Annotated in this window: 53 protein-coding genes and 1 riboswitch (1 of these 54 cut by a window edge); of the genes, 10 read left to right on the forward strand and 43 right to left on the reverse strand. The window is 72.4% G+C overall.

Going from position 1 to position 56456, the window contains the following annotated elements; all coding sequences use genetic code 11:
• Positions 1-11: 11 nt before the first annotated feature.
• From ACZ7JA_RS25315 to ACZ7JA_RS25330, 4 genes are all read right to left on the reverse strand, one after another.
• Positions 12-152, reverse strand: a complete 141-nt coding sequence (locus ACZ7JA_RS25315) for an SCO1431 family membrane protein (RefSeq protein WP_199209756.1) — start codon at positions 150-152, stop codon at positions 12-14.
• Between the two features lie 108 nt (positions 153-260).
• Positions 261-1628: a peptidase C39 family protein gene (locus ACZ7JA_RS25320; RefSeq protein WP_470810595.1), complete on the reverse strand. Its 1368-nt coding sequence runs from the start codon at positions 1626-1628 to the stop codon at positions 261-263.
• 214 nt (positions 1629-1842) lie between these two features.
• Positions 1843-3384, reverse strand: coding sequence for an amino acid permease (locus ACZ7JA_RS25325; protein WP_401135528.1), 1542 nt, complete (start codon positions 3382-3384; stop codon positions 1843-1845).
• A gap of 41 nt (positions 3385-3425) precedes the next feature.
• A complete protein-coding gene (locus ACZ7JA_RS25330) occupies positions 3426-4382 on the reverse strand; it encodes a hypothetical protein (protein ID WP_351663808.1) in 957 nt (318 codons plus the stop codon).
• Between the two features lie 274 nt (positions 4383-4656).
• Here ACZ7JA_RS25330 and ACZ7JA_RS25335 point away from each other — a divergent pair, with 274 nt between their 5' ends.
• Positions 4657-5277, forward strand: a complete 621-nt coding sequence (locus tag ACZ7JA_RS25335) for a uridine kinase family protein (RefSeq protein ID WP_351664167.1) — start codon at positions 4657-4659, stop codon at positions 5275-5277.
• Positions 5278-5707: 430 nt separating this feature from the next.
• Positions 5708-7570, forward strand: coding sequence for an AAA family ATPase (locus ACZ7JA_RS25340; protein WP_389304806.1), 1863 nt, complete (start codon positions 5708-5710; stop codon positions 7568-7570).
• Positions 7571-7854: 284 nt separating this feature from the next.
• Here ACZ7JA_RS25340 and ACZ7JA_RS25345 read toward each other — a convergent pair whose 3' ends face one another.
• The 9 genes from ACZ7JA_RS25345 to ACZ7JA_RS25385 form a co-directional block, all read right to left on the reverse strand.
• Positions 7855-8940 carry a hemolysin family protein gene (locus tag ACZ7JA_RS25345; RefSeq protein WP_351663812.1) on the reverse strand — a complete coding sequence of 362 codons (1086 nt, stop codon included), beginning with the start codon at positions 8938-8940 and terminating at the stop codon, positions 7855-7857.
• On the reverse strand, positions 8937-10271 hold the full coding sequence (locus ACZ7JA_RS25350) for a hemolysin family protein (RefSeq protein WP_351663814.1): 1335 nt from the start codon (positions 10269-10271) through the stop codon (positions 8937-8939). Before ACZ7JA_RS25350 ends, ACZ7JA_RS25345 begins: the two co-directional genes overlap by 4 nt.
• A gap of 203 nt (positions 10272-10474) precedes the next feature.
• Entirely contained in the window at positions 10475-10927 is a 453-nt protein-coding gene (locus ACZ7JA_RS25355; protein WP_351663816.1) for a PH domain-containing protein, read from the reverse strand.
• 15 nt (positions 10928-10942) lie between these two features.
• The gene (gene hisG / locus ACZ7JA_RS25360) at positions 10943-11791 is read right to left on the reverse strand and encodes an ATP phosphoribosyltransferase (protein WP_199209761.1); all 849 of its coding nucleotides are present in this window, start codon (positions 11789-11791) and stop codon (positions 10943-10945) included.
• Between the two features lie 52 nt (positions 11792-11843).
• Entirely contained in the window at positions 11844-12116 is a 273-nt protein-coding gene (locus ACZ7JA_RS25365) for a phosphoribosyl-ATP diphosphatase (RefSeq protein ID WP_019983911.1), read from the reverse strand.
• A gap of 34 nt (positions 12117-12150) precedes the next feature.
• Positions 12151-12636, reverse strand: coding sequence for a 6,7-dimethyl-8-ribityllumazine synthase (gene ribH, locus ACZ7JA_RS25370; protein ID WP_351663819.1), 486 nt, complete (start codon positions 12634-12636; stop codon positions 12151-12153).
• A 22-nt stretch (positions 12637-12658) separates the two neighbouring features.
• A complete protein-coding gene (locus tag ACZ7JA_RS25375) occupies positions 12659-13972 on the reverse strand; it encodes a bifunctional 3,4-dihydroxy-2-butanone-4-phosphate synthase/GTP cyclohydrolase II (RefSeq protein ID WP_351663821.1) in 1314 nt (437 codons plus the stop codon).
• Complete coding sequence (locus ACZ7JA_RS25380) at positions 13969-14610, reverse strand: nicotinamide mononucleotide transporter family protein (protein ID WP_351663823.1); 642 nt, start codon at positions 14608-14610, stop codon at positions 13969-13971. The genes ACZ7JA_RS25375 and ACZ7JA_RS25380 overlap by 4 nt, the downstream gene beginning before the upstream one ends.
• Entirely contained in the window at positions 14607-15212 is a 606-nt protein-coding gene (locus tag ACZ7JA_RS25385) for a riboflavin synthase (protein ID WP_351663825.1), read from the reverse strand. Before ACZ7JA_RS25385 ends, ACZ7JA_RS25380 begins: the two co-directional genes overlap by 4 nt.
• A gap of 156 nt (positions 15213-15368) precedes the next feature.
• Positions 15369-15499, reverse strand: a riboswitch (FMN riboswitch).
• Between the two features lie 300 nt (positions 15500-15799).
• Here ACZ7JA_RS25385 and ACZ7JA_RS25390 point away from each other — a divergent pair.
• Positions 15800-16552 (forward strand): SDR family oxidoreductase, encoded by a 753-nt coding sequence (locus ACZ7JA_RS25390; protein ID WP_470810601.1) that lies wholly within the window; start codon positions 15800-15802, stop codon positions 16550-16552.
• Positions 16553-16804: 252 nt separating this feature from the next.
• On the opposite strand, the gene ACZ7JA_RS25395 is transcribed toward ACZ7JA_RS25390, so the two are convergent.
• Positions 16805-18019 carry an ROK family transcriptional regulator gene (locus ACZ7JA_RS25395; protein ID WP_389304802.1) on the reverse strand — a complete coding sequence of 405 codons (1215 nt, stop codon included), beginning with the start codon at positions 18017-18019 and terminating at the stop codon, positions 16805-16807.
• A 119-nt stretch (positions 18020-18138) separates the two neighbouring features.
• Here ACZ7JA_RS25395 and ACZ7JA_RS25400 point away from each other — a divergent pair, with 119 nt between their 5' ends.
• Positions 18139-19350 (forward strand): MFS transporter, encoded by a 1212-nt coding sequence (locus tag ACZ7JA_RS25400; protein WP_389304801.1) that lies wholly within the window; start codon positions 18139-18141, stop codon positions 19348-19350.
• Here the strand turns inward: ACZ7JA_RS25400 and ACZ7JA_RS25405 are convergent.
• On the reverse strand, positions 19310-19768 hold the full coding sequence (locus ACZ7JA_RS25405; RefSeq protein ID WP_351663833.1) for an acyl-CoA thioesterase: 459 nt from the start codon (positions 19766-19768) through the stop codon (positions 19310-19312). The genes ACZ7JA_RS25400 and ACZ7JA_RS25405 overlap by 41 nt on opposite strands.
• A gap of 195 nt (positions 19769-19963) precedes the next feature.
• On the opposite strand from ACZ7JA_RS25405, the gene ACZ7JA_RS25410 reads away from it, so the two are divergent.
• The 3 genes from ACZ7JA_RS25410 to ACZ7JA_RS25420 all read left to right on the forward strand — a co-directional run bounded on the left by ACZ7JA_RS25410 (position 19964) and on the right by ACZ7JA_RS25420 (position 23159).
• Positions 19964-21355 carry a uracil-xanthine permease family protein gene (locus tag ACZ7JA_RS25410; RefSeq protein WP_450745821.1) on the forward strand — a complete coding sequence of 464 codons (1392 nt, stop codon included), beginning with the start codon at positions 19964-19966 and terminating at the stop codon, positions 21353-21355.
• A 90-nt stretch (positions 21356-21445) separates the two neighbouring features.
• On the forward strand, positions 21446-22132 hold the full coding sequence (locus ACZ7JA_RS25415) for a DUF5995 family protein (protein ID WP_393438837.1): 687 nt from the start codon (positions 21446-21448) through the stop codon (positions 22130-22132).
• Positions 22133-22229: 97 nt separating this feature from the next.
• The gene (locus ACZ7JA_RS25420) at positions 22230-23159 is read left to right on the forward strand and encodes an LLM class F420-dependent oxidoreductase (RefSeq protein ID WP_470810605.1); all 930 of its coding nucleotides are present in this window, start codon (positions 22230-22232) and stop codon (positions 23157-23159) included.
• Positions 23160-23201: 42 nt separating this feature from the next.
• Here ACZ7JA_RS25420 and ACZ7JA_RS25425 read toward each other — a convergent pair whose 3' ends face one another.
• On the reverse strand, positions 23202-24899 hold the full coding sequence (locus tag ACZ7JA_RS25425; RefSeq protein WP_351663841.1) for a flavin monoamine oxidase family protein: 1698 nt from the start codon (positions 24897-24899) through the stop codon (positions 23202-23204).
• Positions 24900-24948: 49 nt separating this feature from the next.
• On the reverse strand, positions 24949-25737 hold the full coding sequence (locus tag ACZ7JA_RS25430) for a carbon-nitrogen hydrolase family protein (RefSeq protein WP_389448336.1): 789 nt from the start codon (positions 25735-25737) through the stop codon (positions 24949-24951).
• Positions 25738-26041: 304 nt separating this feature from the next.
• On the opposite strand from ACZ7JA_RS25430, the gene ACZ7JA_RS25435 reads away from it, so the two are divergent.
• Positions 26042-26587: a Repetin gene (locus tag ACZ7JA_RS25435; RefSeq protein WP_470810607.1), complete on the forward strand. Its 546-nt coding sequence runs from the start codon at positions 26042-26044 to the stop codon at positions 26585-26587.
• 191 nt (positions 26588-26778) lie between these two features.
• On the opposite strand, the gene ACZ7JA_RS25440 is transcribed toward ACZ7JA_RS25435, so the two are convergent.
• The 9 genes from ACZ7JA_RS25440 to fmt form a co-directional block, all read right to left on the reverse strand.
• Positions 26779-27231, reverse strand: a complete 453-nt coding sequence (locus ACZ7JA_RS25440) for an Lrp/AsnC family transcriptional regulator (protein WP_132894522.1) — start codon at positions 27229-27231, stop codon at positions 26779-26781.
• Positions 27232-27258: 27 nt separating this feature from the next.
• Positions 27259-28746 carry an amino acid permease gene (locus ACZ7JA_RS25445; protein ID WP_351663847.1) on the reverse strand — a complete coding sequence of 496 codons (1488 nt, stop codon included), beginning with the start codon at positions 28744-28746 and terminating at the stop codon, positions 27259-27261.
• A 417-nt stretch (positions 28747-29163) separates the two neighbouring features.
• Complete coding sequence (locus ACZ7JA_RS25450; protein WP_351663849.1) at positions 29164-30606, reverse strand: GuaB1 family IMP dehydrogenase-related protein; 1443 nt, start codon at positions 30604-30606, stop codon at positions 29164-29166.
• 94 nt (positions 30607-30700) lie between these two features.
• Entirely contained in the window at positions 30701-31069 is a 369-nt protein-coding gene (locus tag ACZ7JA_RS25455) for a barstar family protein (protein ID WP_470810611.1), read from the reverse strand.
• Complete coding sequence (locus tag ACZ7JA_RS25460) at positions 31066-31527, reverse strand: guanyl-specific ribonuclease (RefSeq protein WP_389448346.1); 462 nt, start codon at positions 31525-31527, stop codon at positions 31066-31068. The genes ACZ7JA_RS25455 and ACZ7JA_RS25460 overlap by 4 nt, the downstream gene beginning before the upstream one ends.
• Before the next feature lie 80 nt (positions 31528-31607).
• A complete protein-coding gene (locus ACZ7JA_RS25465; RefSeq protein WP_351663855.1) occupies positions 31608-32651 on the reverse strand; it encodes a sugar-binding transcriptional regulator in 1044 nt (347 codons plus the stop codon).
• A gap of 90 nt (positions 32652-32741) precedes the next feature.
• Positions 32742-33428, reverse strand: a complete 687-nt coding sequence (rpe, locus tag ACZ7JA_RS25470; RefSeq protein ID WP_351663857.1) for a ribulose-phosphate 3-epimerase — start codon at positions 33426-33428, stop codon at positions 32742-32744.
• A gap of 146 nt (positions 33429-33574) precedes the next feature.
• The gene (locus ACZ7JA_RS25475; RefSeq protein WP_470810614.1) at positions 33575-34993 is read right to left on the reverse strand and encodes an RsmB/NOP family class I SAM-dependent RNA methyltransferase; all 1419 of its coding nucleotides are present in this window, start codon (positions 34991-34993) and stop codon (positions 33575-33577) included.
• Between the two features lie 80 nt (positions 34994-35073).
• Positions 35074-36006, reverse strand: coding sequence for a methionyl-tRNA formyltransferase (gene fmt / locus ACZ7JA_RS25480; RefSeq protein ID WP_351663861.1), 933 nt, complete (start codon positions 36004-36006; stop codon positions 35074-35076).
• A gap of 274 nt (positions 36007-36280) precedes the next feature.
• Between fmt and ACZ7JA_RS25485 the strand changes: the two genes are divergently transcribed.
• Positions 36281-36826 carry a hypothetical protein gene (locus ACZ7JA_RS25485; protein WP_351663863.1) on the forward strand — a complete coding sequence of 182 codons (546 nt, stop codon included), beginning with the start codon at positions 36281-36283 and terminating at the stop codon, positions 36824-36826.
• A gap of 106 nt (positions 36827-36932) precedes the next feature.
• Here the strand turns inward: ACZ7JA_RS25485 and ACZ7JA_RS25490 are convergent, their stop codons facing one another.
• The 14 genes from ACZ7JA_RS25490 to pyrR all read right to left on the reverse strand — a co-directional run bounded on the left by ACZ7JA_RS25490 (position 36933) and on the right by pyrR (position 53631).
• Complete coding sequence (locus ACZ7JA_RS25490) at positions 36933-39080, reverse strand: primosomal protein N' (RefSeq protein ID WP_389304795.1); 2148 nt, start codon at positions 39078-39080, stop codon at positions 36933-36935.
• Positions 39081-39233: 153 nt separating this feature from the next.
• The gene (metK, locus tag ACZ7JA_RS25495) at positions 39234-40442 is read right to left on the reverse strand and encodes a methionine adenosyltransferase (RefSeq protein WP_351663867.1); all 1209 of its coding nucleotides are present in this window, start codon (positions 40440-40442) and stop codon (positions 39234-39236) included.
• Between the two features lie 295 nt (positions 40443-40737).
• Positions 40738-41940: a bifunctional phosphopantothenoylcysteine decarboxylase/phosphopantothenate--cysteine ligase CoaBC gene (gene coaBC, locus ACZ7JA_RS25500; protein WP_470810883.1), complete on the reverse strand. Its 1203-nt coding sequence runs from the start codon at positions 41938-41940 to the stop codon at positions 40738-40740.
• A 131-nt stretch (positions 41941-42071) separates the two neighbouring features.
• Positions 42072-42344: a DNA-directed RNA polymerase subunit omega gene (rpoZ, locus tag ACZ7JA_RS25505; protein ID WP_005319902.1), complete on the reverse strand. Its 273-nt coding sequence runs from the start codon at positions 42342-42344 to the stop codon at positions 42072-42074.
• Between the two features lie 74 nt (positions 42345-42418).
• Positions 42419-43012: a guanylate kinase gene (gmk, locus tag ACZ7JA_RS25510; RefSeq protein ID WP_351663869.1), complete on the reverse strand. Its 594-nt coding sequence runs from the start codon at positions 43010-43012 to the stop codon at positions 42419-42421.
• Positions 43013-43073: 61 nt separating this feature from the next.
• Positions 43074-43397, reverse strand: coding sequence for an integration host factor (locus tag ACZ7JA_RS25515; RefSeq protein ID WP_003977346.1), 324 nt, complete (start codon positions 43395-43397; stop codon positions 43074-43076).
• Positions 43398-43697: 300 nt separating this feature from the next.
• Complete coding sequence (gene pyrF / locus ACZ7JA_RS25520) at positions 43698-44543, reverse strand: orotidine-5'-phosphate decarboxylase (RefSeq protein ID WP_351663871.1); 846 nt, start codon at positions 44541-44543, stop codon at positions 43698-43700.
• Positions 44540-45646, reverse strand: a complete 1107-nt coding sequence (locus ACZ7JA_RS25525) for a quinone-dependent dihydroorotate dehydrogenase (RefSeq protein WP_351663873.1) — start codon at positions 45644-45646, stop codon at positions 44540-44542. Before ACZ7JA_RS25525 ends, pyrF begins: the two co-directional genes overlap by 4 nt.
• Positions 45647-45697: 51 nt before the next feature.
• The gene (gene carB, locus ACZ7JA_RS25530; protein WP_389448358.1) at positions 45698-49006 is read right to left on the reverse strand and encodes a carbamoyl-phosphate synthase large subunit; all 3309 of its coding nucleotides are present in this window, start codon (positions 49004-49006) and stop codon (positions 45698-45700) included.
• Positions 48999-50141 (reverse strand): glutamine-hydrolyzing carbamoyl-phosphate synthase small subunit, encoded by a 1143-nt coding sequence (gene carA, locus ACZ7JA_RS25535; protein WP_351663877.1) that lies wholly within the window; start codon positions 50139-50141, stop codon positions 48999-49001. Before carA ends, carB begins: the two co-directional genes overlap by 8 nt.
• Positions 50138-50698: a PH-like domain-containing protein gene (locus tag ACZ7JA_RS25540; protein ID WP_351663879.1), complete on the reverse strand. Its 561-nt coding sequence runs from the start codon at positions 50696-50698 to the stop codon at positions 50138-50140. Before ACZ7JA_RS25540 ends, carA begins: the two co-directional genes overlap by 4 nt.
• On the reverse strand, positions 50695-51981 hold the full coding sequence (locus ACZ7JA_RS25545; RefSeq protein WP_389304790.1) for a dihydroorotase: 1287 nt from the start codon (positions 51979-51981) through the stop codon (positions 50695-50697). The genes ACZ7JA_RS25540 and ACZ7JA_RS25545 overlap by 4 nt, the downstream gene beginning before the upstream one ends.
• A gap of 5 nt (positions 51982-51986) precedes the next feature.
• Entirely contained in the window at positions 51987-52967 is a 981-nt protein-coding gene (locus ACZ7JA_RS25550; protein WP_351663883.1) for an aspartate carbamoyltransferase catalytic subunit, read from the reverse strand.
• Between the two features lie 91 nt (positions 52968-53058).
• A complete protein-coding gene (gene pyrR / locus ACZ7JA_RS25555) occupies positions 53059-53631 on the reverse strand; it encodes a bifunctional pyr operon transcriptional regulator/uracil phosphoribosyltransferase PyrR (protein WP_351663885.1) in 573 nt (190 codons plus the stop codon).
• 251 nt (positions 53632-53882) lie between these two features.
• On the opposite strand from pyrR, the gene bldD reads away from it, so the two are divergent.
• Positions 53883-54386 (forward strand): transcriptional regulator BldD, encoded by a 504-nt coding sequence (gene bldD / locus ACZ7JA_RS25560; protein ID WP_351663887.1) that lies wholly within the window; start codon positions 53883-53885, stop codon positions 54384-54386.
• A 195-nt stretch (positions 54387-54581) separates the two neighbouring features.
• Here bldD and nusB read toward each other — a convergent pair whose 3' ends face one another.
• The 3 genes in view from nusB to ACZ7JA_RS25575 are tightly spaced (at most 47 nt apart) and all read right to left on the reverse strand, a layout consistent with a single transcriptional unit that may run on beyond the window.
• Positions 54582-55016 carry a transcription antitermination factor NusB gene (gene nusB / locus ACZ7JA_RS25565; RefSeq protein WP_389304789.1) on the reverse strand — a complete coding sequence of 145 codons (435 nt, stop codon included), beginning with the start codon at positions 55014-55016 and terminating at the stop codon, positions 54582-54584.
• A 2-nt stretch (positions 55017-55018) separates the two neighbouring features.
• On the reverse strand, positions 55019-55585 hold the full coding sequence (efp, locus tag ACZ7JA_RS25570) for an elongation factor P (RefSeq protein ID WP_037742222.1): 567 nt from the start codon (positions 55583-55585) through the stop codon (positions 55019-55021).
• Positions 55586-55632: 47 nt separating this feature from the next.
• Positions 55633-56456, reverse strand: the 3' portion of a protein-coding gene (locus ACZ7JA_RS25575; RefSeq protein ID WP_470810619.1) for an aminopeptidase P family protein. 283 nt of this gene lie beyond the right edge of the window; the window shows 824 of its 1107 coding nt (coding positions 284-1107); the start codon falls outside the window, past its right edge; the stop codon is at positions 55633-55635.

Genomic DNA, 56456 nt, shown 5'->3' on the forward strand with positions numbered 1-56456 from the left:
GCCGGGCCGGTTCAGAGCAGGCCGAGGCGGGTGACCAGCATCGCGACCACCACGACGAGCACCCAGCCCATGATGTGCTCGAGGATCTCCGGGCCGTCTTCCTTGGGCCCTCCGGTGCCGACGCGGGTGGCGGTGGCCGGGTGTGCGGTCATGGTGCTCTCACAGAGGTCGGACGTACGAAGTGGAATCCCCCCACCCGTTCGTCCACCTTGCCACCCGCGTCGGCGTCAGCGGCGGAGACGTTGCTCACACGGCCCTGGTCAGCACACCCCCACCGCCTCGAGGGCCTTGCGCTGACGTGCGGTCGGGCGGGCCGGGAAGTAGAGGTAGCAGACACCGCCCGTACCGCTCCTGACCTTGCCGTTCGCGTCGTACCGCTTGGTCCTGAGCCAGATGTTCTCGAACTCCCGCCGCAGGTACACCCGACGTACCGCCTCGTCGCTCGGTGAGGCCGGGTCGTTGGCGATCACGTCGCCGTCGGCCGTGAAGCCGATGACGGTCATGAGGTGGCCGGAGGTGCCGTACCCGGCGCCGGTCAGCTCGGTCTTGAGGAAGGACTGGGACGTTATGGCCGGGATGCCGGCCGCGACCAGGGTCTCCACGTCGGTGAGCGAGGTGAGCCGGGTGACCACGCCCTGGATGCCGTCGAAGGTGGCCGCGTAGGCGGCGTTGAACGGCCAGTTGCCGCAGCCCTGGTACTGGTTGTCGTACGTGTACCGGGCCGCGTGGTCCACCTGCGGGTCCGCGTAGGAGGGGTCGACCCAGGAGAGCTGCTCCGGGGTGAGCCGGCCGCCCCAGTACTCGATGATCATCTGCGAGGAGGTGGGGCTGCACCAGGCCTCGCCGCCGTTGTCGTACTCCGGGTACTGGCCCTTGTGGATCTCCTGCGAGTAGCGCGGGACGGCCAGTTCGCGGGAGAGCGCGGGGGCGGACGCGGGGACGGTGAAGCGGTCGGGGATGTCGGAGCCCATGGCGCCGAGCCGCCAGACGGTCGGGGTGAGCCGTGTGCCGGGCGTGCGGTAGAGCGTGAGGCGCAACTGGTAGGAGGCAAGGCGCAGGCCGGTGCTCGCGTCGTCGATGGCGAAGGTGTCGGTCCAGATCGAGCTCTTGCCGTCGGTCTGGTCGTCCACCGAGGTGCGCTTGATGTCCTGGTCGCCCGCGGCCCACCGGCCCATCACGTACCAGGGGGTGTCCGTGCCGTCGGAGTACGTGCCGCGCAGCTCGACCTGGAGCCAGGTGCCGTCGGGGGTGTGCGCGTTCCAGGAGGCGATGACCTCGGTCGCGGGCACGGCGAGCCGGTGGACCGGGGAGGTCCAGGTCGCGTACTCCCAGGTGGCCGTGCGGCCGGTGTGCGGGTCGGTGTAGTCGGTGCGGCCGGCGGCGGCGCCGATCTCGGCGCCGGGACGGCGGCCCGGGACGGCCCGGACGCCCTTCGCACTGCCGCGGCGCCAGTCGTGGTACGAGGTCCAGGCGTGGTAGTCGACGGGGCGGCCCGGCGCGGCGGCGGTGCCGGCGCCGGCGGGCGCCGCCGCGGTGGCCGCGGCCGCGGGCATGGTGCCCGAGGCGACCGCGGCGACCACCGCGGCTGCGAGAACGGTTCTGCGGGAGGGCTGCTGGGCTCTGCTCATGGGCGCGGTTACCCCCAGGTGTCCGGGTCGGGGCTGGTGCTGTGTGCGCCAACTATGAACGGAGACGGCATGCCCCTGCCAGCACTTCCGCCGTATGGCGCGCCACCAACATTGGTCCAGAACAGTGACGGGACCTGCGGAAGTGCTCCCTGGAAGCGCTGCACGGCCCCGGCGCGGGCGGTGTGCCGTGCGCCGGGGCCGTGCCGTTCGGCGGTCAGATGAGGTCCATCGCCGCAACCTCGTCGGGGCGGCCGTAGCTGACGGGGCCCTGGAAGCGGCGCCGGGCGGTGGCGAACCACCAGACCGTGGCCACGAGCAGGACGACGGCCAGCGCGATCGGCGCGTAGTTGAAGGAGTCGGCGGTGATGGGCGAGGCCTGGGGCAGCATGAACAGCACGCTGCTGAGCAGGATCCAGGTCACCGCGATCCAGCCGATCGGCCTGCCCCAGCGGCCCAGGTGCCAGGGGCCGGGCTGGAACTCGTCGCCGAGCCGCAGCCGCAGGAAGACCGGAACGGCGTAGGCGAGGAACAGCCCGACCACGTTGACGCTCACGATGGCGGTGAAGGCCGTGTGCGACCACCAGCCCGGGACCACCAGGGCGAGCGAGCAGCCCACCGCGAGCCACACCGCCTTGACCGGCGTCCTGGTGCGCAGCGAGACCGTGTGCCACCAGCGGGAGCCGGGCATGGCGCCGTCCCGGGAGAAGGCGAAGATCTGCCGGGTGTTGCTGGTGAGGTTGGCCAGACCGCAGAAGAGCATGGCGCCGATGACGATGAGCAGCATCACCTTGGCGGTACCGAGGCCGAGGCCGTCGATGAGTATCTGGACGGGCGGCGCGGCCGAACCGGCCACCTTGGCGTAGTCGCTAATGCTGTAGACCAGCGCGAGCATCAGGATCAGGCCGGTGATCGCCGAATAGCCGATGGCGCGGGTGATGCCCTTCGGGGCGTTGACCGTCGCCTGGACCGTTTCCTCGGACATGTGGAAGCTGCCGTCGAAGCCGGTGAAGGTCCAGCTGGTGACCAGCAGGCCGAGCATGCCGCCGTAAAGCCCGTTGGTGAAGCCGGTGTTGTTCTCGAAATGCGTCACGAAGGACGCGGACTGATGATGGTCGGGCATCACGATGAGTGCGGTCACGATCACCACGAGTCCGATCAGCAGCCACCACACGGAAATGCGGTTCAGTACGGCGACGAGCTGGACCGTGAAGGTGTTGGCCAGCCCCTGCGCCACGATGATCACTGCCGTGATCAGGACCGTCTGGTGTGCGGTCGGCTGGTACGAGGGCCACTGCAGGGCGACGAAGGCCTGGATGAACGTGGCCGCCGCGTAGCCGGTGGCGGCGGTGCCGCCGATCTGGCCCACGAAGTTCAGCCAGCCGGTGAACCAGGACCAGGCGCCCTTGTGGCGCTTGGCGAGTTTGCCCGCCGAGAAGTACAGCGCGCCGCTCGTCGGATACGCCGACGCGACCTCCGCCATCGCCGCGCCGATGAACAGGACCATGACCGAGACGCCGATCCAGCCGAACACGAGAATGCGGGGGCCGCCCGCGTTCATGCCGAATCCGAAGGACGAGAAAATACCCGAGAGGATGTTGATGATGGTGAAAGAGATCGCGAAATTGTCGAACGCCTTGAAGCGCCGGGTGAGCTTCCGCGGATAACCCATCGCGTGCAGGGTCGCGTCGTCGTCGAGCACGACCGCGTCCTCTCCCCCGCGGGCGTTCGCCCGTGGAGCCGATATCCGTTCCGACACAGATCGACCTTTCTCTTGGTGGGGGGCGGAGCAGGTACGGGTCAGGCGGGTCCCGGGACGGGCAGGCCGCAGCCGCGCCGGGCCCGGGAGAGCTGTTCGGCGGGCTCGCCGAAGGCACTCCAGGGCATGCGTGAGGCGTACGGGCCCATCGCCGTGAAGACCGCCCGGGCCTCGAACCCGCACTGGGCCATGACCAGCGCGTGCGCGAGGTAGGCCAGGTCGAGCACCGGGGTGAAGCGGTAACCGGCCACCGTGGGCAGCCAGTTGTGGTAGGCGGCGAGCGCGGTGGAGCGCCACTGGGGCTGCTCCCAGACCCGGTCGGCGAGCAGCTGGGTGGGGTTGTAGCTCTCGACCAGGGCGACCAGCGGCAGCAGCCGGAGCGCGGAGTCGGCGGGCGCGCGCTGACTGAGGAACGCGGCCACGTCCCAGGCCGCGTTGACCGAGCCGCCGTAGCGGGTGAAGAAGCAGGACAGGAAGCGGTGGTGGCCCTCGCGGTGCCACGGGTCCAGGGACAGGACGTGCGCGAACAGCCGCCACGGTCCGGGCGGGGCGGTGAGCAGTCCCCGCGGGGCGGGATCGCGCAGCCGGTGCAGCCGGGCCATGGTGAGCTTGGCGACCCAGGGGGTGGGGTCGGCGGGCGCCAGCGCGGCGGCCCGGTCGCAGGCGGTGAGCGCTATCCGCTCCAGCGCCTCGGCCCGTTCGTCGTGCGCGTCGGCGGCCCGCATCGCGCGCTGCACGGCCACCCGGGCCCACAGCAGCGCCGCGTCGGGCGTCGGCTCCTCGGCCAGCCAGCGTTCGACGAGGTCGGAGCCGGCCGCCTCGGAGGCCAGCACGAGCGAGCGGTGGGCGCGCAGGGTGAAGTCGGAGCGCGTCTCGGCGAGGGCTTCGCCGGCGCTCCGATAACGGCCGGCGCGGACGTCCACGCATACGCGCGCCAGGACACGGTCGTCGGCCGCCGGATGCCACACATACTGCCCTTCGAATAACTCCGCGGCCATGCTCTCCTGTCCGTCCCGTCACGAAGCGCCGCACTCGCGCAGGAGGAACCTTACTCAGCGGTCGGCACGCCTGGAACGCCGAATTTCACATATCGGTCAACGGATTTCGCCGCTTAATCCGCCTGATTGACCGGCGCTCAGCCAGTGGTTCAAGAAGTGACGTTTTCGCGCCACTCCGGGCCGCGGCGCCGGCCCATCGGCACCGGCCCTATGGGCCGCTACTACACTGTTTCCGGAAAACACCCCCACACCGCATCACACCTCGGGAATCGCCATTCACGACCTCGCCGCCCGGCTGCGCGAGCTGCCCCCCTCGCTGGGGCCGGTCCGCCTGATCGCCGTCGACGGACACGCGGGGTCGGGGAAGTCCACCTTCGCCGGGCGGCTGGCCGCCGCGCTGGGCGGGGCGCCCGTGCTCCACCTGGACGACATCGCCAGCCACGACCGGCTCTTCGACTGGACCGAGCGCCTGACGGACCAGGTGATCGGCCCGCTGGGCCGGGGCGAGAGCGCGCGGTACACCCCCTACGACTGGCACACCCGGGCGTTCGGTCCGCCGCGGCCGCTGCCGCCCGCGCCCGTCGTCGTCATCGAGGGGGTGGGCGCCGGACGCCGGGCACTGCGGCCCCGTCTGGCGCGGCTCCTGTGGATGGAACTGCCGCGCGAGGAGTCCTGGGCGCGCGGCCGGCAGCGGGACGGGGAGGCGCAGCGCGAGTTCTGGTCCGGGTGGGTCGAGGCGGAGCACGCGCACTTCGCCGCCGACCCCACGCGCCCCCACGCGGATCTCCTGGTGCGGCAGACACCAGAGGGATACGAGGTGCTGACGGGACCGGCGGGGACTCCCGGACCGCACCAGAACATCACGCACGGTGATGGTTCCTCCGCGGTGCGGTGAGCGCACCAAGACCCCTGCGGGGGAACTTTCTTGAGTGCTCCGGGTCCGCTTGACCCGGGAGCCGTGCAGGTCTTACGTTTCCAATGTGCGGCCATTCGGAGCCGCCCGCAGTCGCGAAGCCCCCGGTTGTTCCCCCGTGATCGGGGGCTTCGTTCTGCCCGCGGACCGTCCTTCCGGACGCCTCGCGCCTCGAAACACTCACCCTGGGTGACCATCTCGTGTGCGCCCCGTCTGCTCCCACCTCGCCGAACAGGCCGTGCGGCACCCTTCGGCACGCGGTCTCAGCACGGGTACGATGCCCTGGGTGCGGCCTTCGGGCGACTGCTCGCGCACCTGCAACTCCGGTCCGCGGCACAGCGGTTCGTCCGCGGCGGCCGTCGGGCGACTGCCCGGCGGCGAACCAACGGGGGCACGGTCTGTGGGGGACGGGATGGACTTCGGCACGCAGGGCCCCGAGGCCCCGGCCGACCTCGCCTGGCTGCGAGGTGTGGACGCCTACACGATGGGCGCCTATCCCCAGGCGGAGGAGGAGTTCCGCGTCGCGGTCCGGATGGACCCGGGGATGGCGGACGCCTGGCTCGGACTGCACGCGCTGCGGGTCGACACGACCACCGCGCTGCTGCGGATGTTCCGGCACCGGGAGCGCTTCGGGGAGCAGCGCGCCCGGCACCGCCGCACCCTCAACTCCTGGTACTGGCTCGGGTGGTGGGTTCAGCCGGTGCTGGAGAGCCCGCGCGACCTGCTGCTGGCGCACGCCTCGCACTGGCTGGACGGCCGGCACGTGCCCGAACTGGACCGGGCGCTCGCCGGGCTGCCCCCGGTGGACACCGACCCGCAGGTCCGCTTCCTGCACGCCTGCCGCGCCTATCTGGTCAAGGACTGGGACCAGCTGGTGCGGCACACCGACCCGCTGGTCGACGATCCCCTGCTCGGCATCGAGGCGGGCCTGTTCGGCGGCATGGCCCGGGTCCGTCTGGAGATGTACGGCCAGGCCGAGCCGCTGCTCGCGGCGGCCCTGATGCGGTGCCGCAGCGAGCAGCCGCAGCGCAAGGAGCTGCGGTACTGGCTGGCGCGGGCGCACGAGGGCACCGGCCGCAGTGCCGCGGCGCTCCCCCTGTACCGGGCGGTGCACCGGATCGACCCGGCCTTCATGGACACCTCCGCCCGGCTGGCCGCGATCGCCGAGGGCGACGGATACGACGATCCGGCCGACTTCGCGGCCATCACCCTGACCGGCGCCGGGGCGGACGTCATGGACGGGCCGGACACGCTCGACCCGCTCTTCGGCGCGGAGACCCGCGATCTGCGGCTCACGGAGCCGGATCTGCCGACCGGGCCACTGCCGTCGGTCTCCGACCCGGTGGTGCGCGTGCGGAGCGGGCCGCCCTCCTCCGTCCTGCCGGCCGGGCCGACCGATCCCGCGTTGCTCGAGGAGGCGCTCGCGGAGCTGGAGCGGATGGTGGGACTGGAGCCGGTCAAGCGGCAGGTCAAGGCTCTGTCCGCGCAGTTGAACATGGCGCGGCTGCGGGCCGGGCAGGGGCTGCCGGTGCAGCCGCCCAAGCGGCACTTCGTCTTCTCGGGGCCGTCGGGGACCGGGAAGACCACGGTCGCGCGGATCCTCGGCCGCGTGTTCTACGCACTGGGGCTGCTCGGCGGGGACCATCTGGTCGAGGCGCAGCGGGCCGATCTGGTCGGGGAGTACCTGGGGCAGACGGCCGTGAAGGCCAACGAGCTGATCGACTCCGCGATCGGCGGGGTGCTGTTCGTGGACGAGGCGTACTCGCTGTCCAACTCCGGGTACGGCAAGGGGGACGCGTACGGCGACGAGGCGCTTCAGGTGCTGCTGAAGCGGGCCGAGGACAACCGGGACCACCTGGTGGTGATCCTCGCGGGCTATCCGGAGGGCATGGACCGGCTGCTCACCGCGAACCCGGGGCTCTCCTCCCGCTTCACCTCGCGGGTCGACTTCCCCTCCTACCGGCCGCTGGAGCTCACCGAGATCGGCAAGGTGCTCGCGGCGGAGAACGGGGACCAGTGGGACGAGGAGGCGCTGGAGGAGCTGCGGTCCATCGCCGGGCACGTGGTCGATCAGGGGTGGATCGACGAGCTGGGGAACGGGCGGTTCCTGCGGACGCTGTACGAGAAGAGCTGCGCCTACCGGGATCTGCGGTTGTCGGGGTATCCCGGGGGGCTGTCCCGGGGGGACCTCGCCACGCTGCGGCTGCCGGACCTGATGCAGGCGTACGGAGAAGTGCTGTCGGGGCGGGGGCCGCAGGATCCGTCGGCTCTCTAGGCGGCGGTGAGGGGGCCGGCCGAGGGTTTTTCGCTGAGCCTCGCTTCCGGGTGGCCGGTGCCGATGTCCACCGCCTGCGCTGCCCGGATTCGTCAGGCAACGGTGTCGCCGTCGGCCGAGGGCGTCTCGCTTGCCCGCGCCGGCGGTGTGCCGCTGCGCCACCCGTGCCGCCCTGGGGGTCCCCCAGGCCGTCAGGGCACTGGGGGAGGCACGCATGCCCGCAGCCGGGTGGGACCGTGGCCGGGGTGCCGCCCACCCGGGTTTGTGCCGGGTGGGCGGGGTGGTCAGGCCATGGCCTGTTCCGGGTTTCCGGTGGCTCTGGGTTCGGTGAGCTTTATGTCCGGGAGTCTGCGGTGAGCCGGGTCGCGGACCTCGCCCACCAGCAGTTCCAGGACGTCCTCCAGGGCCACCAGGCCCATGACCCGGCCCGAGGCGTCCGCGACCTGGGCCAGGTGGGTGGCCGCCCGGCGCATGACCGTCAGGGCGTCGTCCAGCGGCAGTTCCGAGCGCAGTGTCGTCATGGGGCGCCAGACGTGCTGAGGGACGGCCCGGTCGGAGTCCTCCAGGTCCAGGACGTCCTTCACATGGACGTATCCCATGAAGGGGCCCTTGTCCGCCGCCGCGACCGGGAAGCGGGAGTAGCCCGTACGGGCCGTCAGCCGGACGATCTCGCCCGGCGTGACCGACGGCGGCACCGTGATCAGGGACTCGCGCCGCAGCAGGACGTCCGTCACCGGGCGGGAGCCCAGTTCCAGCGCGTCCTCCAGGCGCTCCTGCTCCTCCGGGTCGAGCAGGCCCGCCTGGCCGGAATCCTCCAGCAGGCGGTTGAGCTGCTCGCTGGTGACGACGGCCTCGACCTCGTCCTTGGGCTCGACCCGGAAGAGCCGCAGGATGCCCTGGGCGCAGGCGCCGAGGGCCGCGGTGATGGGCCGGCACACCCGGGCGAAGGCGACCAGCCCCGGGCTGAGCCACAGCGCCGCCTTCTCGGGGGCCGCCATCGCGAGGTTCTTCGGCACCATCTCGCCGATGACGAGGTGGAAGAAGACCACCGCGGCGAGGGCGATGACGTAGCCGAGCGGGTGAATCATGCCGTCCGGCAGGTGCAGCCACTCGAAGACCGGCTCCAGCAGGTGCGCGACCGTGGGCTCGGCGACCGCGCCGAGGGTCAGCGAGCAGACGGTGATGCCGAACTGGGCGGCGGCCATCATCTGCGGCAGCCGCTCCAGGCCGTACAGCACCTGGCGGGCCCGGGCCGTGCCCAGCGGTTCGATCTGGCTGCGGCGGACGGAGACGAGCGCGAACTCGGCGCCGACGAAGAAGCCGTTGGCGAGCACGAGCAGCCCGGCGAAGAACAGTTGGAGGACGCTCATCGGACGGCCTCCATGACGTTCACGGCCGGGACCGTGCGGACCAGTCGGACCCGCTCGGCGCGGTAGTGGCCCACCTGGCGCACGGCGAGCCGCCAGCCGGGCAGTTCGGCCCGGTCGCCGGGGGCCGGGATACGGCCGAGCAGATCGGCGACGAGTCCGGCGACGGTCTCGTAGGGCCCCTCGGGCACGACGAGACCGATGCGCTTCAGGACGTCGACCCGGCAGCCGCCGTCCACGTCCCAGGCGGGCCGGCCGTCCTCCGGCGGGGCGGGGGCGAGTTCGGGCACGTCCTTGGCGTCGTGCTCGTCGCGGACCTCGCCGACGAGCTCCTCGACGATGTCCTCCAGGGTGACCACGCCGGCCGTGCCGCCGTACTCGTCCACGACGACGGCGATGGGCTGCTCGCTGCGCAGCCGGGCGAGGAGGGGCTGGACGGGCAGCGTCTCGGGCACGAGCAGCGCCCGGCGCGCGATACGGCCGACCGGGGTACGCAGCCGGTCGTTGACGGGGACCGCCAGCGCGTCCTTGAGGTGGGCCATGCCGACCACGTCGTCGATCTTCTCCCGGTAGACGGGGAAGCGCGACAGCCCGGTGGCCCGGGTCAGGTTGACCACGTCCTCGGCGGTGGCCGAGTCCTGCAGGGCGCTGACCTTGACCCGCGGGGTCATGACGTGCTGCGCGGTCAGCTCGCCCAGGGAGAGGGTGCGCACGAACAGGTCGGCCGTGTCCTGCTCCAGAGCGCCGGCCTGTGCGGAGTGCCGGGCCAGGGACACCAGTTCGCCCGGGGTGCGGGCGGAGGCCAGTTCGTCGGTGGGCTCGACGCCGAGAGCGCGCACCAGCCGGTTGGCGACCGTGTTCAGCGCGGAGATCACCGGGCGGAACAGGCGGGAGAAGAGGTGCTGGGGGCCCGCGACGAAGCGCGCGACCTGGAGCGGGCGCGACACGGCCCAGTTCTTGGGCACGAGTTCGCCGATGACCATCTGGACCGCGGAGGCCAGCAGCATGCCGGTGACCACGGCCACACCGGAGACGGCGCCCCGGGGGACGCCTATCGCGGTGAACGGGCCGCGCAGCAGCGCGGCCAGGGCCGGTTCGGCGAGCATGCCGACGACCAGGGAGGTGATGGTGATGCCGAGCTGGGTGCCGGAGAGCTGGAAGGAGAGCTCCTTCAGCGACTCCACGACCGTGCCGGCGCGCGTGTCGCCGTCGGCGGCGGCCTTCTCGGCGTCCGGGCGCTCGACCGTCACCAGGCCGAACTCGGCCGCCACGAAGAAGCCGTTGGCCAGGATCAGCAGGAAGGCCGCTGCGAGGAGCAGCAAGGGGGTGGTCATGATGCCGCCGCCTCCATGTGGGGGGAGGGGGCGGCGCAGGTACTACAGGACGATCCGTCCATCGCCGGAGGGGGTCACTCCTCGGGTAGCAGGAACCCCTGTGCACCGGGCGCGGCGCCACAGGGATGGAGGCGCGACGAAGACGCCTCCAACTCCAGATTAATCAAGACACGGCCCGGTGTGGCAGGGCGGACGTCACCGATTCATCCCTGATCTTCACCGGCCGGGGCCGTCGAGCGGGCTTCGGCGAGCGCCCGGAGCGCCCGCGCGTCGGCGATGGCGCGCTGCCGGGCGAGGCCCGGCTGGATGCCGAGCGCGGGCAGGCTGGTGCCGTCGCTGAGGTTGAGGAACACCCAGGGATCGCCCGGACGGAGGTTCACCTGAAGGATTTCCGCCCAGGCCAGGCGCCGCCTGCTCGCGATGTTGACCACGGTGACGCCGGACTCGTCGGCGACCACCTTGATCCGGGCCAGTTGGGCGAGTGCCCAGAAGATGAGCGCTCCGGTGACGAAGAAGCTGGCCCGCTCACCCGGACCCAGGTCCAGCAGCAGGGCGACGCCTGAGATCACCAGGAAGATCGCCACACCGGCGGTGAGCAGGATCACCCGCGTGTGGCCCGGTCGGAAGGTCACGGGGAGGGCGGGAAGCTCGGACATCTGTTCGCGTACCTCTTACAGGCGGCAGGCGTGGATGGCGGTGGTCAGGATGGCCCGGGCGCCGATCTCGTAGAGGTCGTCCATGATCCGCTGCGCCTCCTTGGCGGGGACCATGGCGCGGACCGCGACCCAGCCCTCGTTGTGCAGCGGGGAGACGGTCGGCGACTCGAGTCCGGGGGTGAGCGCGACGGCCTTCTCGAGCTGCTCGACGCGGCAGTCGTAGTCCATCATCACGTACGTCCGGGCGACGAGGACGCCCTGGAGGCGGCGCAGGAACTGCTGGACCTTGGGCTCCTCGCCGTCGGCGCCGGTGCGGCGGATGACGACGGCCTCGGACTTCATGATGGGCTCGCCGAAGACCTCCAGACCCGCGTTGCGCAGGCTGGTGCCGGTCTCCACGACGTCGGCGATGACCTCGGCGACGCCCAGCTCGATCGCGGTCTCGACGGCGCCGTCCAGGTGGACGACGGAGGCGTCGACGCCGCTGTCCGCGAGGTGCCCGGCGACGATGCCCTCGTAGGAGGTGGCGACGGTGCGGCCCTTGAGGTCCGCGACGCCCGTCGCGGTACCGGGCTTGGCGGCGAAGCGGAACGTGGAGCGGGCGAACCCGAGCGGCAGGATCTCCTCGGCGTCGGCGCCGGAGTCGACCAGCAGGTCGCGGCCGGTGATGCCGATGTCGAGCCGGCCGGAGGAGACGTAGATCGCGATGTCGCGGGGGCGGAGGTAGAAGAACTCGACCTCGTTCACCGGGTCGACGATCCGCAGTTCCTTGGACTCCCGGCGCTGCTGGTAGCCGGCCTCATGCAGCATGTCCGCCGCAGGGCCGGACAGGGAACCCTTGTTGGGGACGGCGATGCGCAGCATGAGGTCGGCTTCCTTTGCGTTGGGTCGGAGTGGGAGCGTGAGCCGGTGCGGCTCAGAGGTGGGCGTAGACGTCGTCCAGGGAGATGCCGCGGGCGACCATCATCACCTGGACGTGGTACAGCAGCTGCGAGATCTCCTCGGCGGCCGCCTCCTTGCCCTCGTACTCGGCGGCCATCCAGACCTCGGCGGCCTCCTCGACGACCTTCTTGCCGATGGCATGGACCCCCTTGCCGACCAGCTCTGCGGTGCGGGAAGTGGCGGGATCGCCCTGGGCGGCCTTGTGCTGGAGCTCGGTGAAGAGCTCCTCGAAAGTCTTCTTGGACATGGTGATGCCCACCCTACGCGGTGCGGGCGGCTCCTCAGTGCCAGGGTTCGGATACCGAACGGAGCGTGGCCGCGGTGGCGACCGCGGCGGTGACCGCCTCGTGCCCCTTGTCCTCGCTGGAGCCCTCGATGCCGGCCCGGTCCAGCGCCTGCTCCTCGGTGTCGCAGGTGAGCACGCCGAAGCCGACGGGGACGCCGGTCTCGACGGAGACCTGGGTGAGGCCCTGGGTGACCCCCTGGCACACATAGTCGAAGTGGGGGGTTCCGCCGCGGATCACGACGCCGAGGGCGACCACGGCGTCGTAGCCGCGGCCCGCGAGGACCTTCGCGGCGACCGGGAGCTCGAAGCTGCCGGGGACCCTGATCAGGGTCGGCTCGTCGATCCCCAGGTCGTGCAGGGCGCGCAGGGCGCCGTTCACCAGACCGTCCATCACCTTCTCGTGCCACTGGGCCGCGATGACGGCGACCCTGAGGTCGCTCGCGCCCCGTACGGACAGCTCCGGTGCACCCTTGCCGCTCACATCTCTCCTCAGTGCTGTTCGCTTACTGGTTGCCGCAGGTGGACGCGGGCGCGGCCGCGGCGGCGGCCACGGCCGGGGTGTCCAGCCAGGGCAGGTCGTGCCCCATCCGGTCCCGCTTGGTGCGCAGGTACCGGAGGTTGTGCTCGCCCGCCTGGACGGGCATCGGCTCGCGGCCGGTGACCTTCAGGCCGTGGCGCAGCAACGCGTCGGTCTTGTCGGGGTTGTTGGTCATCAGGCGGACGCCGCGCACGCCGAGGTCGGCCAGGATGCGCGCGCCGGCGCCGTAGTCGCGGGCGTCGGCGGGCAGGCCGAGTTCGAGGTTGGCGTCCAGGGTGTCGCGGCCCTGCTCCTGCAGTTGGTAGGCGCGCAGCTTGGACAACAGGCCGATGCCGCGCCCCTCGTGTCCGCGGAGGTAGACGACGACGCCGCGGCCCTCGGCCTGGATGCGTTCGAGGGCGGCGTCGAGCTGGGGGCCGCAGTCGCAGCGCAGGGAGGCGAAGACGTCGCCGGTGAGGCACTCGGAGTGGACGCGGACCAGGACGTCCTCGCCGTCGCCGATCTCGCCGTGGACGAGGGCGACGTGCTCGACGCCGTCGACGGTGGACCGGTAGCCGTAGGCGGTGAAGGTGCCGTGCCGGGTGGGCAGCCGGGTCTCGGCCTCGCGGCGGACGGTGGGCTCGCTGTCCCGGCGGTAGGCGATCAGGTCCTCGATGGAGATGATCGTCAGGCCGTGCTTGCGGGCGAACGGGATCAGTTCGGGCAGCCGCAGCATCCGGCCGTCCTCGCCGGCGATCTCCACGATGGCCCCGGCCGGGCGCAGGCCCGCGAGGCGGGCGAGGTCGACGGCGGCCTCGGTGTGGCCGTTGCGGGTCAGCACGCCGCCGGGCCGGGCGCGCAGCGGGAAGACATGGCCGGGGCGGACCAGGTCGGTGGGCTCGGCGGTGCCGCTCGCCAGCAGCTGGAGCGTGGTGGCGCGGTCGGCGGCCGAGATGCCCGTGCTCACGCCGTGCGCGGCGGAGGCGTCCACGGAGACGGTGAACGCGGTCTTCATCGACTCGGTGTTGTCCTCGACCATCTGCGGCAGCCGCAGCCGGTCGAGTTCGGCGCCCTCCATGGGGGCGCAGATCAGGCCCCGGCACTCGCTCATCATGAAGGCGACGATCTCGGGGGTGGCCTTCTCGGCGGCGATGACGAGGTCGCCCTCGTTCTCCCGGTCCTCGTCGTCGACGACGACGATCGGGCGGCCTGCCGCTATGTCGGCGATGGCCTGCTCGACGGGGTCGAGCGCGAAGTCCTCGATGCGTTCGGTGCTGTGGAGCAGAGGTGCCGAGGTCATGCCGGCGCTCCTTCCAGAACGGGCCGCGCGTCCCTGCGGGAGCGCAGCCACCAGTCGCGCATGCCCCACAGGACGAGCGCGCCGTAGATGACGTAGACGAAGCCGGAGAAGGCGTAGCCGTTGGCGAAGTTGAGGGGGACGCCGACGAGGTCGACGAGCAGCCAGGCGATCCAGAACTCGACCATGCCCTTGGCCTGGGCGTACATGGCGACGATGGTGCCGACGAAGATGTAGGCGTCGGGCCAGGGGTCCCAGGACAGGGACGGGTAGGCCTTGAACAGCAGGGCGACGGCGACGGTGCCGGCGGCCGCGGCGGCGAGCATCACCGCGCGCTCGGTCCAGGTCGCGAACCGGGGCGCGATGTGGCCGTCCTCGGCGCGGTCCTTCCTGCGCTGCCACTGCCACCAGCCGTACAGCGCGACCGCCATGACGACGGCCTGCTTGCCGGCGCTGCCGGCCAGGTGGCCGTAGAAGGCGCCGAACAGGACCAGGCCGGACAGGAACTGCACGGGCCAGGTCCACAGCGAGCGGCGCCAGCCGAGGGCCAGGGTGATGAGGCCGAGTATGTTGCCGGTCATGTCGGACCAGATGATGTGCTGGCCGAAGAGCGTGAAGGCCTCGGAGTTCATCCAGTTCACTTGCCGTCCCCCTGTCCGGCCGCGAGCAGCCGCTCCACGTACTTGGCGATGACGTCGACCTCGAGGTTGACCGGGTCGCCGGGCTGCTTGTGGCCGAGCGTGGTCAGGGCGAGGGTGGTCGGGATGAGGCTCACCGTGAAGTGGTCGGGGCCGGCGTCGACGACGGTGAGGCTGATGCCGTCGACGGTGATGGAGCCCTTCTCCACGACATAGCGGGCGAGGTCCGCGGGCAGCGAGACCTTCACGATCTCCCAGTTGTCGGACGGCTTGCGCTCCAGGACCTTTCCGGTGCCGTCCACGTGCCCCTGCACGATGTGCCCGCCGAGGCGCGCGCCCACCGCGGTGGGGCGCTCGAGGTTCACGCGGGAGCCGACACCGAGCGCGCCGAGGCTGGAGCGGTTCAGGGTCTCGGCCATGACGTCGGCGGTGAACTCGTCGCCCTCGTGGTCGACGACGGTGAGACAGACCCCGTTCACGGCGATGGAGTCGCCGTGCTGCGCGCCCTCGGTCACTACGGGGCCACGGAGCCGGAAGCGGGAGGCGTCGCCGAGATTCTCGACGGCGGTGACCTCACCCAGCTCTTCGACGATTCCGGTGAACACTTCCCGGGTCCTCCTGCCTCATGGGGCACGGACTCCGGGGCCTGTCGAAGACGACAGAATCAACGGGAGAACAGCTCCGGGACGACGCCGAACGGGGACCCGTCCGCACGCGGACGCGGCCAGATTCGGCGGCGCGCATGAAGGCATGCCCGCCCGCCGCGCACTGCCTCCCATCCGGACTTTAACCGTCGGTCCAGGAATTTCACCTGGTCAACCGGCCGCTGGAAGCGACCGGGTCGCGGACTGTAACCGCCGGTTCGGACTTTCACCGACCCCGGAGTGCGCTGCTTCTGGTACAGGGCCAGTGTGCCACGGCCGACGCGGGTCCATGCGGGTGAATGTTGTGGAGTGACTCACAGAAGACCCACTCGGACTTTCCGGGACGCTATTGGTCCGGACCATTGACCGTACTGGTCTAGTCCTTTTAGGGTGCGGGCGGGCCCGGCGGCGGTGACGACGGCCCTTGCCCGCCGCCGGGCCGCCCAGGGCGGGTTCGGCCCTGTCACGTTCCGCGTGGCCGCGTTGTCCCCACGGACGGAGGGCACTCCACTCGGGAGTGCCCCGGCGTCCGGAGGGACGGAATCAACATGGCCACGATCCTGGTGACCGGCGGGACCGGCACACTCGGCCGGCTCGTCACCGAACGGCTGCGGGCGGACGGGCACGAGGTGCGGGTGCTCAGCCGGAGCTCCCGGCCGTACGCCGTCGACCTGCGCACGGGCGGCCCGGGTCTGGACACGGCCCTCGCGGGCGTGGAGACGGTCGTGCACTGCGCGAGCAACCCCCGCGGCGGCGACGAGCGGGCGGCGGACCATCTGATCGCGGCGGCCCGGCAGGCGGACGTGGGCCACCTGCTGTACATCTCCATCGTGGGCGTCGACGAGGTGCCGTACGGCTACTACCGCTCCAAGCTCGCGGTGGAGCGGCGGATCGAGGAGTCGGGGCTCGGCTGGACCGTGCTGCGCACGACGCAGTTCCACGACCTGGTGGCCTCGGCGCTGCGCGCGCTCACCAGGTCGCCGGTCGTGCCGCTGCCGGCCGGGGTGCCGGACCAGCCCATCGAGGTGGCCGAAGTCGCCGACCGCCTGGCCGAGTTGGCCGCCGGCCCACCGGCCGGCCGGGTCCCCGACATGGGCGGCCCGCAGGTGCGTTCGTTCGAGTCGCTGGCCCGGGTCTACCTCCGGGCGACCGGCCGTCGCCGGGCGCTGGTACCCGTACCGCTCTTCGGCACCACCTACCGCGCCTTCCGCGCGGGCGCCCATCTGACACCCCCGGAGCAGGCGGTCGGCAAGGGCACCTTCGAGGACTATCTGGCCCGGCGGGCGGGGGGTCGAGGGTGAGCGGGCTGCCGGGCCGGCCGGGCGGGCTTCGGGGCGCACACCTGGCCGACGCACGGGGCCAGCGGTCGGCGTCTGCAAACATTCGTCGCCAAACACGCGCCACCGGTCGACGTTTCGAACACCCGATCGCTGAACGGATTCTGCGATCGGCACAGGCAAACAGCGCGACAGGCCACCGAACGAAGCGGAGCGGACTAGGCCGAGCGGGCTTCGGCGGCGGGCCCGGGCGGGGCGCCGGTCGCCGGGCCCGTCCTAGCGGTCGGGCGGGGTGAAGAGTTCGTCCTGGGCCCGGTCCCGTGCTGTCAGGAGGGCGCCGCGGAGGACCGCGGCGCCGCCGAGGCGGCCCGCACGGACCTCGGTGTCCAGGGGTGACATCCGGCGCAGCCGCTCGGCGACGCGGTCGGCGAGGACCGCTCCCCCGGCCTGTCCGATCTCCCCGCCGAGGACCACGCAGCCCGGGTCGAGGATGGAGACGACCGAGGCGGCGCCGATGGCGATCCGGTCGGCGAGGGCGTCGAGGAAGCGTTCGGCGGGACCGGCCCCGGCCGTCCCGCCGGGCGCCTCCGTCACACGCGCCACCGCCGCGCGCACCACCACCGCCACGCCCGGCCCGTCCGCCCGCTCCGCCGGCGGCAGACCGTGCAGCTCGGCCAGCCGGGCGATCGCCGCCGCTCCGGCCAGGGAGTGGAAGCCGCCGTCGCAGTCCGTCGCCGACGGCAGGGTCACCGTGCCCGGGACCGGCAGGAAGCCGATCTCGCCCGTCCCGCCGGAGGCACCGCGGCGCAGGGCGCCGTCGAGGACGACCGCGGCGCCCACGCCGTGGCCGAGCCAGAGCAGGACGAAGGTGTCCCGGTCCCGGGCGGCGCCCTCGCGCTGCTCGGCCAGGGCGGCCAGGTTGGTCTCGTTCTCCACGGTCACCCGGGCCTCGGGCATCCGTTCCTGGAGGGCCGCGGCGAGCCGGCGGTGCCAGGCCGGCAGACCGCCGGAGTCGCGGAGGTCGCCGGTGGCCGGGTCGACGAGGCCCGGCGCCCCGATCCCGACGGTGTGCGGCCGCCGGCCCCCGGCCCGCTCGACGGTCCGCTCCACGGCGGCCACCGCCTGCTCCAGGGCGGGCCCGGTACCGGTGTCCCCGCCGATGGGCGCCGAGCCCTCGGCCAGCACGCGCCCCACGAGATCGGAGACCAGCACGAGGACGCCCTCGGTGCGCACGTCGAGCGCGGCGAGGTGGGCGCGGTCGGCCACGATGCCGTACAGCCGGGCGTTCGGGCCGCGGCGCTGCTCGCCGGACTCCCCCACCACCGTGATCAGGCCGGAGACGCTGAGCCGCTCGACCAGGTCGGCGACCGTGGGCCGGGACAGTCCGGTGAGCTGCTTCAACTGCCCTGCCGTCAGCGGGCCCTCCCGCTGCAGCAGACGCAGGGCGTGCCGGTCGTTGATGGCCCGGGCGGTGCTCGGTGATGCGGGCATGACGGGCATCCTCCCAGACCTGCGCAGCCGACTTTTCCACTATCTATCAGGCAGGGTCCCTGATAGTTTACGCCCGTGCGGCGACGGCGCCGCGGCAGGACCTGGGGAGGGACCGGAACATGGGTGACGTGAGCCATGCGCCTGACGAGGTGAGGCGCGCCCGGTACGCCGTGGCGGCCGTGTTCGCCGTGCACGGCGCCGTGACCGGCTCCTTCGCCACCCGGGTGCCCTGGGTGCAGGAGCACGCCTCGCTGAGCGCGGGGCAGCTCGGCTTCGCCCTGGCGTTCACGGCGTTCGGCGCCTCGTGCGCGATGCCGCTGGCGGGCCGGATCAGCCACACCTTCGGCAGCCGAACGGCGCTGCGGGGGCTGCTCGCGCTGTGGACCCTGTCGCTGGTCCTGCCGGCCCTCGCGCCGAACATGTACACGCTGTGCCTGGCGATGTTCGTCTACGGCGCGAGCGCGGGCATGGCCGACGTGGCGATGAACGCCCTGGGCGTCGAGGTGGAGCGGCTGCTCGGCAAGTCGATCATGTCGGGCCTGCACGGCATGTGGAGCGCGGGCGCGCTCGTCGGCTCGGCGGCCGGCACCCTCGCCGCCCATCTGGGCTCGGACGCGCGTCTGCACTTCGCACTCGCCGCGGCCGTCCTCACCGCGCTCGGGCTGGCGGCCTGCTCGGGGGTGCTGGACGTGCAGGCCGCCGAGGACGAGGAGCCGCCCCCGCGGTTCACGCTGCCGCCCCGCTCGGCGCTGCTGATCGGCGCGGTCGGGTTCTGCGCGGTGTTCGCCGAGGGGGCGAGCCTGGACTGGTCGGCGGTGTTCCTGCGGGACCGGCTGGACAGTTCGGCCGGGGTCGCGGCCGCCTGCACCACCGGGTTCATGCTGACCATGGCGGTGGCCCGGATCGCCGGGGACGCGGTGGTGAACCGGTTCGGCGCGGTGCGCACGGTGCGGGCAGGCGGGGTGCTGGCCGGGCTCGGCGGCCTGCTGGTCGTCCTCGCCGGGCACCCGGCGGTGGCGATGACCGGGTTCGCGCTGATGGGGCTCGGCATCGCGGTCGTCGTACCGCTGTGCTTCGCGGCGGCCGGGCACGCCGGCCCCAACCCCAGTCAGGCCATCGCGGGCGTGGCGACCATCACGTACACCTCGGGCCTGATCGCGCCCAGCCTGATCGGCGGGGTGGCGCAGGCGACCAGCCTGATGGTCTCGTTCTGCGTGGTGACCGTGCTCGCCTGCGGCCTCGCGGCGTTCGCGGGTGTGCTGCGCACCGCCGAGCGCGGCGGCGCGGAGATCAGTCCTGCGGTCGCAGAAGTTCCCGGCCCACGGCCCTGAAGGCGTCGCTCCACGGCGCCGGGCGGAGCGTCGTCGCGTCCAGCCGGACCAGCACCCGGGTGCCGCGGGCGTAGGTCTGCGCGCCGTCGGCCGAGCAGAAGCGGAAGCCGTAGGTGAGGCCCGTGGTGCCGAGCCGTTCCAGCCACAGATGGACGGCGTAGGTGCCCGGGCGGGTGACCGGCGCCTCGTAGCCGATGGTCAGTTCGCGGACGGCGTTGCAGGCGTCGCCGGCGGCGTGCCAGTCGCCGTCGAAGCGGACGCCGTGCTCGTTCCACAGCTCGGTCCAGGCGCGCTCGACCATCAGCGGGTAGCGGGCGTTGTGCAGCAGTCCGAGCGCGTCCAGGTCGTCGAAGTGGACGGTGACGGGGATCAGCCGGCCGTGGGCGACGGCGGGGGCGATCGGGGCTTCGGCGGTCACGGAGGTGCTCCTGGGCGACGGGACGGGACGATGTGGACCACTCCATACTAAGCGACCGCTCAGGCGGGTTCGCCGGACACCGCAGGTCAGGCACGTGAGCGCGGTCCGCGAGGGGGCCGGGTGCACGGGAAGCCGGCCGGTACCCCCGACAATGGCCTGGAACGTCTTCACGTACAGAGAAAGCGAAACCCCACCATGGACCTCGGCGTGCGCTGGAAGCTGCACGGTGACGGGCGCACGCCCGCACCCGGAGCGGTGGTACGCCCCGACGAACGGCTCTCCTGGCCGCGCACGGTGGGCCTCGGCGCCCAGCACGTCGTGGCGATGTTCGGAGCCTCCTTCGTGGCCCCCGTGCTCATGGGCCTGAACCCGAACCTGGCGATCATGATGTCGGGCGTGGCGACCGTGATCTTCCTGCTCGCCACCCGGGGCCGGGTCCCGAGCTATCTGGGCTGCTCTCTGTCCTTCGTGGGGGTGGCCGCGGTCATCCGGGCGCAGGGGGGCACGAGCGCCACCGTGACCGGCGCGGTCCTGGTGGTCGCCGCCGTGCTGTTCCTGGTGGGACTCGCGGTGCGGCGCTTCGGCGCGCGGGTCATCCACGCCGCCATGCCGCCGATCGTCACCGGCGCGGTCGTGATGCTGATCGGCTTCAACCTGGCTCCGGTGACGGCCTCCACCTACTGGCCGCAGGACCAGTGGACGGCCCTGCTGGTGATGCTCTTCACCGGACTGGCGGTCGTCTGCCTGCGCGGTTTCTGGTCGCGCATCGCGATCTTCCTGGGCCTGGTCTTCGGGTACGGGATCTCCTGGATCTTCGACCTGGTCTTCGGCAAGATCCACTCGGTGGACGCGAGCGGCAAGCTCACCGACCACTGGCGACTGGACCTCTCCGGCGTCTCCAAGGCCGACTGGATCGGGCTGCCGTCCTTCCACGGGCCCTCGTTCCAGTGGTCGGCGATCCTGGTCGCGCTGCCGGTCGTCATCGCGCTGATCGCCGAGAACGCCGGGCACGTCAAGGCGGTCGGGGAGATGACCGGCGACCCGCTGGACGACGAGCTGGGCACCGCGATCTCCGCGGACGGCGTCGGTTCGATGCTGTCGACCGCGGTGGGCGGCCCGCCCACCACCACCTACTCCGAGAACATCGGCGTGATGGCCGCGACCCGCGTCTACTCCACCGCCGCCTACTGGGCCGCGGCCTGCTTCGCGCTGCTGTTCGGCCTCTGCCCGAAGTTCGGCGCGGTCGTCGCCGCGATCCCGGGCGGGGTGCTCGGCGGCATCACCGTCATCCTCTACGGCATGATCGGCCTGCTGGGGGCGCAGATCTGGATCAACGCCAAGGTCGACCTGCGCAACCCCCTGAACCTGGTGCCGGCCGCCGCGGGCATCATCATCGGCGTCGGCAACGTCACCATGAAGTTCACCGACACCTTCTCGCTCAGCGGCATCGCGCTCGGCACCCTGGTCGTCATCACCGGCTACCACGCGCTGCGCGCCTTCGCGCCGGCCCATCTCAAGACCCAGGAGCCGCTGCTGGACGAGGGCACGTCCAGCTACGACGAGAACGGCCGGCGCGCCGAGTCGTAGGCGGGTCCCGCCCGCCGCGCGTTCCCCCGTTTCGGGGAAGCGGCGGGCCGGTCGCCGCGCGGCCCGGCCCCGGGCTGCCACTCTTCCCCCATGGCGCAGCCGGAACACCTCACCACGCCCGTCGACGCCGTCCTGGCCCGGATGCGCGCCCTCGACGCGGAGTTGCCCGAGCGGGACGGGGTCGCCGTGTTCAACCGCGTCTACCTCGCCGTCACCGAGGAGGTCGGCCGGCGCCTGGACGCGGGCGTGTTCGCGGACCGGCGGGCGGCGGCCACGCTGGACGTACGGTTCGCCGAGCGGTACCTGGCCGCGGTCGAGGCGGCGGAGCGGGACCGCCGCCCGCCCGCCTGCTGGCGGCCGCTGTTCCAGTTCCGCCGCCACCCCGGGGTACGGCCGCTGCAGTTCGCGCTTGCGGGCATCAACGCCCACATCGGGCACGACCTGGCGCTCGCCGTGGTGGACGCCTGCCGGACGCTCGGTTGCGAACCGGCGGATCTGGAGGACGAGTTCGACCGCGTGGGCGACCTCCTCGCCTCGCTGGAGGAGCGCATCCGGGAGGACCTGATGCCGGGGCCCGACCTGCTCCAGATCGCCGACCCGATCACCCATCTGCTGGGCTCGTGGAGTCTGGAGCGGGCGCGGGAGGCGACCTGGGCGGCGGCCCGCGCGCTGTGGGCGCTGCGCCACTGCGGGGGCCTCGCCGGGGAGTTCACCGAGCGGCTGGACGCGGCGGTCGGCTTCGCGGGGCGGATGCTGCTGACGCCGTGCGGCGACTGACCCGGGCTCTTCCGGCCAACCTCCGCCGGGTCTCCTGGAACTGCGCTGCGATCTCGGTAGGTTGAACCGGGAACCGACCGCGAAGGAGTCACGGCACATGGCTACTCGACTGGGCCTCGGCCTCCCGCAGAACCGGCAGTACGACCTGGGCAGGGACGTGCCCGACGTGGCGCGCACGGCGGAGCGGATCGGGTACGACAGCCTGTGGGTGTACGAGCGCGCCCTGGTCCCGGACCCCGCCCACCAGGGCCTCTACGGCATCCCGGGGCTCCCCTGGCCCGACTCCTACCGCGGCGTCGCGGAGCCGCTGGTCACCCTGACCCTCGCGGCGGCCGCCACCGAACGCGTCGAGCTGGGCTCCAGCGTGCTGGTCGCGCCGCTGCACCTGCCCTTCCAGCTCGCCAGGTCCCTCGCCACGCTGGACGCGGCGAGCGGGGGCCGGGTGCTCGCCGGGTTCGGCACCGGCTGGTCCCACGACGAGTACGCGGCGGCGGGCGTACGGCCCTTCGAGGAACGCGGGCAGGTGCTGGACGAGCTGATCGACGTGTGCCGGGCCGTGTGGGGCCCGGACCCGGTCGTGCACGAGGGCCGGATCAGCCGGATCTCCTCCGCGGTGGTCGGCCCCAAGCCGGCCCGGCCGATCCCGATCCTGCTCGCGGCGAGCGGCCGGCGCGCACAGCGGCGTCTGGTGGACCACGCCGACGGCTGGCTCCCGGTGGGCACGGGCGTCGAGCAGATCGCCGCCCAGTGGGCGGAGTTGCGGGAGCTGGCCGCCGAGCGCGGCCGCGAGGAGCCGATCCGGACCGTGCTGCGGGTCAACGCGGTGCACTCGGTTAAGCCCTACGAGGGCGGGGACCGGCGGCCGTTCCAGGGCGACGCCGGCCAGATCGCCGAGGACCTGGCCCGGCACGCGGAGATCGGCCTGGACGAGATCCTCGTGGACCTGCAGAGCACCCCGCGCGACGCCCAGGAGCTCAAGGACGTCGCCGCCGAGGTGTTCGAGAAGGCGCGGGCGGCCGGAGTCTAGGTCCGGCCGCCCGCGCCTCGGTCCGTTCCGGCCCGGGGCCGGTCAGTCCTCGGGCAGCTCCACCGGGGCGATCTCGTCGTAGACGTCGCCCGGGCCCGGGTTGGTCGGGTCGGTCTCGCCGCCGAAGTGGTGCATCACGCCCCAGACCGCGTTCAGCGCGGTCTGGATCGCGCCCTCGGCCCAGCCCGCCGTCCAGGAGATGTCGTCGCCGGCGAGGAAGATGCCCCGCTTGTCCTCGGGCAGCCGGTCCTGCATGAAGTGCGTGAACAGGCGCCGCTGGTAGCGGTAGTGGCCGGGCAGGTTGGCCTTGAACGCGCCCATGAAGTAGGGCTCGTTCTCCCAGGAGACGGTCACCGGGTTGCCGATGATGTGCTTCCTGATGTCGACCTTCGGGTAGATCTCGCCGAGCGACTTCAGCATGACCTCCATCCGCTCGTTCGCGGACAGCGGCAGCCACTTCAGGCTGTCGTCGCACCAGGTGTAGGACAGGCAGATCACGGCCGGCCTGTCCGGGCCGTCGTCCAGCAGGTAGGTGCCGCGGGTCATGCGGTCGGTGAGCGTCATCGACATGACGTCCCGGCCGGTCTCCTCGTCCTTGTCCAGCCAGAACGGCCGGTCGACCGGGACGAAGAGCTTCGAGGACTCCATGTAGTGGGTGCGCTCGATGGCGGTCCAGTGGTCGATCGGGAAGAGCGAGTCGTCGCAGGCGATCTTCGACAGCAGCATCCAGGACTGGGCGGTGAACACCGCCGCCCGGTAGGTGCGGATGTCGCCGTTCGCGTCGGTGACGGTGATCCGGTTGCCCGAGGTGCGGTGCAGCCGGGTCACGGCGGGGCGGGGCTCGCCGTCCACGTGCAGGGACTTCAGCGAGGTGCCGTACGGCCAGTGGACGATCTTCTCCGGCTCGCGCTCCCAGAGCCGCAGCGGCAGCTGCTGGGAGCCGCCGACGATGCCGCGGTGGTGGTCGTCCGCCTCGGTGTAGACGACGCGCAGGATCTCCAGGATGGAGTTCGGGAAGTCGGTGTCCCAGCCGCCGGTGCCGAAGCCGACCTGGCCGAAGATCTCCCGGTGCCGGAAGGACCTGAAGGCCTCGGAGTCGCAGAGGAAGCCGTAGAAGGTCTGGTTGTCGAGCTTCTCGACCAGCCGGGCCCAGATCTCACGGATGCGCGGCACGTCCCGCTCGCGCAGCGCGCGGTTCATGTCGGAGAAGTCGGCGCCGTCCTCCAGGCACCTGTTCCAGGCGTCGGCGACGTCCCGGTACACCTGGGGCAGGTCGTCGACGGTCTCGGCGTAGTGCGACTCGCCCTTGAGGTCCACGACGGTGGACGGGGTGGTCTCGGCGAGCGGGTTCGGGAACGGCCTGGTCTCCAGGTCCACCAGGTCGATGTAGTGCTGCAGCGCGGTGGAGGACGGTGGGAAGCGCATCGCGCCCATCTCGGCGGTCAGCGACTCGTCGCAGCCCTCGAAGCCGACCGTGCGCAGCCGGCCGCCGAGCTGGTCGGCCTCGTAGACGACGGGCTTGAGGCCCATCTTCATCAGCTCGTAGGCGGCCACCACACCGGACAGACCGCCGCCGATGACGGCGACCTCGGCGCCGTGCTCGGTCGCCGGGATCTGGCCCAGGCCCGCCGGGTGGGCGAGGAAGTCGTCGTAGGCGTAGGGGAAGTCCGGGCCGAACATGGTGATCGGCGGCTGCTGCTCGTCTGCGTGCTCGACGGCGTTGGGCACGGTGGACGTCATGGGGTACGGACTCCTTGCGCGGGGGTGGATCTGGAGAAGCTGGGCGTGATCAGACGAGGGACCGGTACAGACCGGGGCGGCGGTCCTTCAGGTACGGGTTGGCCTCGCGGGAGGCGGCCAGGAAGCCCGGGTCGGCGTCGGCGAGGACCAGTTGCTCCTCGCGGCCGGCGCGGGTGCGGGCGACGCCGTCGGGGCCGGCCAGGACGGACAGACCGACGAACTCGAACTCGCCCTCGCGGCCGACCCGGTTGACGTAGGCCACGTACATCTGGCTCTCCCAGGCCCGCACCGGCACCAGGGACTCGGCGACGAACTGGAAGGGGTGCATCTGCGCCGTCGGCACGACGAGGAGGTCGGTGCCGGCCAGGGCGTGCGCCCGTACGTTCTCCGGGAACTCGACGTCGTAGCAGATCATCAGGCCGACGGTCAGCCCGTTCAGCTCGGCCTGCACGACCGGCTGCTCGCCGGGCGTGAAGTGGTCCCGTTCGAAGCAGCCGAAGAGGTGGGTCTTGCGGTAGTTCGCGAGCCGGGCGCCGTCGGCGGAGATCAGCTGGGCGGAGTTGTAGACGGCGTCGCCGTGGCGCTCGGGGTAGCCGTAGGCGATCGCCAGACCGTGCCGGCCGGCGATCTCGGCGACCGCGTCCGCGGAGTCGCCGTCGGCGGGCTCGGCGAGGCGGGCGATGCCGTCGCCGATCGCGTACCCGGTGAGGAACATCTCCGGCGCGGCCAGCAGCGCGGCGCCCGCGGCGGCGGCCCGGCCCGCGGCCTCGTCGAGAACCTTGAGGTTCTCGGCGATCGAGCCGGGGCGGCCGGAGCTCTGGAGCAGGGCGGTGCGCATGCGTTTCCTCACCGGGAAGGGGGTTTGGGGGGCCATTAAGAAGGTACGGTCGGCGCGCTCGGCCGGACAAGGAGGAGCCGTTGCGCGCCGGTGCGCGGTTCGTTGCGTGGCGAGCGGGTCGCACGGCGATTCGTTGCGCGCCCGGCGGTGGAGCCCGCGTACGCCCTGGGGCGCAGGTCGCGGCGGGGTTACCCGCCGGACGGCGGAGGCGGGACGCCGTCTGGGGAGCGATGTGCGAACGGCGCGCCGCCGGGAGAGTGATGTGCGTTCAGTTCACGCAGCTCCACCTGCGGAAAGGACCGTCATGCGACGTCGTACGAGGATCGCCGCCGTCACCGCCGCCCTGCTGATCACCGCCGGAGCCGCCGGCTCGGCGACGGCGTCCGGGCAGGGTCCGCGACAGCAGCACCGGCACGAGGCGGCCGCGCTCACCGGAACGGCCAAGCTGTACCGGTCGGCCGGCGACGACATCACCTTCTCCTTCGACGCGCATCTCGCGGCCGGGGACACGAAGAACCCGGGGGCGGCCACCGGTACCTTCCGGTTCAGCCACTACCTGCACGGCAAGGGCGCCTGGGCCAGGGCGAAGGTCGACTGCCTGGTCACGGGCGGGGAGGTCGCCGTCGTCTCCGGGGTGATCACCGACTCCGACCTGCCGGGCGCCAAGGGCCGCCGGGTCGGCGTCACGGTCCAGGACCTCGGCCGGCACGACCGGCTGGGCTACAGCTGGGCCGCGACGAAGGACCTGGGGCCGCGGAACCTGCCCAAGTGCGTCTCGTCGGCGCCGTTCGAGAAGGTGCGCCAGGGCACGGGCGACTTCCACGTCGTGCCGTGGCGGCCCGCGCTCTAGGCCTTCCGTGACTGCTCCGCGGGACCGCGGAGCGGGTCCGGACCGGCGGCGGGGCCGGTGACGGGGTGGCGGCCCGGCTCGCCGGCACGGACCGGGCCGGACACCCGCGGCAAGCGGGGGTCCGGCCCGCGGGTCGCGGCAGCCTTTCAGGGGGAGCCTGCCGGGGCGTACGGCCCGGCACGGAGCCCGGTCTAGCCCGGGGCGCCCGAGGAGAAGCGGCGCAGCAGCGGAGACAGCACCAGCACCGACTTGGTCCGCTCCACGAACGGCTCTCCGGCGATACGTTCCAGCACCCGTTCGAAGTGGCGCATGTCCGAGGCGAAGACCTGGACGACGGCGTCCGCGTCACCCGTGACGGTCGACGCGGCCACGACCTCCTGGTAGCGCTCCAGGCCCCGCTGGATGGTCTCGGGCGAGGTGTTGCGCCGGCAGTAGATCTCGACGAACCCCTCGGTCTCCCAGCCCAGCGCCGCCGGGTCCACCCGGACGGTGAACCCGGTGATGGCCCCGGTGGCCCGCAGCCGGTCCACGCGCCGCTTGACGGCGGGCGCGGACAGGCCGACGAGCTGCCCGATGTCCGCGTAGGAGCGGCGCGCGTCCTCGGCGAGGGCGTGCACGATGCGTTCGTCGAGATCGTTCAGCACGAGCGGTGGTTCATTTCTCCGGGGCGGTCACTTCTCGGCCGCGACCGCGTCGTCCTCGGCGGTCGCGAGACGGGAGCGGCGATGGCCGTACCCGAAGTAGAACACGAGCCCGACCGCCATCCAGACACCGAAGACCACCCAGGTGACGGCGGAGAGGCTGAACATCATCCAGGCGCAGCAGGCGAAGCCCAGCGCGGGCAGCACCCACGACAGCGGGACCCGGAACGTGCGCTTCATGTCCGGGCGGGTACGTCGCAGCACCACCACGGCGACGTTGACCAGGGCGAAGGCGAACAGCGTGCCGATGCTGGTGGCGTCGGCGAGCTGGCCCAGCGGGATCGCGGCGGCGAGGACGCCGCAGAACAGCGACACGATCACCGTGTTGGCGCGGGGCGCGCCGGTCTTCGGGTTGACCCGGGCGAAGACCTTGGGCACGAGGCCGTCGCGGGACATGGCGAAGAGGATGCGGGTCTGGCCGTAGAGCACGGTCAGGACGACGCTCGCGATGGCGATGACGGCGCAGAACGCCAGCAGGGTGCCCCAGAAGCTCTGGCCGGTGACGTCCGTCATGATCTGGGCGAGCGCGGCCTCGGAGTCCTCGAACGTCCGCCAGGGCTTCGCGCCCACCGCGACGGTGGCGACCAGCACGTACAGGGCGGTCACGATGACGAGGGACAGCATGATCGCGCGCGGCAGGTCCCGCTGGGCGTTCTTCGCCTCCTCACCGGCGGTGGAGGCGGCGTCGAAGCCGATGTACGAGAAGAACAGCGTGGCGCCGGCCGCGCTCACACCCCCCATGCCGAGCGGCATGAAGTGCGCGTAGTTGCCGGACTTGAAGCCCATGAAGCCGATGGCGCAGAAAAGGATCAGCGCGGCGATCTTCACGCACACCATGATCGTGTTGGCGCGCGCGGACTCCTTGGCGCCGCCGAGGAGGAACGCCATCGCGAGCAGCACGACGATCAGCGCGGGCAGGTTGAAGACACCGCCGTCGCCGGGCGGCGCGGACAGGGCGTCCGGGATGGTGACGCCGATGGTGCCGGCGAGCAGTTCGTTCAGGTACTCGCCCCAGCCGACGGCGACGGCGGCCACCGAGACGCCGTACTCCAGGAGCAGACACCAGCCGCAGACCCAGGCGATCAGTTCGCCCATGGTTGCGTATGCGTACGAGTACGAGGATCCGGAGACCGGGATGGTGCCCGCGAGCTCGGCGTAGGAGAGGGCCGAGAAGAGTGCGGTGAGTCCGGCGATCACGAAGGAGAGGATGACGGCCGGACCCGCCTTCGGAACGGCCTCGCCGAGTACGACGAAGATGCCGGTGCCGAGGGTGGCGCCGATGCTGATCATCGTCAGCTGCCACAGCCCGAGGGATCGCCGCAGCGTCCCTCCCTCGCCCTGGCCGCCCTCCGCGACCAGTCGTTCCACTGGCTTGCGACGCATGAGGCGCGCGGCGACGCCCGGGGACGCCGGGGCGGCCGTTCTCTTGTCTTGCGGTGGTGCGCCTTGCTCGAGCACGCGCTGGGCTCCTTATCGCTGCCGGTCAGGACGGACGAGGACCGGCGGAAGCCCGTCAGGGCAGGAACCCGCCGAGCGGAGTCCCCGCCACGCCACCTACAGCGCAGCACCCTATGAGGCGCGGCTTCGCGGGCGTAATGCAGCAAGGTTGCGCATGCCCGCATGATCATTGCGTTGATCCGGAGCCGGTGCCCTTTTGTTGCGCCCGGACCGCGAACCGTTGCGCGACCACCCCGCCGATCCCTTTTCTCACGCTTTCTCCGGCTCCCTCGCGCCGGTCCTTTCCTCCGTCCGCGTCCCCCCGGCCGGCGAGGGACTCGCGCGGCCGCAGCGCGTCCGGCACACATGCCGACGGCCCCCGGCCGTCCCGGGAGCGGGAGCGGTGGGGGCCGTACGGAAGGAGGTTTTCCGGGTGAGTCAGTTCCAGCTGGCGTGCAGCGGCTTGCCCTCGGCGTAACCGGCGGCGCTCTGGACGCCCACGACGGCCTTCTCGGCGAACTCCTCCAGGGAGCCGGCGCCGGCGTAGGTGCAGGAGGAACGGACGCCCGCGATGATCGAGTCGATCAGGTCCTCGACGCCCGGACGGGCCGGGTCGAGGAACATGCGGGAGGTGGAGATGCCCTCCTCGAACAGGGACTTGCGGGCGCGGTCGTAGGCGGACTCCTCCGAGGTGCGGTTGAGCACCGCGCGCGCGGAGGCCATGCCGAACGACTCCTTGTAGAGGCGGCCGCCGGCGTCCTGCTGGAGGTCGCCCGGGGACTCGTAGGTGCCCGCGAACCAGGAGCCGACCATCACGTTGGACGCGCCGGCCGCGAGGGCCATGGCCACGTCGCGCGGGTGCCGCACACCGCCGTCGGCCCACACGTGCTTGCCGTACTTCCTCGCCTCGGCGGCGCACTCCAGGACCGCGGAGAACTGCGGCCGGCCTACGCCGGTCATCATCCGGGTGGTGCACATCGCGCCGGGTCCGACGCCGACCTTGATGATGTCCGCGCCGGCGTCGATCAGGTCCTTGACGCCCTCGGCGGAGACGATGTTGCCCGCCGCGATCGGCACGTGCGGGTCGAGCGCGCGCACCAGCTTGATGGCGCTGATCATCGACTCCTGGTGGCCGTGCGCGGTGTCGATGACGAGGGTGTCCACGCCCGCGTCGAGGAGCTGCTTGGCCTTGCCGGCCACGTCGCCGTTGATGCCGACGGCGGCGGCGACGCGCAGCCTGCCGTTCGCGTCCACGGCCGGGGTGTACAGCGTGGCGCGCAGGGCCCCCTTGCGGGTGAGGATGCCGGCGAGCCGGCCGTCCTCGTCCACGGCCGGGGCGTAGCGGCGGTTGTGCGTGTCGAGGATGTTGAAGGCCTCGCGCGGGTCGATGTCGGCGTCCAGCAGCAGCAGGTCCCTGGACATGACCACTTCGAGCTGGGTGAAGCGGTCGACGCCGCTGAGGTCCGCGTCGGTGACGACGCCGACCGGCCGCTGCTCCTCGTCGACGACCACACCGGCGTTGTGCGCGCGCTTGGGCAGCAGGGCCAGGGCGTCGGCGACGGTCTGGTGCGGGGCCAGCACGATCGGGGTGTCCAGCACCAGGTGGCGGCTCTTGACCCAGGAGACGACGTCGGCGACCACGTCGATCGGGATGTCCTGCGGGATGACCACGAGGCCGCCGCGCCGGGCGACCGTCTCGGCCATGCGACGGCCGGCGATGGCGGTCATGTTGGCGACGACGAGCGGGATGGTGGTACCCGTGCCGTCCGGCGAGCCGAGGTCCACGCCCTGACGCGAGCCCACCGCGGAGCGGCTCGGCACCATGAACACGTCGTCGTACGTCAGGTCGTACGGGGGCTGGATGTCATTGAGGAAACGCACGTGCCGCACATCCCAGTCGATCAGAGGTGACCCCCCGACGGGTGCGCCAGGGGGAAAAGAGCACGTACTTCATTGTCCCATGACGGCCGGCCGGTCACGCCCTCACAGAACCTCCAGGGCCGCCGGAGGGGGTCTTGGAGGATCCCCCAAGGGCCAGCAGGACGTCGAGGGCGGGGGTGCGGTCCACGGCCTCCTCGAAGACGTCCTGCGCGGTCAGCCACTCCGGCGGGTTCGCCCGGGCGTACTCCCGCCAGCCCCGTACGACGACCACGAGGCCCCGTTCGACGGAGCCCTCGGGCCAGACCGTGTGGTCGGACAGGGAGTCCGCCAGCGCGTCCCAGTTGCGGCCGAACCAGCCGGGCAGCGCCAGGGCCCGGGCCGCGCGGTCCATCAGGCCCGCCTTGTCCGCGACCCCGTCGAGGTCGAGGACGACCACGAGCCGGCCCGTCAGGTCCTCGGTCATCTCAGCACCGCCCGGAACGAGTTGTAGTGGTCATCGGTGTAGTAGGTCTCCCCGTCCCGCCCGGTGACCAGCCGACGTGCCCCGCGGTCCGCCGAGCCCGGGGTGGGCACGGTGTACTCGTGGTAGTAGCCGCGCGGCTGCCTCGGCAGGTGGCCCTCGAAGTTCCCGAACACGACGCCGTCCCTGGCGTACGGGTAGGGGCCGCCCCGGTCGACGAGCGCGAGGGTCTTGCGCGCCTCGGCCGGCAGCCGGGACTCCTGGACGGTGGCCATGCCCCGCGCCCATTCCGGAGCGGACGCGCTCGTGCCCGCGGGCCCCGCCCCGTCCGTGCCGGAGCAGCCGGTGAGCAGGACGGCGAGCGCCAGCAGCGCCCCCGCGAGCACGGCGGGGACGCGGCGCGCCCCGGCTCGCAGGAGGAGCCTCGGGAGCGCGTGGGGGACGAACCGCGGCAGCAGCATGCGGCCGATGCTGTCACGGCCGTCCCGTCACGTCCTCACCGCGACCCGCCGGCGTGCCCGTGGGGCGCCGCCGGGGTCCGTCAGTGCCCGTCGGGGTCCGCGCGGCCCAGCGTGGGCTTCGGCGCCGGGCCGGTCGTCATCAGGTAGTCGGCGGCCGAGGTGTCCGTGACCAGGCTGGTGACCAGCCCGGAGCGCAGCACCGCGTCGATCGCGGACGCCTTGCGCTGCCCGCCGGCGATCGCCACGACCTCCGGGATACGGCGGAGCTGGTCGGCCTTGACCGTGATGCACCGCTCCCCCAGGTCCCGCCCGATCCGGCGCCCCTCGGCGTCGAACAGGTGGGCGGCCATCTCGGCGGCGACACCGAGCGAGGCGTAGTGGGCGCGCTCCTCGTCGCTGAGCATGTCGTGCACCGTCGAGATACCGGGCTCCCAGGAGCCGATGGAGACACAGGCGACCGTGACCTTGTCGAAGTACTCGAAGGCCCGGGCGATCCCCGTCTGGTTGCGCAGCGCGGCCGCGGTGGCCGCGTCGGGCAGCAGCATCGGCGCGTAGATGGGGTGGGCGTCGCCGCCCGACACCTGGGCGGCGCGGCGCACGGCCTCCACCGAGCCGCGCTCGGAGGTCCCGGCGTCGTACACGCCCGTGAGCTGCACCACCGTGCACGGCGGCAGCCGGTCGAGCGCGGCCGCCATGTGGATGGTGGACCGGCCCCAGGCCAGCCCCAGCACGTCCCCCTCGTTGACGAGCTCACCGAGCAGGTCGGCCGCGACCTCGCCGAGGTTCTCGGGGTCGGGGGTCTCCTCCGCCTCGGCCGGGGACTCGACCACGACGGCGTGCCTCAGGCCGTAGCGGGCGCGGAGCGCGTCGGAGCGCTCGGCGTCCAGCTCGGCCGGCACACGGATCTCGATACGCACGAGATCCCGTTCGAGGGCCGTCTCCAGGACCCGGGCCACTTTGAAGCGGCTGACGCCGAACTCCTCCGCGATCTGGATCTTGGATTTGCCCTCGAGGTAGAAGCGGCGGGCCATGGCCGCCGCCTGCACCAGCTCAGCGGGTCCCATCCGCATGGCTGACCGGCCCGCCGACATACCCGACACGGCGATCTCCTCACTGCTGTTCACACTCTGGATTCGCCGTTCATCCTTGCAGATCCGGCGCGGCTGATCCGCCCGGATGGGCGGCGTTCACTCAAGCGTTCACGTAGCCGTGGCTCAGTGGCCGCATGCCCAGGACGCCTCGGCGGTAACGGAATCCGCCTGGGCGCGCAGCGCCCGCACCGCCTCCGCGGGGTCCTCGGCCCCGTACACGGCCGAGCCGGCCACGAACACGTCCGCGCCGGCTTCCGCGCACCGCTCGATGGTCGAGGCGGAGACACCGCCGTCGACCTGCAGCCAGAGCTGCAGGCCGTGCTTGCCGATCAGCTCCCGGGTACGGCGGATCTTCGGCAGCATGATGTCCAGGAAGGCCTGCCCGCCGAAGCCCGGCTCGACCGTCATGATCAGCAGCATGTCGAGTTCCGGCAGCAGGTCCTCGTACGGCTCGATCGGCGTCGCCGGCTTCAGCGCCATGGAGGCGCGGGCGCCCTTGGCGCGGATCTCCCGGGCGAGGCGCACCGGCGCGGCGGCCGCCTCGACGTGGAAGGTGACCGACGAGGCCCCCGCCTCCACGTACTGCGGCGCCCAGCGGTCGGGGTCCTCGATCATCAGATGGCAGTCCAGCGGGGTGCCCGTGGCACGCGCGAGGGACTCCACGACCGGCACGCCGAGCGTGAGGTTCGGGACGAAATGGTTGTCCATGACGTCGACATGGAGCCAGTCGGCTCCCTCGACCGCCTTGGCCTCGTCCGCGAGGCGGGCGAAGTCGGCGGACAGAATGCTGGGGTTGATCTGCGCGGCCATGGCCCAAGCCTGCCATGCCGCCGCTCTCCGCTGAAACGGCGGTCCGCGCGGGCCGTGTCCCGGCGGCGGCCGTCGGGAGCCGGCCGCGGCCGGTGGAGGCCCGGTGGCCCTGTTCCCCGCGTCCCCGGGGAACCGCGGGCCGGGCGTCAGCCGGTGCGGCGGATCAGGGCCAGGTACATGGCGTCGGTGCCGTGCAGGTGCGGCCAGAGCTGTACGTCCGGGCCCGCGCCGAGCGCCGGGACGCCGGGCAGCAGCGGGCGGGCGTCGATCAGCTCGGTCTCCGGGCGCTGCTTGAGCACGTCGGCGACGACCGCCCGGGTCTCGGCGAGGTGCGGCGAGCAGGTGGCGTAGCCGACGACCCCGCCGACCCGCACCGAGTCCAGCGCGGTGCGCAGCAGGGCGCGCTGCAGCGGCCCGAAGGTGTCCAGGTCCTCCGGGCGGCGCCGCCAGCGTGCCTCGGGGCGCCGGCGCAGGGCGCCGAGTCCGGTGCAGGGCACGTCCATCAGGACCCGGTCGAAGGAGCCGGGCCGCCACGGCGGCCGGGTCCCGTCGGCGGTGATCACCTGGTACGGGCCCGGGTTGCCCCGGAGGGCCTTGGCCACCAGTCCGGCCCGGTGCGGCTGCTTCTCGGCGGCCAGCAGCGCGGCCCCGCGCTCCGCGGCGAGGGCGGCCAGCAGGGCGGCCTTGCCGCCGGGACCGGCGCAGCCGTCGAGCCACGTGGCGTCGGGACCGTCGAGCGGAGCGTTGGCGAGCGCGAGGGCGACCAGCTGGCTGCCCTCGTCCTGCACCCCGGCCCGCCCCTCGTGCACGGCCGGCACCGCGCCCGGCTCACCGCCCTCGGCCAGCCGCACGGCGTACGGCGACCAGCGGCCCGGCACGGCGGCCTCCTCGCGCAGCAGCTCCTCGGTGGTGGCCCGGCCCGGCCGCGCGACGAGCGTGACCTCGGGCCGCTCGTTGTCGGCCGCCAGCAGTTCCTCGATGCCGGCCCGGCCGCCGCCGAGGGAGTCCCACAGCGCGGAGACGACCCAGCGGGGGTGCGAGTGCACGACGGCGAGATGGTCCTCGGGGTCCTCGTCGTAAGGAGGCGCGACCTTCTCGATCCAGCCGTCGAGGTCGTTCTGGGCCACCTTCCGCAGCACCGCGTTGACGAACTTGGCCCGCCCGTCCCCGAGCACCACCCGGGCGAGCTCCACGGACGCGGACACGGCGGCGTGGGTCGGGATCCGGGTCCCGAGGAGCTGGTGCGCGCCCAGGCTGAGCACGTCCAGCACCGGCGGGTCGACCTCGCGCAGCGGCCGGTCGACACAGGCGGCGATGACCGCGTCGTAGGTGCCCTGCCGGCGCAGCGTCCCGTACACCAGCTCGGTGGCCAGAGCGGCGTCCCGCGCCTCGAAACCGCCCTTCTCGCGCGCCTTGCGCAGCAGCGGCGGCAGGACCAGGTTGGCGTACGCGTCCCGTTCGTCCACCGCGCGCAGCGCGTCGAAGGCCAGGATGCGGACGGGGTCCTTCTGGGGACGGCGGTACGGCTTGGCGGGCCGGCGCGGCCGCTGGGACTGCTCGCTCACGAAAAAGGTGCTCCGGATGTGAAGAAGGGGGTGCGGATCCCAGCGTACGTCGGCGCGGCCGCGCCCCCGCCGCCCGGGGCTCAGCCCCCGAGCGTCTCCCCCTCCGCGATGCGCGCCCCGCGCGCCCAGTCGGCGGCCCGCATCGGCTTCTTGCCCTGGGCCTGCACCCAGAGCAGCTCGACGGCGTACGAACCGGTGCCCACGTGCACGCTGTTCTTGCCGGCCACGAGCTGCCCCGGGGCCAGACCGGAGCGCTCGGGGACGGTCGCGACCTGGACGAGCTTGAGCCGCTCGCCGCGGAACGTGGTCCAGGCGCCGGGCGCGGGCGTGCAGCCGCGCACCACCCGGTCGACGCGGAGCGCGGGCGCCGCCCAGTCCACCTGGGCGTCCTCGACGGTGATCTTGGGGGCGAGGGTGATGCCCTCGGCCGGCTGCGGTACGGCCTTCAGGGTGCCGTCCTCGATGCCGTCCATGGTCGCGGCCAGCAGTCCGGAGCCGGCGAAGGCGAGCCGGGTGAGCAGGTCGCCGCTGGTGTCGGTGGGCCGGACCTGCTCGGTGACGGTGCCGTACACCGGACCCGAGTCGAGCCCCTCCTCGATGAGGAAGGTGGAGGCCCCGGTGATCTCGTCGCCCGCCATGAGGGCGTGCTGCACGGGTGCGGCCCCGCGCCAGGCCGGCAGCAGGGAGAAGTGCAGGTTGACCCAGCCGTGCGCCGGGATGTCCAGGGCGACCCGGGGCAGCAGGGCGCCGTAGGCGACGACGGGGCAGCAGTCCGGGGCGATCTCGCGCAGCCGCTCCAGGAACTCGGGGTCGCGCGGCTTGGCCGGCTTCAGCACCTCGATGCCGGCCTCCGCCGCCCGCTCGGCCACGGGGGACGCGACCAGCCTGCGCCCCCGTCCGGCCGGCGCGTCGGGCCGTGTGACGACGGCGGCCACCTCGTGCCGCCCGGAGGCGAGAAGAGCGTCCAGGGCGGGAACGGCGACCTCGGGGGTGCCGGCGAACACGAGCTTCATGGGCGGGATCGGGCCTCTCGGGCGGGGGTCGGACGGGCGGCGCACCAGTCTATGGCCCGGCCGGGTCCACCGTCCCACCTGCCGGGGACGCGCGGTCGCCGGCGGCGCCCGGCCCGCGCCGGTGGTGCGCGGGCGGCGGGCGGCGTACGCATATGCCCGCACGCCCCCACCCCGTGACCGGCGGAGCGTCCACGCGTTGTCAAGAGAGAGTTGACCGCATCGGGCCGCGCCAGCGGCCCGGATTCCTTTCAACGCCGGTTCGAGAGGCTTGTTCATGGCCGACCACGCCACCCACGACGCCCAGGCCCGGGCCAGCCTGCACTTGCTGGTGCGGGACATCGAGCGGGTCCGCCGGCAGGTGGACGCGCTCCGCACGCTCACCGCCCAGCTGGGCAACGTCTACCGTCCGCGCCGTTCCGGCCCGTCCACGGGCTTCGTCGTCTACGGCCGCGCCCCCGCCCCGACGGTCCGCCTCGCCCAGGAACTGCGGGACAGCGTCGAGACGCTGGTCACCGCCGCCGTGGACTTCGACCGCTCGCTCGGCTTCTCCTGGGACGCGGTGGGCTCGGCCCTCGGCGTCACGAAGCAGGCGGTGCACCGCCGTTACGGCGCCCGCCGGGCCGCGACGCAGGCGGCCGCCGAGAACGAGCGGGCCACCGAGCCGTCCGGTACCCGCACGCTCGACGTGAACTCTCCCCTGCCCGCCGCGGTGCCGACGGTTCCCGCGGCCCGTTCCATGCCGACGCAGCCGACCGCGGGCAGCCCGACGCTCCGCGACGACGCCCGGACGACGGCCTTCCCCGGCCCGCGCAACGGCTGAGCGCACCGCCCGGCCCGGTCTCATCCCCGCCCTCCCGGGAGGCACCGGGAGGGCAGACGCGTGCCGGCCGACGGCACCTGGGTCCTCCGGCCGCTGCCGGCGGCCCTCAGCCGATGTCCGGCGGATCGATCCGCACCCGCACCGGCTCCTCGCTTCCCCGCGCCATCCGCGCGGCCTGGGCCGTCTTCAGCGCGGTGGCCAGCGCGGCCCCGCTGCCCGGCGGGACCCTCACCAGCGCCCGCTCCCAGTGCTCGCCGGGCGGCGGCGCACCGGGCCTGCGGGGCCGGCCCGGCAGCGTGGGCGGCACCGGCACCGGCCCCAGCACCTCGGCGTCCTCGGGCAGCGCGACGGCGCCGAGGAACTCGGCGACGGCCTCGGCCGTACCGGACACGGCCGCCATCCGGGACACCGGCGGGAAGCCCAGCTCGGCCCGCTCGGCCAGCTCCCGCACCGCGTGGCCTACGGGGTCCCAGCGCACCAGCGCCTGCACGGGACGCAGGGTCGGCTCGGCCACCACGACGACCGTCCCGCCGTCGCCCTGCGGCCGCACGAGCGCCCCGGCGGCGATCCACCGGCGCAGCGCCTCCTCACCGGCCCGCAGGTCGGGCCGCCCGAGCATGGCCCAGCCGTCCAGCAGCAGGGCGGCCGCGTAGCCGCCCTCGGCGACGGGCTCGGCCCCGGGCGTGCTCACCACCAGCGCGGGCGTGTCCGGCACGGTGTCCAGCACGTGCTCGCGCCCCGATGTGCGCACCGGTACGGCGGGGAAGGCCCGTCCCAGTTCCTCGGCGGTCCGACGCGCCCCCACGATCTGGGCCCGCAGCCGGAAGCCCCCGCACTCCGGGCAGTGCCAGGCGCCCTCCTCGCGTCCGCACCAGCCGCACCGCAGCGCGCCGGCGTCCTGGGCCTCCAGCGGGCCCGCGCAGTGCCGGCACCGGGCGGGCGCCCGGCACTGGGCACAGGCCATGCGGGGCACGTAACCGCGCCGGGGCACCTGCACCAGCACCGGGCCGTGCCGCAGCCCCTCGCGGACCGCCTGCCAGGCGAGCGTGGGCAGCCGGGCGGCGCGGGCGGCCTCGTCGCGCGCGAGGTCGTCGTCCCCGACCGTGCGCACGAGGGGGGCGGCCCTCCGTACCTGCTCGCGGCCGGCGGCCAGGGGACGCGCCCAGCCGCTCTCGACGAGCTGGGCCGCCTCGACCGTGCAGCTCCAGCCGCCGAGCAGGAAGGCGCACTTGTCGAGCGTCGCGCGCAGCAGCAGGACGTCCCGGGCGTGCGGCTGCGGGGCGTGCTGCTCGCTGTGGCTGCCGTCCCCGTCGTCCCAGACGGCGACGAGGCCCAGGTCCCGCACGGGCGCGAACATCGCCGCGCGGGTGCCGACGACGGCGTGCACGGCACCGCGCCGCACCGCGAGCCACTGCGCGTACCGCTTCTCGGGGCCGGCGTCGGCGGTGAGCAGCACATGCCGGCCCTCGCCGAGCAGCGCCGTCAGCGCGGCGTCCACGCGGGCGGCGGCCCGCCCGTCCGGTACGACGACGAGCGCGCCGCGTCCCGAGGCGAGCGTGGCGGCGACGGCCCGGGCCAGCTCGTCGCTCCACAGCGGGCCGGGCAGGGCGTTCCACACGGCCCGCGGGGCGGCACCGGCGGCCAGCGACTCGACGAACGCGGCACCGTGCTCGTACCGCGCCCATGGGCCCGGCTCCGGCGCCGGCGGCGGAGGCAGCGGGGCGGGCGAGGGCCGCCGCTCGGCGCGCGCGCTGCGCGGCGGCACGGCGAGCTGCAGCACGTCGGCGAGGCTGCCCGCGTACCGGTCGGCGACGGCCCGCGCGAGCCCCAGCAGCTCTTCGCCGAGCACGGGCTCGGGCGAGACCACCTGGGCGAGCGCCGCCAGCGGCCCCGAGTAGTCGGACTCGGCCCGCCGCTCGACGATGAAGCCGTCGATGAGCCCGCCGCCCTCGCGCCGCCCCTCGCGGACGCGCCCCCGTCCGGCGCCGAACCGCACCCGCACCCTGACCCCGGGCTGCGCCTCGGCGTCCAGTTCCTCGGGCACCGCGTAGTCGAAGTAGCGGTCGAGGTGCAGCACGCCCTTGTCGACGAGCACCCGCGCCACGGGCAGCTCCCCGGCCAGCGCGGCGCCCCGCCAGGTCCGCGGCTTGGCCCGGGGCACCCTGGCCTCCCGCACGCTCTCCCGGATGAGCGCGAGCTGCTCCGGCGGCGCCCCCTCGGCCCCGCCGTCCCCCGAACCGTTCTCGCTGCTCACGCTTGCATTCTTACCAAACGCCACCGACAACCGGCGCCCCGAGCGGTTCCCGCCGGGACGGCGGGCACGGGCACGGGGGTGCGGGAGCGCCGGACGCACCGAGGCCCGGCTCCCGAAGGGGAGCCGGGCCTCGGCGGGACGACCGGGTCGGGACTACAGGCCCGCGGCCTGGCGCAGGGCGTCCACGCGGTCCGTGCGCTCCCAGGTGAAGTCGGGCAGCTCACGGCCGAAGTGGCCGTACGCGGCGGTCTGGGCGTAGATCGGGCGGAGCAGGTCGAGGTCGCGGATGATGGCGGCCGGACGGAGGTCGAAGACCTCGTCGATCGCCTTCTCGATCTTCTCGTGGTCGATCTTGGCGGTGCCGAAGGTCTCCACGAACAGGCCCACCGGCTCGGCCTTGCCGATGGCGTAGGCGACCTGGACCTCGCAGCGGGAGGCCAGGCCCGCCGCCACGACGTTCTTGGCGACCCAGCGCATGGCGTAGGCGGCGGAGCGGTCGACCTTGGACGGGTCCTTGCCGGAGAAGGCGCCGCCGCCGTGGCGGGCCATGCCGCCGTAGGTGTCGATGATGATCTTGCGGCCGGTCAGGCCGGCGTCGCCCATCGGGCCGCCGATCTCGAAGCGGCCGGTCGGGTTGACCAGCAGCCGGTAGCCCTCGGTGTCCAGCTTGATGCCGTCCTCCAGCAGGGCCTTCAGCTCGGGCTCGACGACGAACTCGCGGATGTCGGGCGCGAGCAGCGACTCGAGGTCGATGTCCGAGGCGTGCTGGGAGGAGACCACGACGGTGTCGAGGCGGACGGCCTTGTCGCCGTCGTACTCGATGGTGACCTGCGTCTTGCCGTCGGGACGCAGGTAGGGGATGGTGCCGTTCTTGCGGACCTCGGAGAGCCGCTTCGACAGGCGGTGCGCCAGGAAGACCGGCAGCGGCATCAGCGTCGGGGTCTCGTCCGAGGCGTAGCCGAACATCAGGCCCTGGTCGCCGGCACCCTGCTTGTCGAGCTCGTCCTCGTCGCCCTCGACCCGGGACTCGTAGGCCGTGTCGACGCCCTGCGCGATGTCCGGCGACTGCGCGCCGATCGACACCGAGACGCCGCAGGAGGCTCCGTCGAAGCCCTTCTTCGAGGAGTCGTAACCGATCTCCAGGATCTTGTTGCGGACCAGGGTCGCGATGTCCGCGTACGCCTTGGTCGTGACCTCGCCGGCCACGTGCACCAGGCCGGTGGTGATCAGCGTCTCGACGGCGACGCGCGAGGAGGGGTCCTCGCGCAGCAGCGCGTCGAGGATCGTGTCGCTGATCTGGTCAGCGATCTTGTCGGGGTGACCCTCGGTCACGGACTCCGAGGTGAACAGGCGACGGGACACAACGCTCCCTGGGGTTGCAGCGGCTGCTGGCTGATCATTGGCAGATGACGCGGGGGGCTGCACCCGACGTCGTCCGAGAACAGTTTATCGGTCGCACTCGGCCGCCGGCCCACGTGTCTCGCCACTCGGGAGTGCTGTGACCTGCGGCACGGGCATTCTGCACAATGCCGAGCGGCCTTGGCCAGGCCCGCCACGCGACATTGTGCGGCGGAAAACCGACGTCCCGCGGCCGGACCAGAAGGGCCCGGACGGCCGAACCGGGCCGCGCCCGGACGGCCCAACGCCGGCGGCGAGGTCAGCCGAGACGGGCGGCCACCAGGTCCCAGACGACGTCCGCGAGGGCCTCCTTGGGACCGTGCGGCACGGGGGTCTCGCTGCCGTCGGCGCCCAGCACCACGGCCTCGTTCTCCTCGGAGCCGAAGGTCTTGCGCTCGCCGACCTCGTTGACGACGAGGAGGTCGCAGCCCTTGCGGGCGAGCTTGGCGCGGCCGTTGGCGAGCACGTCGTCGGTCTCCGCGGCGAAGCCGACGACGACCTGCGCCGGCCGGGCTCGCTCCGCCGAGATCTCCGCGAGGATGTCCGGATTCCGCACCAGGGTGATGGGGGCGGGCTCCTGGTCGTCCTGCTTCTTGATCTTTCCCGCCGCGTAGACGGCGGGGCGGAAGTCGGCGACGGCGGCGGCCATGACCACGGCGTCGGCGTCGGCCGCCGCCTTCAGGACGGCCTCGCGGAGCTGGACGGCGGTGCCCACCGGGACCACGTCGACCCCGGCCGGGTCGGGCAGCCCGGTGTTGGCGGCGACCAGCGTGACCCGGGCGCCGCGGGCGGCGGCCGTGCGGGCGAGGGCGTAGCCCTGCTTGCCGGAGGAGCGGTTGCCCAGGAAGCGGACCGGGTCGAGGGGCTCGCGGGTGCCGCCTGCCGAGACCACCACGTGGCGTCCCTGGAGGTCGGGCGCCTGGGCGCCCCGGGCCAGGACCCGGCGGCACACCTCGAAGATCTCCACCGGGTCGGGCAGCCGGCCCTTTCCGGTGTCCACCCCGGTCAGCCGGCCCACCGCGGGCTCGACGACGACGGCGCCGCGGCGGCGCAGCGTCGCCACGTTCTCCTGGGTGGCGGGGTGCTCCCACATCTCCGTGTGCATGGCGGGCGCGAAGACGACCGGGCAGCGGGCGGTGAGGAGGGTGTTGGTCAGCAGGTCGTCGGCGAGGCCGTGGGCGGCCTTGGCGAGCATGTCGGCGGTGGCGGGGGCCACCACGACCAGGTCGGCGTGCTGCCCGATGCGGACGTGCGGCACCTCCTCGACCTGGTCCCAGACCTCCGTGGAGACCGGGTTGCCGGAGAGGGCGGACCAGGTGGCCGCGCCGACGAAGTGCAGCGCGGAGGCGGTGGGCACCACGCGTACGTCGTGGCCCGACTCCGTGAACCTCCTCAGCAGCTCACAGGCCTTGTACGCGGCGATGCCGCCACTGACCCCCAGAACGACCCTCGGCTTGTCCACCATCTCTCCCGGACTCGGCAACGTACGGGTTCCTCACACACCACAGGCCCGGCAGCGGGTCCCCCTCCGGGGGAGTGACTGCCGGGCCTGTGGATGAGTCAACCGCGATCTGAAAGTACTACCGCGCGGTTCTACTGGGCGGGGCCCTCGATGGCCTCGGAGGTCAGCAGACCGGCGTTGATCTCACGCAGGGCGATCGACAGCGGCTTCTCGTGGACGTGCGTGTCGACGAGCGGACCGACGTACTCGAGCAGGCCCTCACCGAGCTGCGAGTAGTACGCGTTGATCTGGCGGGCCCGCTTGGCCGCGTAGATCACGAGGCTGTACTTCGAGTCCGTGGCCTCGAGCAGCTCGTCGATCGGCGGGTTGATGATGCCCTCGGGCGCGGTGATGGAAGAGGACACGCTCTACCTTCCGATGGATGGGAAAGAATCAGTCGGTGCTAGGGGCCGCGTGCACCTGGGTGCGGCGGTCACGATCACACAACGTCCATCAAGGCTAGCAGCTCGCGGGCCACGTCCTCGACGGAGGTGTTGACGAGGGTCTCGTCGAACTCCGGCTCGGCCGCCAGCTCGGTCTTCGCCGCGTCCAGGCGGCGCTCGATGACCTCGGGCGGCTCGGTCCCCCGGCCGGTGAGCCTGCGCACCAGTTCGTCCCAGGAGGGCGGGGCGAGGAACACCAGCTGGGCGTCGGACATCGACTCGCGGACCTGCCGGGCGCCCTGGAGGTCGATCTCCAGCAGCACGGGCTCGCCCTTCTCCAGCCGCTCCTGAACGGCCGTGCGGGGCGTGCCGTAGCGGTTGCCGGCGAACTCGGCCCACTCCAGCAGCTCGCCGTTGGCGATCAGCTTGTCCATCTCGTCGTCGGTGACGAAGAAGTAGTGGACTCCGTGCTGCTCGCCGGGGCGGGGCTTGCGGGTGGTCGCGGACACCGAGAGCCAGACCTCGGGATGTTCCTTGCGCATATGGGCGACGACCGTGCTCTTGCCGACCCCGGAGGGGCCGGAGAGCACGGTCAGCCGCGGACGTGCGTCCGGGGGCACGGGGGTCGTCCCCCGGGGTGTTACAGCCATGCAGCGATTATTCCAGCAATCCCGGAGTGCCCGGGACTCCCGGTCCGGCCGGAGACCGGACTCAGGAGCCGGTGCTGCCGAACTCACGCTCCAGCGAGGCGATCTGGTTGGAGCCGAGACCGCGCACGCGACGGCTCTCGGAGATGCCCAGACGCTCCATGATCTGCTTGGCGCGGACCTTGCCCACGCCCGGCAGGGACTCGAGCAGGGCGGAGACCTTCATCTTGCCGATGACGTCGTTCTCCTGGCCCTGCTTGATGACCTCGTGCAGGGAGGCGCCGGAGTGCTTGAGTCGATTCTTGACCTCGGCCCGCTCCCGGCGAGCCGCGGCGGCCTTTTCGAGCGCGGCTGCGCGCTGTTCAGGGGTAAGGGGCGGAAGAGCCACGCCTACGTCACCTCGGATGTCGAACTGTCGGATACGGACCGGTGAGGAACCTAGTCGCCCCACACCTGGGGAGCCACGAGCAACACGCTGCCCGTTCTCCCCCACTACCTGCGGAGGCGCGGGAGGTGCCCCCACTGCTCGGAGACTAGCGGTCAAGTCCGCCAGAGTCAGCGAGAACAGCGGAAAAGTACAGGTCAGCCGCCGTCAGGCCGGACATTTCAGACATACTGCCCTCGATTTGAGGATGTATTCACACTCAAGCTGCCCGCCGGCCGCGCGCCGCGACGCCCTCACGGCAGCTCAGCCGCCCGCGACGGCGGTCCTGATCTCGTCCGCGAAGCGCTCCGTGGCCGAGCGCAGCGCCCCGGTGTCCGGCCCCTGGCGCAGCACGCCCCGGCTGACGTTCGGCACCACGTTGCGCACCGCCGGCCCGAAGAGCCGGGGAAGGTCGGCCGCCGTCGCCCCCTGCGCCCCCACGCCGGGCGCCAGCAGCGGGCCGTTGATGCCGAGGTCGTACGACGACAGGTCCCCCACCGTCGCGCCGACGACCGCCCCGAACGAGCCCAGCGGCTCCTCGCCGGCGTTCTCGGCGGCGAGGTGCGCCAGCATGGTCGCGCCCACGTCGCGTCCGTCGGCGCGGACCGCGTGCTGCACCTCGGGGCCCTCCGGGTTCGAGGTCAGCGCCAGCACGAACAGGCCGGTGCCGCTCTCCCTGGCCAGCGCCACGGCCGGGCTGAGCGAGCCGTAGCCGAGGTAGGGCGAGACGGTCAGCGCATCCGAGAACAGCGGGGAGTCCTTGTGCAGGTAGGCCTCGGCGTACCCGGCCATGGTCGAGCCGATGTCGCCGCGCTTGGCGTCCATCACGACGAGGGCGCCGGCCGCGCGCGTCTCCTGGACCGTCCGCTCCAGCACGGCGACGCCACGCGAGCCGAACCGCTCGAAGAACGCGCTCTGCGGCTTCACGACCGCGACCCGGTCGGCCACCGCCTCGACGACCGTGCGGCTGAACCGCTCCAGGCCGGCGACGTCGTCGGGGAGGCCCCACTCGGCGAGCAGGGAGGCGTGCGGGTCGATGCCGACGCACAGCGGGCCGCGCTCGTCCATCGCGCGGCGCAGGCGCGCGCCGAAGGGCTCCAGAACCGTCATGCGTCGTTCCTCACGTCGGCGCCGACCGCGTCGGCGAGGGTGGCGTACGGGCTGGTGCGCAGGCGTGCGGCCAGGCCCTTGTGGATCGCGCGGGCCCAGAACGGACCCTCGTAGATGAAGGCGCTGTACCCCTGCACCAGCGTGGCCCCGGCGAGGATGCGCTGCCAGGCGTCCTCGGCGGTCTCGACGCCGCCGACGCCCACCAGCGTGATCCGGTCGCCCACGCGCGCGTACAGGCGGCGCAGCACCTCCAGGGAGCGCGCCTTGAGCGGCGCGCCGGAGAGACCGCCGGTCTCCTTCACCAGCGACGGCGGGGAGGTCAGGCCGAGTCCCTCGCGCGCGATGGTGGTGTTGGTGGCGATGATGCCGTCCAGGCCGAGTTCCACCGCCAGGTCGGCGACGGCGTCGACGTCCTCGTCCGCGAGGTCGGGGGCGATCTTCACCAGCAGCGGGACGCGCCGGTCCGGGACGGCGCGGTCGGCGGCCTCGCGCACCGCGGCGAGCAGCGGGCGCAGCGCCTCGGTCGCCTGGAGGTTGCGCAGGCCGGGGGTGTTCGGGGAGGAGACGTTCACGACCAGGTAGTCGGCGTGGGGCGCGAGGCGCTCGGCGGACTTCACGTAGTCGCCGGCGGCCTCCTCCTCGGGGACGACCTTGGTCTTGCCGATGTTGACGCCGACGACGGTCCGGAACACCGGCTCGCGTGCGGCGAGGCGGGCCGCGACGGCCAGTGAGCCGTCGTTGTTGAAGCCCATGCGGTTGATCAGCGCGCGGTCGGCGACGAGGCGGAACAGCCTCTTCCGGGGGTTCCCGGGCTGCGGCTCACCGGTGACCGTGCCGATCTCGACGTGGTCGAAGCCCAGCATGGACATGCCGTCGATGGCGACGGCGTTCTTGTCGAAGCCGGCGGCGAGGCCGAAGGGGCCGTGCATGCGCAGCCCGAAGGCCTCGGTGCGCAGCTCCTTGTGGCGGGGCGCGAGGACGGCCGCCGCGAACGTGCGCAAGCCTGGGACGCGGACGGCCAGGCGGATCCAGCGGAAGGCCAGGTGGTGGGCCGTCTCGGGGTCCATCCGTTTGAAGACGAGGTTGAAGAAGATCTTGTACATGGTGTCCTCGTGAAGAGGGGGACACCGTTTCCGGTGTCCCCCTCGGGGCTGCTAGTCGCGGGCCGCGGTCAGGTGTTCCGCGTGTTCCTGGAGCGAGCGGACGCCCACGTCGCCGTGGTTGAGCGCGTCGATGCCCTGGACGGCCGCCGCGAGCGCCTGGACGGTCGTCAGGCACGGCACGGAGCGGGCCACCGCCGCGGTACGGATGTCGTAGCCGTCGAGGCGGCCGCCGGTGCCGTACGGGGTGTTGACGATGAGGTCTACCTCGCCGTCGTGGATGAGCTGGACGATGGTCCGCTCGCCGTTCGGGCCGGTGCCCTCGGACTGCTTGCGCACGACCGTGGCGTTGATGCCGTTGCGCCGGAGCACCTCGGCGGTGCCCGAGGTGGCGAGCAGCTCGAAGCCGTGCGCGACCAGCTCGCGCGCCGGGAAGATCATCGAGCGCTTGTCCCGGTTGGCGACCGAGATGAAGGCGCGGCCCTTGGTGGGCAGCGGCCCGTAGGCGCCGGCCTGCGACTTGGCGTACGCGGTGCCGAAGACCGAGTCGATGCCCATGACCTCGCCGGTGGAGCGCATCTCCGGGCCGAGGACGGTGTCGACGCCGCGGCCCTGGATGTCGCGGAAACGCGACCACGGCATCACGGCCTCCTTGACGGAGATCGGCGCGTCCAGCGGCAGCTCGCCGCCGTCGCCGTTCGCCGGCAGCAGGCCCTCGGCGCGCAGCTCGGCGACGGTCGCGCCCAGCGAGATCCGGGCGGCGGCTTTGGCCAGCGGCACGGCGGTCGCCTTCGAGGTGAAGGGCACCGTGCGGGAGGCGCGCGGGTTGGCCTCCAGGACGTAGAGGATGTCGCCCGCCATCGCGAACTGGATGTTGATCAGGCCGCGCACTCCGACGCCCCTGGCGATCGCCTCCGTGGAGGCGCGCAGACGCTTGATGTCGAAGCCGCCGAGGGTGATCGGGGGCAGGGCGCACGCCGAGTCGCCGGAGTGGATGCCGGCCTCCTCGATGTGCTCCATCACGCCACCGAGGTAGAGCTCCTCGCCGTCGTAGAGGGCGTCGACGTCGATCTCGATGGCGTCGTCCAGGAAGCGGTCCACGAGGACCGGCCGGGACGGGCTGATCTCGGTCGACTCGGCGATGTAGGAGGCCAGGCGGGTCTCGTCGTAGACGATCTCCATGCCGCGGCCGCCGAGCACGTACGAGGGCCGGACCAGGACCGGGTAGCCGATCTCGTCGGCGATGGCCTTGGCCTCCTCGAAGGTGGTGGCCGTGCCGTGCTTGGGGGCGGGCAGGCCGGCCTCCGCCAGGACCCGGCCGAAGGCGCCGCGGTCCTCGGCGGCGTGGATCGCCTCGGGCGAGGTGCCCACGATCGGCACGCCGTTGTCCTTCAGGGCCTGCGACAGGCCGAGCGGGGTCTGGCCGCCGAGCTGCACGATCACGCCCGCGACCGGACCGGCCTGCTGCTCCGCGTGGACGATCTCCAGCACGTCCTCCAGCGTCAGCGGCTCGAAGTACAGCCGGTCGGAGGTGTCGTAGTCGGTGGAGACGGTCTCCGGGTTGCAGTTGACCATCACGGTCTCGTACCCGGCGTCGGACAGCGCGAAGGAGGCGTGGACGCAGGAGTAGTCGAACTCGATGCCCTGGCCGATGCGGTTCGGGCCGGAGCCCAGGATGATCACCGCGGGCTTCTCGCGGGCCGCGACCTCGGACTCCTCGTCGTAGGAGGAGTAGAAGTACGGCGTCCGCGCGGCGAACTCGGCGGCGCAGGTGTCGACCGTCTTGTAGACCGGGCGGATGCCGAGGGCGTGCCGGACCTCGCGGACGACGTCCTCGCGCAGGCCGCGGATCTCGCCGATCTGCTGGTCGGAGAAGCCGTGGCGCTTGGCCTCGGCGAGCAGGTCGGCGGTCAGCTCGGGCGCCCCGGCCAGCTCGTCGGCGATCTCCTTGATCAGGAAGAGCTGGTCCACGAACCACGGGTCGATCTTCGTGTAGTCGAAGACCTCCTCGGGGGTGGCGCCCGCGCGGATGGCCTGCATGACGGTGTTGATCCGGCCGTCGGTGGGGCGCACGGCCTCGCGGAGCAGCGTCTCCTTGTCGCCGGGCTCGCCGGTGAAGGCGAACTGGCTGCCCTTCTTCTCCAGCGAGCGCAGCGCCTTCTGGAAGGCCTCGGTGAAGTTGCGGCCGATGGCCATGGCCTCGCCGACCGACTTCATGGTGGTGGTCAGCGTGGAGTCGGCCTGCGGGAACTTCTCGAAGGCGAACCGCGGGGCCTTGACGACCACGTAGTCGAGCGTGGGCTCGAAGGAGGCCGGGGTCTCCTGGGTGATGTCGTTCGGGATCTCGTCGAGCGTGTAGCCGACGGCCAGCTTGGCGGCGATCTTGGCGATGGGGAAGCCGGTCGCCTTGGAGGCGAGCGCCGAGGAGCGCGAGACGCGCGGGTTCATCTCGATGACGATGACCCGGCCGTCCTCGGGGTTCACCGCGAACTGGATGTTGCAGCCGCCGGTGTCGACGCCGACCTCGCGGATGATCGCGATGCCGACGTCGCGCAGCACCTGGTACTCGCGGTCGGTCAGCGTCATCGCCGGGGCGACGGTGATCGAGTCGCCGGTGTGCACGCCCATCGGGTCGAAGTTCTCAATGGAGCAGACGACCACGACGTTGTCGTGCTTGTCGCGCATCAGCTCCAGCTCGTACTCCTTCCAGCCGAGGATGGACTCCTCCAGGAGCACCTCGGTGGTCGGGGAGAGCGTGAGGCCCTGGCCGGCGATGCGGCGCAGCTCCTCCTCGTCGTGCGCGAAGCCGGAGCCGGCGCCGCCCATGGTGAAGGACGGGCGGACGACCACGGGGTAGCCGCCGAGCGTCTCGACGCCCTTGAGGACGTCGTCCATGGTGTGGCAGATGACCGAGCGCGCCGACTCGCCGTGGCCCGTCTTGCGGCGGACCTCCTCCACGACGCCCTTGAACAGGTCGCGGTCCTCGCCCTTGTGGATCGCCTCGGGCTTGGCGCCGATCAGCTCGACGCCGTACTTCTCCAGGACGCCGTTGTCGTGCAGCGCGATGGCCGTGTTCAGGGCCGTCTGGCCGCCCAGGGTGGGCAGCAGGGCGTCGGGACGCTCCTTGGCGATGATCTTCTCGACGAACTCGGGGGTGATCGGCTCCACGTAGGTGGCGTCGGCGATCTCCGGGTCGGTCATGATCGTCGCCGGGTTGGAGTTGACGAGGACCACGCGCAGGCCCTCGGCCTTGAGCACCCGGCAGGCCTGGGTGCCGGAGTAGTCGAACTCGGCTGCCTGGCCGATGACGATCGGGCCGGAGCCGATGACCAGGACGGACTGGATATCGGTGCGCTTAGGCACGCTGGCCCTCCATCAGGGATACGAAGCGGTCGAAGAGGTAGGCGGCGTCGTGCGGGCCGGCTGCCGCTTCGGGGTGGTACTGGACGGAGAAGGCGGGCTGGTCGAGCAGCTGCAGCCCCTCCACGACGTCGTCGTTCAGGCAGACGTGCGAGACCTCGGCGCGGCCGAACTTGGTGTCGCTGACCTTGTCGAGCGGCGCGTCCACGGCGAAGCCGTGGTTGTGCGCGGTGACCTCGACCTTGCCGGTCGTACGGTCCTGGACCGGCTGGTTGATGCCGCGGTGGCCGTACTTCAGCTTGTAGGTGCCGAAGCCGAGGGCGCGGCCGAGGATCTGGTTGCCGAAGCAGATGCCGAACAGCGGCGTACGGCGCTCCAGGACGGCCGACATCAGCGCGACGGGGCCGTCGGCGGTGGCCGGGTCGCCGGGGCCGTTGGAGAAGAAGACGCCGTCGGGCTCGACGGCGTAGACCTCGTCGGCGGTGGCGGTGGCGGGCAGCACGTGCACCTCGATGCCGCGCTCGGCCATGCGGTGCGGGGTCATGCCCTTGATGCCGAGGTCGATGGCGGCGACGGTGAAGCGCTTCTCGCCGACGGCCGGGACGACGTACGCCTCCTTGGTGGCGACCTCCTCGTAGAGGCTCGCGCCCTTCATGTGCGGCTGCGCCTGCACCCGCTCGACCAGCTCGGCCTCGGGGGCGACGGCCTCGCCGGAGAAGATGCCGGCGCGCATCGAGCCGCGCTCGCGCAGGTGGCGGGTGAGCGCCCGGGTGTCGATCCCGGAGATGCCGACCACGCCCTGCGCGACCAGCTCGTCGTCGAGGGACCGCTTGGCGCGCCAGTTGGACGGCACGCGCGCGGGGTCGCGCACGACGTACCCGGAGACCCAGATGCGCCGGGACTCGTCGTCCTCGTCGTTCCAGCCGGTGTTGCCGATCTGCGGGGCGGTCGCGACGACGATCTGGCGGTCGTAGGACGGGTCGGTGAGGGTCTCCTGGTAGCCGGTCATGCCGGTGGAGAACACGGCCTCGCCGAAGGTCTCCCCCACGGCCCCGTAGGCGCGGCCGCGGAAGGTGCGGCCGTCCTCCAGGACGAGTACGGCGGGAACCTTCGCGGTTCCCCTGGTGGAGGTCGTCATCGTGCGCCTTCCGTGTCGTTGATCATCTTGTTCAGGGTGTCGGCCCACTCGGCGTGCTCGGCCGCGTGGTCGGAGCGGAAGCCGGAGTCGATCAGCTTGTCGCCCAGTGCCCAGGTCACCACCAGCAGTCCGCCCTCGGTGAGGACCTTGCCGGCGATGCCCTTGTCGAGCCGGGCGCCGCGCAGCGCGGCCGTGGGGACGAAGAAGTCGTTCGCTCCGGGGCGCTCGACCTCCAGGCCCGCGTCGGTCAGGGTGAGCTCGGCCCGGCTGCGGGTGCCGAGGCCGTGGGCCACGATGCGGTCCAGCCACTGACCGGCGGTCGTGGAGCCGTGGTAGCGGCCGCTCATGCTCAGTCTCACCGGGCCGTTGGCGTCCGGCGCGCTGGGCGGGGCGGGCAGGTCCCCCTGGAGGGTGCCGCGCCACTTCCATCCCTCGCGCATCAGCCAGTAGATGAGCGCGACGAAGAGGGCGAGTCCGACGAGCCAGCCGATGCGGGCGCCCCAGTCGGTGACCTCGGCCGACTTCTTCGCCTCGGCCAGCAGGATTACAGGTGTCACGTGAGCTTCCCGTCGACGAGCGTGGCCTTGCCCCGCAGCCACGTGTGCGTCACACGGCCCGGCAGCTCGCGTCCCTCGTACGGGGTGTTGCGGCTGCGCGAGGCGAAGCCCGCGGGGTCCACCCGGCCACGGTATGCCGTGTCGACGAGGGCGAGGTTGGCGGGCTCACCAGCCGAGACGGGGCGGCCGTGTCCGGTGGCCTGTCCGATCTGCGCGGGCCTGACGGACATCCGGTCGGCGACGCCGGCCCAGTCCAGCAGGCCCGTGTCCACCATCGTCTCCTGGACCACCGACAGCGCGGTCTCCAGGCCCACCATGCCCATGGCGGCGGCGGCCCACTCGCAGTCCTTGTCCTCGTGCGGGTGCGGGGCGTGGTCGGTGGCGACGATGTCGATCGTGCCGTCGGCGAGCGCCTCGCGCAGGGCGTGCACGTCCCGCTCGGTGCGCAGCGGCGGGTTGACCTTGTAGACCGGGTTGTACGAGCGCACCAGTTCGTCGGTGAGGAGCAGGTGGTGCGGGGTGACCTCGGCGGTGACGTCGATGCCGCGGGACTTGGCCCAGCGGACGATCTCCACGGACCCGGCGGTCGACAGGTGGCAGATGTGCACGCGGGAGCCGACGTGCTCGGCGAGCAGCACGTCCCGCGCGATGATCGACTCCTCGGCGACGGCCGGCCAGCCGCCCAGGCCCAGTTCGGCGGAGACGACGCCCTCGTTCATCTGGGCGCCCTCGGTGAGGCGCGGCTCCTGGGCGTGCTGGGCGACGACGCCGCCGAAGGCCTTCACGTACTCCAGCGCCCGGCGCATGATCACGGCGTCGTCCACGCACTTGCCGTCGTCGGAGAAGACGGTGACGCCGGCGGCGGACTCGTGCATCGCGCCCAGCTCGGCGAGCTTCCGGCCCTCCAGGCCGACGGTGACGGCGCCGATGGGCTGCACGTCGCAGTAGCCGTGCTCCCGGCCGAGCCGGTAGACCTGCTCGACGACGCCCGCGGTGTCGGCGACGGGGAAGGTGTTGGCCATGGCGAAGACGGCCGTGTAGCCGCCGCTCGCGGCCGCGCGGGTGCCGGTCAACACGGTCTCGGAGTCCTCGCGGCCCGGCTCGCGCAGGTGGGTGTGCAGGTCGACCAGGCCGGGGAGCAGCACCTTGCCGGCGGCCTCGACGACCTCCGCGCCCTCGGCGCTCAGGTCCCGGCCCACCTCGGCGATCGTCGCACCGTCGATCAGCACGTCCTGCGGCTCGCCGCCGAGCACCTTCGCACCACGGATCAGGATCTTGCTCATGGTCTTTACTTCTCCTCCGCGGTGCGGGCTTGGGTCAGGGCGGGCTCGTTGCCGCCGAGCAGCAGGTACAGGACGGCCATCCGGATGGAGACGCCGTTGGCGACCTGCTCGACGACGGTGCAGCGGTCGGAGTCGGCGACCTCCGCGGTGATCTCCATGCCGCGGACCATCGGGCCGGGGTGCATCACGATGGCGTGCTCGGGCATCTTCGCCATGCGCTCGCCGTCCAGGCCGTAGCGCCGCGAGTACTCGCGCTCGGTGGGGAAGAAGGCGGCGTTCATGCGCTCGCGCTGGACCCGCAGCATCATCACCGCGTCGGACTTCGGCAGCGTGCTGTCGAGGTCGTAGGACACCTCGCAGGGCCATGTCTCGACGCCGACCGGCACGAGGGTGGGCGGGGCGACCAGGGTGACCTCGGCGCCGAGGGTGTGCAGCAGGTCGACGTTGGAGCGGGCGACCCGGCTGTGCAGGACGTCGCCGACGATGGTGATCCGCTTGCCGCTCAGGTCCTGGCCGAGGCCGGCGTCCCGGCCGATCAGCCGGCGGCGCATGGTGAACGCGTCCAGCAGGGCCTGGGTGGGGTGCTGGTGGGTGCCGTCGCCTGCGTTGACCACGGCGGCGTCGATCCAGCCGGAGGTGGCCAGGCGGTAGGGGGCGCCGGAGGCGCCGTGCCGGATGACGACGGCGTCGACGCCCATCGCCTCCAGGGTCTGGGCGGTGTCCTTCAGGGACTCGCCCTTGGAGACCGACGACCCCTTGGCGGAGAAGTTGATGACGTCCGCGGACAGCCGCTTCTCGGCGGCCTCGAAGGAGATCCGGGTGCGGGTGGAGTCCTCGAAGAAGAGGTTGACGATCGTGCGGCCGCGCAGGGTCGGCAGTTTCTTGATCGGCCGGTCGGCGACCCGGGCCATCTCCTCGGCGGTGTCGAGGATCAGGACGGCGTCGTCGCGGGAGAGGTCGGCGGCCGAGATGAGATGACGCTGCATCTGTCAGGCTCCGTAAGGCAGTTCATACAGGGAGATTCGGGGCAGGCCGGTGCGTGTACGGGCGCGCCGGGGCGGCCGTACGCCGGGTGCGCTACTGGCCGGAGGGCTTCACGCCGAGCAGCACGGTGTCGCGACCGTCCTCCTCGGCGAGCTGGACCTTGACCGTCTCCCGCAGCGACGTGGGGAGGTTCTTGCCGACATAGTCCGCGCGGATGGGCAGTTCGCGGTGGCCGCGGTCGACCAGGACCGCGAGCTGCACGGCGCGCGGGCGCCCGATGTCGTTCAGGGCGTCGAGGGCGGCGCGGATGGTGCGGCCGGAGAAGAGCACGTCGTCGACGAGGACGACCAGCTTGCCGTCGATGCCGTCACCGGGGATCTCGGTGCGGGCCAGCGCACGCGGCGGGTGCATGCGCAGGTCGTCGCGGTACATGGTGATGTCGAGCGAGCCGACGGGGACCTTGCGGTCGGTGATCTGCTCCAGCTTGGCGGCGAGCCGCTGGGCGAGGAAGACCCCCCGGGTCGGAATGCCGAGGAGCACCGCGTCGTCGGCGCCCTTGGCGCGTTCGACGATCTCGTGGGCGATGCGGGTCAGGACGCGTGCGATGTCGGGGCCCTCGAGCACGGGCCGCGCATCGGACGCGGAGGGGCTTGCGTGTGTGTCCATACGAAACGGACCTCCTTCTCCGCCTCACGGGACGGACCTTAAAGGACGTCGGATTTGCGCCATCCACCGTAGCAGGTCCCCCGGAGCCCTCGATCACCCGTACGGCGTAACCGGCCACCACCGGAACGGAAGAGTCGGGGTGGACCATTCGGCTTGACGCGCAAGAGTCACGCTGCGTAACCTCACAGTGAGTTACCAGCCGCGCGGCGGAAATCACAGCCGACCGCGTCGACACAGTGCCGGGGAGCTATATGTCCAGCGAATACGCCAAACAGCTCGGGGCCAAGCTCCGGGCCATCCGCACCCAGCAGGGCCTTTCCCTCCACGGTGTCGAGGAGAAGTCCCAGGGGCGCTGGAAGGCCGTGGTGGTCGGTTCCTACGAGCGCGGCGACCGTGCCGTGACCGTGCAGCGGCTGGCCGAGCTGGCCGATTTCTATGGCGTCCCGGTGCAGGAACTGCTGCCGGGCACCACGCCGGGCGGCGCCGCCGAGCCGCCGCCGAAGCTGGTCCTCGACCTGGAGCGGCTGGCCGGTGTGCCGGCCGAGAAGGCGGGCCCGCTGCAGCGCTACGCGGCGACGATCCAGTCCCAGCGCGGCGACTACAACGGCAAGGTGCTCTCGATCCGCCAGGACGACCTGCGCACACTCGCCGTCATCTACGACCAGTCCCCCTCGGTCCTCACCGAGCAGCTGATCAGCTGGGGTGTCCTGGACGCGGACGCGCGCCGCGCCGTGGCGACCCACGAAGACGCCTGAGCCGCGGAACGCCTCAGCAGAAACGTGCCGCCGGGGTGGCCGGAACTTTACGGTTCCGGCCACCCCGGCGGTTTCATTGCGCCCCCTGAGGCCCTCCTGAGCCTCCTCACGGCTTCCCGGGGAGGCCCGGGTACGACGCGCCACAGGGCCCGCGGCGATCGCTCACCGCGGGCCCTGTGGCGTTCCGTCGTGCGTCTACGCCTCGTCCCGGCGCAGCGACGGCTTGAGCTCCTTCAGCCGGCCCAGGAGGCCGTTGACGAACGAGGGGGACTCGTCCGTGGAGAACTCCTTCGCCAGCTGCACCATCTCGTCCAGGACGACGGCGTCCGGGGTCCCGTCCACCCAGATCAGCTCGTAGGCGCCCAGGCGCAGGATGTTCCGGTCCACCACCGGCATCCGGTCCAGGGTCCAGTCCACCGCGTACGTCGCGATCAGCTCGTCGATCCGCTTCGCGTGCTCGGCGTAGCCCTCGACGAGCTGCATCGTGTACTCGCTCACCGGCGGCTGCCGGGTGTCGGACCGGGAGAGCCGGATCCAGTCCGCGAGGACCGTGAGGACGTCGGCCCCACGCTGGTCGCCCTCGAAGAGGATCTGGAAGGCGCGCTTGCGGGCCGTGTTGCGGGCAGCCACGGTTAGCTGTTCACCCGGCCGAGGTAGTCGCTGGTGCGGGTGTCGACCTTGATCTTCTCACCGGTGGTGATGAAGAGCGGGACCTGGATCTGGTGGCCGGTCTCCAGGGTGGCGGGCTTGGTGCCGCCGGTGGAGCGGTCGCCCTGGACGCCGGGCTCGGTCTCCTGCACGACCAGCTCGACGGCGGCCGGCAGCTCGACGAAGAGCACCTCGCCCTCGTGCTGGGCGACGGTGGCGGTGAAGCCCTCGATCAGGAAGTTGGCGGCGTCGCCGACGGCCTTGCGGTCGACCATCAGCTGGTCGTAGGTCTCCATGTCCATGAAGACGAAGTACTCGCCGTCCATGTACGAGAACTGCATGTCGCGCTTGTCGACAGTGGCCGTCTCGACCTTGACACCGGCGTTGAAGGTCTTGTCGACGACCTTGCCGGAGAGCACGTTCTTGAGCTTGGTGCGCACGAATGCCGGGCCCTTGCCGGGCTTGACGTGCTGGAACTCGACGACGGACCAGAGCTGGCCGCCTTCGAGCTTGAGCACCAGGCCGTTCTTGAGGTCGTTCGTGGAAGCCACGGTTGCGGAATCTCCTGGACTGACGTACGACCCCGGGGCACGCACTCCTACAGCGCGAGCAGCTCCTTGGTCGTGATGGTGAGTAGCTCGGGTCCGCCGTCCGCCTCTGGGCGCACGACGAGCGTGTCATCGATCCGGACACCGCCCCGGCCCGGAAGGTGGACCCCCGGTTCGACGGTGACTGGCACGCAAGCGTCCAGTTTACCCATGGCGGCGGGGGCCAGCTGCGGGTCCTCGTCGATTTCGAGTCCGACACCGTGTCCGGTCAGCGGTGGCAGTGCCTCCGCATAGCCCGCGGAGTCCAGCACCTGGCGGGCCGCGCGGTCCACCTCGCGGAACGCGGCGCCCGGCATCAGGGACTCCCGCCCGGCCCGCTGGGCGGAGAAGACCAGGTCGTAGAGCTCGATCTGCCAGTCGGCGGGCGAGGTGCCGATGACGAACGTGCGGCCGATCTCGCAGCGGTACCCCCGGTAGGTGGCGCCCAGGCAGACCGAGAGGAAGTCGCCCTCCTCCACCCGCCGGTCGGTGGGCCGGTGCCCACGCCGGCCCGAGTTGGGCCCGGTGGCGACCGAGGTGGGGAAGGCCGGCCCGTCGGCGCCGTGGTCGACCAGCCGGCGCTCCAGCTCCAGGGCGAGGTGCCGCTCGGTGCGGCCGACCAGGATGGACTCCAGCAGTTCTCCGAGGGCCTGGTCGGCGATCTCGGCGCCGATGCGGAGGCAGGAGATCTCCTCCTCGTCCTTGACGACCCGGAGCTGCTCGACGGCTCCGCCGAGGTCGGCCAGGCGCAGCCGCGGCGCGACGGAGGACAGGGCCCGGTAGCGGGCCACGGTGAGGTCGTGCTCCTCCACGGCCAGGGCGTCGCAGCCCTGGC

The sequence above is a fragment of the Streptomyces sp. NPDC038135 genome (assembly GCF_055601245.1).

Coding starts and splice junctions, on each gene's coding strand:
- pyrF (WP_351663871.1), bottom strand. CDS start 44,543: ATGACGGTTCTGGAGCCCTTCGGCGCGCGCCTGCGCCGCGCGATGGAC.
- ACZ7JA_RS25350 (WP_351663814.1), bottom strand. CDS start 10,271: ATGACCACCCCCTTGCTGCTCCTCGCAGCGGCCTTCCTGCTGATCCTG.
- rpe (WP_351663857.1), bottom strand. CDS start 33,428: ATGGCCGCGCAGATCAACCCCAGCATTCTGTCCGCCGACTTCGCCCGC.
- ACZ7JA_RS25320 (WP_470810595.1), bottom strand. CDS start 1,628: ATGAGCAGAGCCCAGCAGCCCTCCCGCAGAACCGTTCTCGCAGCCGCG.
- ACZ7JA_RS25435 (WP_470810607.1), top strand. CDS start 26,042: ATGCGACGTCGTACGAGGATCGCCGCCGTCACCGCCGCCCTGCTGATC.
- carA (WP_351663877.1), bottom strand. CDS start 50,141: ATGACGACCTCCACCAGGGGAACCGCGAAGGTTCCCGCCGTACTCGTC.
- ACZ7JA_RS25410 (WP_450745821.1), top strand. CDS start 19,964: ATGGACCTCGGCGTGCGCTGGAAGCTGCACGGTGACGGGCGCACGCCC.
- ACZ7JA_RS25315 (WP_199209756.1), bottom strand. CDS start 152: ATGACCGCACACCCGGCCACCGCCACCCGCGTCGGCACCGGAGGGCCC.
- pyrR (WP_351663885.1), bottom strand. CDS start 53,631: ATGGACACACACGCAAGCCCCTCCGCGTCCGATGCGCGGCCCGTGCTC.
- gmk (WP_351663869.1), bottom strand. CDS start 43,012: ATGGCTGTAACACCCCGGGGGACGACCCCCGTGCCCCCGGACGCACGT.
- fmt (WP_351663861.1), bottom strand. CDS start 36,006: ATGAAGCTCGTGTTCGCCGGCACCCCCGAGGTCGCCGTTCCCGCCCTG.
- ACZ7JA_RS25400 (WP_389304801.1), top strand. CDS start 18,139: ATGGGTGACGTGAGCCATGCGCCTGACGAGGTGAGGCGCGCCCGGTAC.
- bldD (WP_351663887.1), top strand. CDS start 53,883: ATGTCCAGCGAATACGCCAAACAGCTCGGGGCCAAGCTCCGGGCCATC.
- ACZ7JA_RS25550 (WP_351663883.1), bottom strand. CDS start 52,967: ATGCAGCGTCATCTCATCTCGGCCGCCGACCTCTCCCGCGACGACGCC.
- ACZ7JA_RS25425 (WP_351663841.1), bottom strand. CDS start 24,899: ATGACGTCCACCGTGCCCAACGCCGTCGAGCACGCAGACGAGCAGCAG.
- ACZ7JA_RS25460 (WP_389448346.1), bottom strand. CDS start 31,527: ATGCTGCTGCCGCGGTTCGTCCCCCACGCGCTCCCGAGGCTCCTCCTG.
- ACZ7JA_RS25525 (WP_351663873.1), bottom strand. CDS start 45,646: ATGTACAAGATCTTCTTCAACCTCGTCTTCAAACGGATGGACCCCGAG.
- ACZ7JA_RS25455 (WP_470810611.1), bottom strand. CDS start 31,069: ATGACCGAGGACCTGACGGGCCGGCTCGTGGTCGTCCTCGACCTCGAC.
- ACZ7JA_RS25395 (WP_389304802.1), bottom strand. CDS start 18,019: ATGCCCGCATCACCGAGCACCGCCCGGGCCATCAACGACCGGCACGCC.
- hisG (WP_199209761.1), bottom strand. CDS start 11,791: ATGCTGCGCATCGCCGTCCCCAACAAGGGTTCCCTGTCCGGCCCTGCG.
- ACZ7JA_RS25415 (WP_393438837.1), top strand. CDS start 21,446: ATGGCGCAGCCGGAACACCTCACCACGCCCGTCGACGCCGTCCTGGCC.
- ACZ7JA_RS25430 (WP_389448336.1), bottom strand. CDS start 25,737: ATGCGCACCGCCCTGCTCCAGAGCTCCGGCCGCCCCGGCTCGATCGCC.
- ACZ7JA_RS25375 (WP_351663821.1), bottom strand. CDS start 13,972: ATGACCTCGGCACCTCTGCTCCACAGCACCGAACGCATCGAGGACTTC.
- ACZ7JA_RS25345 (WP_351663812.1), bottom strand. CDS start 8,940: ATGAGCGTCCTCCAACTGTTCTTCGCCGGGCTGCTCGTGCTCGCCAAC.
- ACZ7JA_RS25420 (WP_470810605.1), top strand. CDS start 22,230: ATGGCTACTCGACTGGGCCTCGGCCTCCCGCAGAACCGGCAGTACGAC.
- ACZ7JA_RS25390 (WP_470810601.1), top strand. CDS start 15,800: ATGGCCACGATCCTGGTGACCGGCGGGACCGGCACACTCGGCCGGCTC.
- ACZ7JA_RS25355 (WP_351663816.1), bottom strand. CDS start 10,927: ATGTCCGAGCTTCCCGCCCTCCCCGTGACCTTCCGACCGGGCCACACG.
- ACZ7JA_RS25330 (WP_351663808.1), bottom strand. CDS start 4,382: ATGGCCGCGGAGTTATTCGAAGGGCAGTATGTGTGGCATCCGGCGGCC.
- ACZ7JA_RS25340 (WP_389304806.1), top strand. CDS start 5,708: ATGGACTTCGGCACGCAGGGCCCCGAGGCCCCGGCCGACCTCGCCTGG.
- ACZ7JA_RS25365 (WP_019983911.1), bottom strand. CDS start 12,116: ATGTCCAAGAAGACTTTCGAGGAGCTCTTCACCGAGCTCCAGCACAAG.
- ACZ7JA_RS25485 (WP_351663863.1), top strand. CDS start 36,281: ATGGCCGACCACGCCACCCACGACGCCCAGGCCCGGGCCAGCCTGCAC.
- ACZ7JA_RS25545 (WP_389304790.1), bottom strand. CDS start 51,981: ATGAGCAAGATCCTGATCCGTGGTGCGAAGGTGCTCGGCGGCGAGCCG.